Source organism: Streptomyces sp. NPDC055955 (assembly GCF_042270245.1).
Classification (GTDB): domain Bacteria; phylum Actinomycetota; class Actinomycetes; order Streptomycetales; family Streptomycetaceae; genus Streptomyces.
Map to the genome: position 1 here is coordinate 56945 of NZ_JBHJYS010000003.1, position 56940 is coordinate 113884.

A 56940-nucleotide genomic window follows, 5' to 3' on the forward strand; every position below is an offset into this window, starting at 1 on the left:
GGCCGCCGAGGTCAGCGCGCCGCCTGGTTGCGCCTCGTCAGCCACAGCACGCCCGCGGCGCCCGCGAGCAGCACCGTGCCGCCGAGGGTGCCGAGGGCGATCGCGGAGTCCTCGGGTCCTGTCTGCGGCAGTTCGCCGCCGGACGGGGTGCCCTGCGAGCCGCCCGAAGTGCCGCCGCCCCCGGCCGACTTGACGTCCAGGGTCAGTGACGGCTTCGGGCTGTTCGCGGGGGTGCACGTGGTCGTGGTGCCGAGCGCCTTGATGGTGAGGACACCCGCCGTGAAGGTGACCTTGCCGCTCTTGGCCGGGGTGTAGGTGCCCGACAGGTCGCTGATCTTGATGGGGGTGTTGGCGGGGACCGCCTCCGCGTTCGGCGGTCCGGACACGGGCAGGGAGCCGGTCTCGGCGCCGCCCAGTTTGATGACGGCGCTGGGCTTCATGGCGCCCTTGCCGAGCTCGACCGGGCTGGACGAGACGCCCTTCTGGAAGGACATGGTGATCTTGTAGGCGCTGCCGCTCTTCACGCCCTTGATGTCGATCGGGGAGACCGCTCCCTTGTTCCCGATCGGCGTCTTGCACTGGTAGTTGACGTCCTGCACATCGGCCTGGGCTGCGGGGGCGGCCATCAGCACCCCGGAGCCGGCCAGGGCCGCGGCCAGCGCGAGCGCTGCCGTTCGCTTCTGGTACGTCCGGTACGACACCTCGAGTTCCCCTCACGCCGGGAGTTCCTGAGTTGCACGCGCCAAGTTACTGACGGCACATCAGATCGGGCGCTCAAGGTACGCCGGGGACCTTGCCGAGGGAAGACATAAGTGCGCGCCGGATCCGATGGGATCCGGCGCGTGCGAAGAGACGTGCGAACCCGGGGTAACCCCAGGCCCCCCAAGGGCTCCCGTCAGGCGGGTGCCCCCACTTCGGCCCACACGGTCTTGCCGGGGACGCCCGCGGTCCTGACGACCCCCCAGTCCACGCACAGGCGCTGCACGATGAACATCCCGTGCCCGCCGGGGCGGCCGGCGCGGTGCGGGGTCCTGGGCGCGGGCTGCCCGGCCCCCCGGTCGGAGACCTCGATGCGCAGCACCTTGCTGTCGCAGGAGATGCGCAGCTCCTCGGGGCCCTCGGCGTGCAGACAGGCGTTGGTGACCAGCTCGGAGACGACGAGCAGGACATCCTCGGCGGCGGCCCGCCGGTCGGCGGTGTCCGCCGGCATCCAGCCCCATGCGTGCAGCGCCTCGCGGGTGAAGTCGCGGGCCAGGGGGACGATGCCCGCCGCCCCGACGAGGTTCAGCCTGCGGCTCTGGTGCCCGGCTGCCCGACCGACGTCGACGGGGGGCAGACCTGGCGTGCCACCGGTTTCACCGGCGGCTTCCGGCTCCGGGCCGCGGTCGCCCGGCGAGTAGGGCCGGGTGGTGCCCATCAGCACTTCACCTCACCGAGACTCTTGACGTGTGATGTGTGGAAAAAATCCGCCGTGACGGCGTGGTCCGACGTGGGACCCAGCATGTCTCCTGCCCGACCGATCCGTGAGAACACCCACTTCTTCGGTGTGGCTGATGTGACGCTGGTAACGCCTCGATCACATAGAGACAACTGACGCGTAACTTCCGTGCTTCACCTGCGTACGCGCCCCGTCAGTCCTCGAGAGCCGCGTCCAGCGACTCGTGAACGGTGAAGACGGCCTCCGCGCCGGTGATCTCGAAGACCCGGGCCACCACGGGCAGCATCGCGGCCAGATGGACTCCGCCGCCGGCGGCCTCCGCCTTGAGGCGGGCGCCCAGCAGCACATTGAGCCCGGTCGAATCACAGAACTCGAGCCGTGAGCAGTCGATCACCAGCCGCGACAACCCGGAGGCGAGACAGCTCTCCAGCGGTTCTCGCAGCAGGTCGGCGGTGTGGTGATCCAGCTCACCCACCGGAGTCACGACGGCGCTGGCGCCCTCTTCCCGCACCTCGACCAGAAGCCGGCCCCGATGCGCGCTGCCGACTGTCCCGCGGTCCATGACGTCTCTCTCTTCCGAGTCTGCTCGACCGTCGTGGCTGTTCATTGACGCCCCCGAACACTACGCCTTCAGTATGCCCTCCGGTACCCGAACAACCCCTAGGAATCGGACATTTACGCACAGAACGCACTTGCGGGCGGAGCGTAAAAGCGGGTAGGCCTAGTAAGGACAGCTATCGACCACGGCCGGCTTTGGAGGCGCCGCACACCGCAGTGCACGTATTGGCATCGGCAGCCATATGCCGAGAACGATGGAGGACATCATGTCACCCCGGCTCGACGAATCGCGTACTGACCAGGCGTCGGCGTCGACACCCCCACCGGAACACGAGGCCTTCGACAACCTGGCCGGCCTGCCGGAGATCCCGCCTTTCGACGAGGTGGCTCCCCAGGACGCCCGGGCCCTGTCCAAAACGCTCTTCGAACGGCTGGAGTCCCTCGAAGAGGGCACCCACGAATACTCGTATGTCCGCAACACGCTGGTTGAACTCAATCTCGCCCTGGTGAAGTTCGCGGCGTCCCGGTTCCGCTCCCGCAGCGAGCCGATGGAGGACATCATCCAGGTCGGCACGATCGGCCTGATCAAGGCGATCGACCGCTTCGAACTGAGCCGTGGCGTCGAGTTCCCCACCTTCGCGATGCCGACCATCGTCGGCGAGATCAAGCGCTTCTTCCGTGACACGTCCTGGTCGGTCCGCGTTCCGCGGCGGCTCCAGGAGCTTCGTCTCGACCTTGCCAAGGCGGGCGACGAACTCGCCCAGCAGTTCGACCGCGCACCGACGGTGGGCGAGCTCGCCGAGCGCCTGGGCATCACGAACGACGAGGTCGTCGAAGGCATGGCCGCCTCCAACGCCTACACGGCCAGCTCCCTGGACGCTCAGCCCGAGGAGGACGACTCCGAGGGCGCGCTCGCGAACCGCATCGGGTACGAGGACCACGGGCTCGAGGGCATCGAGTACGTCGAGTCCCTGAAGCCCCTGATCGCCGAGCTCCCCTCCCGGGACCGGAAGATCCTCTCCCTGCGCTTCGTCGCCAACATGACGCAGTCGGAGATCGGCGAGGAGCTGGGCATCTCGCAGATGCACGTGTCCCGGCTGCTGTCGCGCACGCTGGTCCGCCTGCGCAAGGGCCTCACGCTCGAGGAATAGCCGTCACGCCGGAGCCACACCACACGTCGCCTCCGCGCTGCATGCGCGGAGGCGACGTGTGGTGTGGCTCGGACGACGTGTGTCGCGGCTCAGGCGACGCGCACTCCGCGCCGCCAGACGGCCGACACCAGCGGCACGCCCGGCCGGTACGCCAGGTGCACATGGCTCGGCGCGTCGAGCAGGGCCAGGTCCGCGTACGCGCCCGGCGCCACGCGGCCGACGTCGTCGCGGCGCAGCGCCCGCGCGCCGCCCGCCGTCGCGGACCAGATCGCCTCGTCGGGCGTCATCCCCATGTCCCGTACGGCCAGGGCGATGCAGAACGGCACCGAGGACGTGAAGGACGAACCCGGGTTGCAGTCCGTGGACAGCGCCACGGTCGCTCCCGCGTCCAGGAGACGGCGGGCATCGGGCCACTCGGCGCGCGTGGAGAACTCGGCGCCGGGCAGCAGCGTGGCGACCGTCCCGCTGTGGGCCAGGGCGTCCACGTCCGCGTCCGTGAGGTGGGTGCAGTGGTCGGCGCTCGCCGCGTCGAGTTCGACGGCGAGCTGGACCCCGGGCCCGTGGCCGAGCTGGTTCGCGTGGACGCGGGGGTGCAGGCCGCGGGCCTTGCCGGCCGTGAGGATCGCGCGGGCCTGGTCGCCGTCGAAGGCGCCCTTCTCACAGAAGACGTCGACCCAGCGGGCGTGCGGGGCGCAGGCGTCCAGCATCTCGCCGGTGACGAGCGCGACGTAGCCGGCCGGGTCGTCCGCGTAGTCCGGCGACACGATGTGCGCGCCGAGGTAGGTGACCTCGTCGGTGTGCCGCGCCGCGATGCGCAGCGCCCTCTCCTCGTCGTCGGTGGTCAGCCCGTAGCCCGACTTCGTCTCGAACGTCGTCGTGCCCTGGCGCAGCGCCTCGGCGAGGTAGTGGGTGAGGTTCGCCTCCAGCTCCGCGTCCGTGGCGGCGCGGGTGGCGGCGACCGTCGTACGGATGCCTCCGGCGGAGTAACTGCGGCCCGACATGCGGGCGTTGAACTCCTGGGTGCGGTCGCCCGCGAACACCAGGTGGGAGTGCGAGTCGACGAAGCCGGGGATGACGGCGCGGCCCTCGGCGTCGTACGTGGAGTCGGCCGCGGGGGCCTTCGCCTGCGGCCCCACCCAGACGATCCGGTCGCCCTCGACGACCACCGCCGCGTTCTCGATGAGCCCGAGCGGGCTGTCGCCGTGGGCCGGGTCGTTGGTGACCAGGGAGCCGATGTTGGTGATGACGGTGGTGGTCATGGTTCCTCTCCGTGGGTGGGGAAACCTCGAACGCCGGAGGGCTGTGGTGTCAGCCCGTCCGGCGTTCGAGGACATTCGGGAGGAGGCGGGCTGAGGGAGGGGAGACAGCCTTACGCCCGCAGCGCCCCGATCGCCGCGGCCAGCGCCCCGGGGACGTCTTCGACCAGCTCGTGCCGGCCGTCACGGACGATGTGCCGGCCGCCCACGACCGTGTGCCGCACATCCGCGGCCGACGCCGCGAACACCGCGGTCTCCGCCCCGAGGCGCGGCACCGGGCCCGCCGTCCGTACGGAGTCCAGCGCGACCGTCGTGAGGTCGGCGAGGGCCCCGCGCGCGATCCGCCCGGCGTCGTTCCAGCCGAGCGCCGCGTGACCGTCGGCCGTGGCCGCGCGCAGCAGGGCCGCCGCCGTCCAGTGGCCCCGCGTCCGCGTGCGCAGGCGCTCGTTCAGCTCCATCGCCCGTGCCTCTTCGAAGAGGTCGATGACGGCGTGACTGTCCGAGCCCAGAGAGAGCGGTGAGCCCTCCTTCTGGAGGGCGACGGCGGGACCGATGCCGTCGGCCAGGTCGCGTTCCGTGGTGGGGCACATGCACGTGCCCGTCCCGGAACCGCCGAGCAGGGCGATGTCCTCGTCGGTGAGGTGCGTGTTGTGGACGCCCGTGGTGTTCGGGCCGAGCACGCCGTGGTCCGCGAGGAGCCGGGTCGGCGTGCGGCCGTGCGCGGCCAGGCACGCCTCGTTCTCCGCGGTCTGCTCGGAGAGGTGGACGTGCAGGGGCGCGCCGCGCGTCCCCGCCCACTCGGCGACCGTGCCGAGCTGGTCCGCGGGGACGGCCCGCACGGAGTGGATCGCCGCGCCGATGCGCGCGTGGTCGCGGTCCTTGAGGAGCGTGGCCCGCTCGGCCCACGCCTCGGTGGTGCCGTCGGAGAAGCGCCGCTGGTGGCGGTCCGGCTCCTTGCCGAAGCCCGACGAGACATACGCCGTGTCGAGGAGCGTGATGCGGATGCCGGCCTCGGCGGCCGCCGCGATCAGCGCCTCGCCCATCGCGTTGGGGTCGTCGTACGGGGTGCCGTCCGGCGCGTGGTGCAGGTAGTGGAACTCGCCGACGGTGGTGATCCCGGCGAGCGCCATCTCCGCGTACACCGCCCTGGCCAGCGCGTGATACGTGTCCGGGGTCAGCCGGTCCGCGACCGAGTACATGACCTCGCGCCACGTCCAGAACGTGCCCGAGCCCACCTGGACGGTGGAGCGCAGGGCGCGGTGGAAGGCGTGGCTGTGCGCGTTGGCCAGGCCGGGGACGGTCAGGCCGCGCAGAACGGTCGCGCCGGGGGGCGGGGTGTCGACGCCGGTGCGCACGTCCGCGATGCGGCCGTCCTGCGACACCTCGACGACCACGCCCGGCTCGACCTCCGGGTCGAGCCAGGCATGCTCAAGCCAGTACGTCACCTGCACGCCAAACCCTCCAGTACGTCGGCGAGTGCGCTGACCCCGGCGAGGCAGTCGTCCTCCGCGGCGTGTTCGGCCGGGGAGTGCGAGACGCCCGTGGGGTTGCGCACGAACAGCATGGCGGTCGGCACGGAGTCCGCGAGGATTCCGGCGTCGTGTCCCGCGCCGGTGCCGAGCACCGGGACGGTGAGCCGGTCGTCGGTGCCGAGGATGCGGCCGAGCTCGTCGCGCAGCGCGTGGTCGAACTCGACGACCGGCGTGAACGACTCGCGCACGGTCTCCAGGTCGATGCCGTGGGCGTCGGCGTACTCGCGGGCCGCCTTCTCGACGGCCGTGACGACCGTGTCGAGGGTCTGCTGGTCGGCGGCGCGGGAGTCGAGCCAGCCGCGGACCAGGGACGGGATGGCGTTGACGCCGTTCGGTTCGACGGAGATCTTGCCGAACGTGGCGACGGCGCCCGCGAGTTCCGCCTCGCGGCGGGCCGCGAGGACGGTCTGCGCGTACGACAGCATCGGGTCGCGGCGGTCCACGAGACGTGTGGTGCCCGCGTGGTTGGCCTCGCCGCGGAAGTCGAAGCGCCAGCGGCCGTGCGGCCAGATCGAACTCGCGATGCCCACGGCGTCGCCGGACAGGTCCAGGGCGCGCCCCTGTTCCACGTGCAGCTCGACGAAGGCGCCGATGCGCGCGAGGCGCTCGGGGTCGGGGCCGATCGCCTCCGGGTCGTAGCCCGCCCGCTCCATGGCCTGCGGGAGGCTGACGCCGTCGCCGTCCCGCAGCTGCGCCGCCTGCTCGGGGGTGAGCCGGCCCGCGGTGAGGCGGGAGCCGACGCAGGCCAGGCCGAACCGGGCCCCCTCCTCGTCACCGAAGTTGGTGAGGGCGAGGGGACGGGTGAACTCCACTCCCCTGTGGCGGAGTTCGTCGAGGGCGGCGAAGGACGACACGACCCCGAGGGGCCCGTCGAACGCGCCGCCGTCCGGTACGGAGTCCAGGTGGGAGCCCGTGACGACGGCGTCCCCCGCGGCGGGGTCGCCGAGCCAGGCCCACTGGTTGCCGTTGCGGTCGAGTTCGTAGGTCAGGCCGCGGGACTCGGCCTGGTCCTTGAACCAGGCCCGGCAGTCGGTGTCGGCGGCGGTCCAGGCGAAGCGGCGGTAGCCGCCGCTCTCGTCGCTGCGGCCGATGGGCGCGAGGTCGCGCCACATCTCGCCGAAGGAAGGACTGCTCACGCGTCGTCACCCTCGCGCATCGGCACCCGCACCCCGCGCTCGGCCGCGACGTCGGCCGCGTGCTCGTAGCCCGCGTCGACGTGGCGGATGACGCCCATGCCGGGGTCGTTGGTGAGGACGCGCTCGATCTTCTGCGCGGCCAGCTCGGTGCCGTCGGCGACGCAGACCTGGCCGGCGTGGATGGAGCGGCCCATGCCGACGCCGCCGCCGTGGTGGATGGAGACCCAGGAGGCGCCGGAGGCCGTGTTGACCAGGGCGTTGAGCAGCGGCCAGTCGGCGATGGCGTCGGAGCCGTCCTTCATCGCCTCGGTCTCGCGGTACGGGGAGGCGACCGAGCCGGAGTCGAGGTGGTCACGGCCGATGGCGATCGGGGCGGAGAGCTCGCCGGAGGCGACCATCTCGTTGAACTTCAGGCCGGCCAGGTGGCGTTCGCCGTAGCCGAGCCAGCAGATACGCGCCGGGAGCCCCTCGAAGGCGATCCGCTCGCCGGCCATGTCGATCCAGCGGTGCAGGTGCTTGTTCTCCGGGAACAGCTCCTTGATCGCCTTGTCCGTCTTGGCGATGTCCTCCGGGTCGCCGGACAGGGCGGCCCAGCGGAACGGGCCGAGGCCCTCCTCGAACAGCGGGCGGATGTGCGCCGGGACGAAGCCGGGGAAGTCGAAGGCGCGCTCGCAGCCGGCCTTGCGGGCCTCGTCGCGGATCGAGTTGCCGTAGTCGAAGACCTCGGCGCCCTTGTCGAGGAAGCCGAGCATGGCCTCGACGTGCAGGCGCATCGAGTGGCGCGCCTTGTCGGTGAAGCCGGCCGGGTCGGCCTCGCGCTCCTTGTCCCAGTCCTCGACCGAGATGCCGACGGGCAGATAGGCCAGCGGGTCGTGGGCGGAGGTCTGGTCGGTGACGATGTCGATCGGGGCCTCGCGGCGCAGCAGCTCCGGGAAGATCTCGGCGGCGTTGCCGACGACGCCGATGGACAGGCCGCGGCGCTCGTCGCGGGCCTGGACCGCGAGCTCCAGGGCGTGGTCCAGGTTGTCGGCCTTGACATCCAGGTAGCGGGTGCCGATGCGGCGGTCGATGCGGGTCTCGTCCACGTCGACGCAGATGGCGACGCCCTCGTTCATCGTCACGGCGAGGGGCTGGGCGCCGCCCATGCCGCCGACGCCGGCGGTGAGGGTGATGGTCCCGGCGAGGGTGCCGTCGAACTTCTTGCGGGCGACCGCGCCGAAGGTCTCGTACGTGCCCTGGACGATGCCCTGCGAGCCGATGTAGATCCACGAACCGGCGGTCATCTGGCCGTACATGGTCAGGCCCTCGGCCTCCAGCTTGCGGAACTCCTCCCAGTTGGCCCAGTCGCCCACCAGGTTGGAGTTGGCGAGCAGCACGCGCGGCGCCCACTCGCTGGTGCGCATGACGCCGACCGGCTTGCCCGACTGCACGAGGAGGGTCTCGTCCGACTTCAGCGTCTTGAGCGTACGCACGATCGCGTCGTACGCCTCCCAGGACCGGGCCGCCTTGCCGGTGCCCCCGTAGACGACCAGCTTGTCGGGGTACTCGGCGACCTCGGCGTCGAGGTTGTTCATGAGCATCCGGAGGGCGCCCTCCTGCTGCCATCCCAGGGTGTTCAGTTCCGTACCGCGCGGGGCTCGTACGGGGCGGGGTCCTGACATGGCTGCCTCCTAGACACTGTTGCCGTGGTTATTCACATCCTGGCGTTCTGAATAGAACTAGTCAATACATCTTCGCGGCCGGTTGCCGCGCGGGCGCGCCGGACAGGGGTGATCACCTGGTCGCAGAGATCGTCAGGGAGATCCGGCGACCACGCGCCGGAGGCGCTGCCGGGGGGATCCGAGAGGGCCTCGGGGCCCCTGGGGAAGCCCCGAGGGGGCACCGACAAGGCCCCGAGAAGGCCATACGCAGGGGCTTCGGCCGGGCAGGGCGGCGCCCCCGACTCCCGCGCCTATCTGGCCGGTTGGCGGATTTTAGTCGCTCCACGCATGTTCCACTGGAAAATGCCAGAACCCTCACCTGGCCTCCGTACGTTGCGTAGCGTCGTGCACACGGCCGAACGTCACGTACGGGAGGAGTCCGGTGTGCCCGGAATCGACGAGTGCCTGCTGGAAGCCATGCGGCTGCCCGGTGCGCGGGGTGCCTCCGTGGTCGACTGGACCAGCGGACTCGCCCTGGGCACCGTCGGGGACTCACCGAACGGGGATCACGAGGCGACCGCCGCGGAAGCCGCCGAGCTGGCCCGGATGACCGCCGAGCACCGCGCCTTCGCGCCCTCCGGCGGCGCCGACTGGTCCGCCGGCGAGCCCCCGGTCGAGGACGTCATCGTCACCAGCCGGGACGGCTATCACGTACTGCGCTTCGTACGGACCACGTTCGACAGCAGCGTCTTCCTCCATCTCTGGCTCGACCGGGAACAGGGCAACCTGGCGCTGTCCCGCATCCGGCTCGGCGAGATGGCGGACCGGCTGGTGCTCGGGTGACCACGACAGCGGCGGCCCGGGCCGAGGGCCGCACCACGACGTCGTCCGGGGTCTCCCCCATGCTGCGCCGCCTCGCCGAGGAGCGGGCCTCCGGCGCCCTGCTGCGCGACCGCGGCACGCTCTACCTCGCCGACGGGCAGGTCGTGCACGCCGAGAGCCCCGCGACGCCCGGCATCGACGTCCTGCTCACCACCGGCGGCGCCCTGCACCCCGACGGCTGGTGGGAGGCCGTCGACGCGGCCGGTGCCCGGCAGCGGGTCGGCCGGTACCTCGTGGAGAGCGGCCGGCTCACCGACGGCGCACTCGAACTGTGCCACCTGGGCGCCCTCTACGACGCCGCGTTCTTCGCCCTCGCGCCCAGCGGCTCCCCGGCCCGCTTCCGCTACGGCGCCGCCCACTGGTTCGGCACCGTCCACCCCGTCTCCGTCGCGTCCGTGGAGGCCGAGACGCTGCGCCGGCGCGAGCTGCTGCACGGCATCTGGCCCGACGCCGCCACCGACACGGCACCCCTCGAACGGGGCGGCGGCAACAGTCCCGCGGTCCCGCCGCGCCAGCGCGCCGTGCTCGCCCTGGTCGACGGGGCGCGCACCGCGGCCGACATCTCCCACGTCCTCGGCAGGCCCGCCTTCCACACCCTGGTGGATCTGCGCAGGCTCGCCGCCGCCGGCCTCGTACGGGCTGCGGTACCGCGTCCGCTGCCGCCCCCGGCCGCGCCCGCCTGGGCGGGCTCGGCGTCGGCCGACCCCGATGTCGCCCTGTTACGCCGCCTCAGAGACGCGCTGGAGGCCCTGTGAGACGCGCGCTCCGCCAGCGTGCCGAGAGGAGACAGCTGATGACGGCCGAGGCCGAAGTCCTCGAAGAACTGCACCGGTTGAGAGCCCGCGTGCCCCGCCTCACGGGTGCGCTCGCGGCAGGTGTCGACGGGCTCGTCCTCGCCCACGACACCCCCGGCGTGGAGGCCGAGGGCATCGCCGCGCTCACCGCCGCCGCGCTCGGTGTGGCCCTGCGCATGGCCGACGCGACGGGGCGCGGCGACCTCCGCGAACTCCTCGTGCGCGGCACCCACGGCTATGTGGCCACCTACGCGGCCGGTCCGTCCGCGGTCCTGACGCTGCTCGCGGACGACCAGGTCAGCGTCGGCCGCCTGCACCTGGAGGGCCGCCGCTGCGGGGCGCGTATCGGCGAACTCGTGGCGGACGTCCTGACACCCGTCGAACCGCCCGCGCCCGACCGGCGCCAGCCCCGGCCGTCAACCCGGCAACAGCGGCTGCCCACACGCCCCGTACCGCCCCAGTCAGCTTCCTGAACGAACCCACCACATACGCGATCCCCCGAAAGGACCGACCATGGCCAACACCGAAGCCGCCCTCAAGGACGCCGTCACCTCGATCGAAGGCGCCACGGCAGCCGCGCTCGTCGACTACACGAGCGGCATGGCGCTCGGCACCATCGGCAGCACCAAGGACTTCGACCTCGAAGTGGCCGCCGCCGGCAACACCGACGTCGTCCGGGCCAAGCTCCGCACCATGGAGCACCTCGGCCTCAAGGACGAGATCGAGGACATCCTGATCACGCTCGGCACCCAGTACCACCTGATCCGCCTGCTGTCGGGGCGCGCCGGCAACGGCCTCTTCCTCTATCTGGTCCTCGACAAGAGCCGCGCGAACCTGGCGATGGCACGTCACCAGCTGAAGAAGATCGAGTCCGATCTCGAGGTCTGAGCCTTCGGCCCGCACACCCGGTCAGGGGCGGCGCCGCGCCCCACCGGGTGCGGCGTCGCCCGCGCCCGTGCCCGTCGACCGGTAGCCCTTGACCCGGGCGCCCGCGGGAGCGCCCGCGCGCCCGTCGAGCCAGTCGACCCGTACCCACAGGAGCTGGTCCTCGCGGCGTTCCAGACGGCCGAGGCGGGTCGCCCGCAGCCACAGGCCGGCGCCCGTGCCGGCGACGAGGAGGCCGCCCGCGGCGGGCAGCGCGAAGGCGGAGCCGAGGGCGGCGAGGAAGGCGAGGAGCAGCCACCAGCGGTGGCCGCGGCGCCAGTTGCGCACCGTGACCGCGCGGTCCTGGAGCACGTCGTGCTTGCCCGCGCGCGACGCCGAGCGCGCCAGACCCTCGTAGCGCTTGCGCCGGACGCCCGCGACCGCGGCCGCCGAGAGCAGGAAGAGGGCCGCTCCCGCGAGCACGCCGATACGACGGCCGGTGAGTCCCGGCGGGAGCACTCCGACGCCCGCGGCGCACACCCCGAGCCACCACAGGGGCACGGCCCCGGCCCTCACGACCACCGCCACCCGGGCCAGACCCTGCCCACCGCGCGTCGCCACGTCCGCCACCTCCGCAACTCCGATGTCACATCGACCGGGCGGAGACTAACGAGGCAATCTGAGGGCTCCCTGAGAGCGGGCGTGAGGGGGCTCAGTCCTCCCAGTCCGAGCTGTCGCGCTGCTTGCGCGTCGCCCCGAAGCGCGGCATCCCCCGCACCGCGTGCAGCGCGTTCACCCCGACGATGCCCGTCCAGGCGATCAGCAGGCCGGGCAGATCGGCGTTGACGACGGCGATCGCGGACAGCGGGATGGCGAGGACCAGGGAGACGACGCCGAAGCCGAAGCGCTCGCCCCAGCTGTCGCTGTCGTCGCGCGGGGCGCGCGCGCCCCGGGCGACGACCATCTGCTGCTCCGCCAGCTGCCGCCGCACACGGCGGTCCACGGCACCGTCGAGGCGCTGCTCGACCTTGTCCAGGAACGAGTCGACGAGCGCGGACTCGTACTCTTCGCCGAGTTCCCTGCGTGCGTGCAGGGTGGCGTCGAGTTCCTTCTTGAGTTCGGCGTCACGGGCTTCCATACCGCCCCACGTTACGGACCCGGCGCCGCCGTGACAGTGGGGCTAACCCCCCTCTTGTCCCTGGGCCGGCCCCTACTCGGCCGCCACCGGCTCACGCAGCGTCCGCTCGGGGATGTGCGCCGTGTTGCGCCGGGCCACGGCCCAGTACAGGACGGCCGGCACCACGAGCCCCACGATCCAGGAGATGTCGGCGCCGCCGAGCGGCTCGACGAGCGGGCCCGTGTAGAAGGCCGTGGCGAGGAACGGGAGCTGGGCCAGGAGCCCGATCGCGTACACGGTGAGCGCGTCCCAGCGCCAGGCCCCGTAGCGCCCGTGCGGGTCGGAGAGGGCCGGGATGTCGTAGCGCTCCTTGGAGATCAGGTAGTAGTCGACCAGGTTGATCGCCGACCAGGGCGTGAAGAACGTCAGCAGGAAGAGCAGGAAGTCCTTGAAGGACGACAGGAAGCTGTCCTTGCCCACCAGCGCGACCGCCGTGCCCGCGATCATGATCAGCACGATGTACGCGGCCCGGGCGCGCTGCGAGAGGACCTTCTGGCCGCGGAATCCGCTGACGCTCGTCACCATCGACATGAAGCCGCCGTAGGTGTTGAGCACGTTGATGGTCAGCTTGCCGAGCGCGATCACGAAGTACAGGAACGAGGCGATGATCCCGGCGCCGCCGAGTCCGACCACGTAACTGACCTGGTTGTCGAGGAACTTCGCGCCCGCCGTCGCCGCGACGAGGACACCGAAGGTCATCGACCACTGCGAGCCGATCGCCGACCCCGACAGCGTCCACCAGAACGTGGACTTCGCCGACGTCGTGCGGGGCAGATAGCGCGAGTAGTCCGCGACGTACGGGCCGAAGGCGAGCTGCCAGGACGCGGAGAGCGAGATGGCGAGCAGGAACATCGGGGCGTCGAAATGCGCGTCGTGCAGCAGCGCGGACAGGTCGACCCGGTCCAGGAGCCGGATGCCGAGGTAGACGAAGGCGATCGCGCACACGATGCTGGCGACCCGGCCGAGCGCGTGGATGACGCGGTAGCCGACGGTCGCCATCACCCCGGTGACCAGGGCGAACACGACGATGCCCGTGGTGTCCCCGGTGTGCGTGAGCTCGCCGACGGCCTGCCCCGCGAGCACGCTGCCGCTGGCGAAGAACCCGACGTACATCAGGATCACCAGGAGCAGCGGGACGACCGCGCCGCGCACACCGAACTGGGCCCGGGACTGGATCATCTGCGGCAGGCCGAGCCTGGGGCCCTGCGCCGAGTGCAGCGCCATGACGGCGCCGCCCAGCAGGTTGCCGACGACGAGACCGACGAGCGACCAGACCACGTCGCCGCCGAAGACGACGGCGAGCGCGCCCGTCACGACGGCGGTGATCTGGAGGTTCGCGCCGAGCCACAGCGTGAACTGCGAGAACGCCGTGCCGTGGCGTTCCGCGTCGGGTACTACGTCGATGGAGCGCCGCTCCACGAGTGCTTCGGCCATGATCCGACTCTCCTTCAGCCCTTGCTGATCCCGTGCTGACGCGCGTACGCGTCGGCGACGTCCTGGGGATCCTTCTTGTCCTTGTCCACCTGCCGGTTGAGCTCGGTGAGCTGCTCCGTCGTCAGGACGTTGCCCAGGCGGGCGAGCGCCTTGCGGACCGTCGAGTCGGCCTTGCGGTCGGCGACGAGCGGCACGACGTGCTGGCCGGGGACGAGGTTCTTGGGGTCGGTGAGGACGACCCAGTGGTTGTCGACGATGTCCGTGTCGGTGGTGAAGAGGTTCGCCACGTCGACGTCGCCCTTCTTCAGGGCGCCCTTGACCAGCGGCCCCGACGAGTCGAGGGACTTGAACTCCTTGAACTCGATGCCGTACACGTCCTTCAGGCCGACCGCGCCGACCTGGCGCTTCTTCACCTCGGGGGCGGCGCCGATGACGAGCTTGCCGTTGTGCTCGGCCAGGTCGGCGAGCGAGGTCAGCTTGTACTTCCTGGCCGTCTCGCGGGTGACGACGAACGCGTCGGAGTCCTCCGCCAGGCCGTAGGGCAGGATCTGCAGGCCCTTGGGCAGGGCGACGGCGAGGGCGTTCTGCATCTCGCCCTCCTCGGTGGCCGTCGACTTCGGGTCGAGGTAGTGCAGGAGGGCTCCCTGGTACTCGGGGAGCAGATCGATGTCGCCGCCCTCCAGAGCGGGGATGAGGATCTCGCGGGTGCCGAGGTTGGGGCGGACCTTCGTCTTCACGCCGGCCCCTTCGAGGGCGGCCGCGTACAGGTAGCCGAGCACCTGGTTCTCGGTGAAGTTGGCGGTGCCGATGGTGACGCCGTTCTTGCTGGAGCCGCCGCCCCCGCCGCCCGAGCCCTGGCCGTCGAGAGAGGTGATGCCGCCGCTGCACGCGGCGAGCGCGGGGACGGAGGCTGCGGCGAACAGGCCCCCGATGACAGTCCTGCGGTTCATCTTGCGTGCTCCTAGGCCGACTTGGCGGGGCGGTGACGGAAGAGGGCGCGCTGCAGTGCGGAGAGCGCGAGGTCGAGTACGACGGCGACGACCGCCACGAGGACGGCACCGCCGAGCACCTGCACGAGGTCGCGCTGGGCGAGCCCGTCGAAGACGTAGCGGCCGAGGCCGCCGAAGGAGACGTACGCGGCGATGGTCGCCGTGGCGACGACCTGGATCAGGGCGAGCCGCAGACCGGTCATGATCAGGGGCATCGCGAGCGGCAGCTCGACCTGGAACAGGACCTGGTGGCCGCGCATGCCCTGGCCGCGCGCCGCGTCCTTGACCTCCGGGTCGACGGCGCTCATGCCGGCGTACGTGTTGGTGACGATCGACGGGACCGCGAGGGCCACGAGCGCGATGTAGACCGGCCACATGGACAGGCCGCTCGCCAGGAAGACGAGGACGACCAGGCCGACCGTCGGCAGCGCGCGGCCGAAGCTGGAGAGGTTGATCGCGAGGAACGCGCCGCGCCCGGTGTGGCCGATGAGCAGGCCGAGCGGCAGTGCGATGACGGCCGCGACGAGCGTGGCGAGCAGCGAGTACTGGAGGTGCTCGGCGAGGCGGTGCCCGATGCCGTCGGGGCCCGCCCACTGGTCGCCGTCGACCAGCCACGCGCCGAGGTTCTTGAAGAGCTCGTACATCTCAGGCACTCCTCCGGCGGCGGGTCCAGGGGGTCAGCACGTACTGCACGGCGACGAGGACCGCGTCCGCGGCGAGCGCGAGAAGCAGGGTCAGCACGACGCCGGCGATGACCGGGGTCGGGAAGTTGCGCTGGAACCCGTCGGTGAACAGCTGGCCGAGCCCGCCGTCGCCGATGTACGTCGCCACGGAGACCAGGGAGATCGCCATGACGGTCGCGATGCGCACCCCGGCCATGATCACCGGCAGGGCGAGCGGCAGTTCGACGGTGAGCAGGGTGCGCAGCGGGCGCGTCCCCATGGCCTTCGCGGCCTCCTTGGTCTTCGCCGGCACCGAGTCGAGTCCCTCGACGGTGTTCCGCAGGAGCACCACGAGCGTGTAGATCGTCAGGCCGATGACCGTGGTCGTGCGGGTGAGCCCGGAGACCGGGAGCAGCAGGACGAACACCGCGATCGACGGGATCGTGAACAGGACGTTCGAGAACCCGAGCAGGAAGCCGCGCAGCGGCTTGACGCGATGGGCGACGACGGCCAGCGGCAGCGAGATGACCAGGCCCAGCGCGACGGCGGAGAGCGCCGCCTGGAGGTGCGAGAGCGTGAGCGCGGTGAGGTCGGAGGTGTGCTCCGACATCCAGGACCAGTCGATGGTCATGAGGCCACGTCCGTGTCCTCGCGGACGGCGGCGTCACCGCTGTCGCCGGCGTCCGCGGGGGTGTCCACACGGGTGCCGGCGGCTATGTGGGCGAGGCCCGCGCGGTCGTGGATCTCGTCGCGGGAGGTGACGCCCGTCAGGACCCCGTCCGCGTCGACCCGGGCCACGAGGCCGCCGGGCGCCGCGATCGACTCGTTCAGCGCCGACAGGAGCGAGTCCGAGTCCCGCAGCGGGCGCACCGGCACCTCGGCGGAGGTGCCCTCGTCGCGCCACAGCAGCGGCTTGCGGGCGGCGTCGAGGACCAGTTCCCAGCCGGTTCCCTCGGGGGCGGGCCCCTGGCCGACGTCCGCGAGGGTGGTCAGGGACAGCAGCTTCAGGCCGCGCTCGGCGCCCAGGAAGTCGGCGACGAAGTCGTCCGCGGGACGGGCGAGCAGCTCGGCGGGCGGCGCGCACTGCACGAGGTGACCGCCCGTACGGAAGACGGCTATCCGGTCACCGAGCCGCACGGCCTCGTCGATGTCGTGCGTGACGAAGACGATGGTCTTGCTCAACTCCTGCTGGAGACGCCGGAGTTCGTCCTGGAGCTGAGTACGCACGACGGGGTCGACCGCACCGAACGGCTCGTCCATGAGCAGCACCGGCGGGTCGGCGGCGAGCGCGCGGGCCACGCCGACGCGCTGCTGCTGACCGCCGGAGAGCTGGTGCGGGTAGCGCTTGCCGGCCTCGGCGGTGAGGCCGACGGTCTCCAGGAGTTCGGCCGCCCTCGCCCGCGCCTTGCGCCGGCCCCAGCCGAGCAGGAGCGGCACGGTCGCGATGTTGTCGAGGACGGTGCGGTGCGGGAAGAGGCCCGACTGCTGGATGACGTACCCGATGGAGCGGCGCAGCTCGGCGGCGTCCTGCTCAAGGACGTCGCGGCCGCCGACGCGGATGGTGCCGGAGGTCGGGTCGACCATCCGGTTGATCATCCGCAGACTGGTCGTCTTGCCGCAACCGGAAGACCCGACGAAGACGGTCACGCCCCCTTCCGGCATGTCGAGCGTCAGGTCGTGCACTGCCGTCGTGCCGTTCGGGAAGCGTTTGTGGACCGTATCGAACTGGATCATGTGGAGTCCCCTTGCCCGGGCTGCATATCGTCATGCAGAGTTCTCTGTATCTGAATAAATTGTCAATGCCCCGGCGCACATCGCCAGGTAAATCGCTGGTTAACGCAGCCGAGGAACGAGACAAGACGTCCGGTTGAGGAGGGTTTGGCGCATCATGTCGTCTCACATTGCGGACACCGCAAGTAAGCCCCGAATGACGGCCCCCCAGCGTCCCACGCCCGTCGTCGTGCTCGACGGCCACGGGCTCCCCGTGGCCGACGTCGTCCGCCTGGCCGACTCCGCCGCCAGGCCCGTCCCCGGCACCGACGCCATGAAGCGCGTCGAGGAGTCCTGGAACGCCGCCCGCGAGATCGCCGCCTGGGGCCGCGTCTACGGCCGCTCCACCGGCGTCGGCGCGAACCGGAACGAGGACGTGCCCACCGAGGCCGCCGCCGACCACGGCCTGCGCCTGCTGCGCAGCCACGCCGGCGCCATCGGCGAAGAGCTCCCCGCACGCCAGGTCCGCGCCATGCTCGCCGTCCGCGCCAACCAGCTCCTCGCCGGCGGCGCGGGGCTGCGCCCCACCGTCGTCACGGCCCTGTGCGAAGCCCTGGAGACCGGCGCCTACCCGGCGGTCAACGAATTCGGCTCCGTCGGCACCGGCGACATCGCCGCCCTCGCCCAGATGGGCCTCGCCCTCGCCGGCGAACACCCCTGGCGCGGCGACGGCGCCCCCGAGGCCCAGCCCCTCGACAACAACGACGCCCTCGCCCTCATCAGCAGCAACGCCCTCACCCTCGGCCAGTCCGCCCTCGCCCTCCACGAGCTGCGCGACCTGATCTGCGCCACCCAGCTCGTCGCGGCACTCTCCCTGCTGGCCGTCGACGGCTCCTACGAGGCGTACGCCCTGCCCGTCCACGAGGCCCGCCACCACCGCGGCTCGTACGACGTCGCCGCACGCATGCGCGCCCTCCTCGGTGCCCCCGAACGCCCCACCCCGCCCCTCGGCCGCATCCAGGACCCCTACGGCTTCCGCTGCCTCCCCCAGATACACGGCCCCGCCCAGGACGCCGCCGACGCCCTCGAAGCCGTACTCGGCGTCGAGATCAACGCCGCCGCCGAGAACCCGCTCATCTCCCCCCAGGACATGGCCGCCTACCACCACGGCGGCTTCTACATGGCCCAACTCGCCCTGGCGCTCGACCACTTCAGGCTCGCCATCACCCAGGTCGCCCGGCTCTCCACCTCGCGCCTGTCCACCCTCAACGAACCCGCCTACACCCGCCTGCGCCCCTTCCTCGCCGACGGCGAGGCCGCCTCGTCGGGCGTGATGATCCTCGAATACGCGGCCGGAGCGGCCCTCGGCGACCTGCGCGCCTTCGCCGCCCCCGCGTCGCTCGGCCACGCGGTCCTCTCCCGCGGCGTCGAGGAACAGGCCAGCTTCGCGTCCCTCGCCGCCCGCCAGACCCTGCGCGTCTGTGACGCCTACCGTCTCGTCGTGGGCTGCGAACTCGTCGCCGCGGTCAGGGCGTTGCGCCAGCGCGACATGCACCCCGACCCCGAACTCCCGGTCGGCCGCGCCTTCGCCCTCGCGGATTCGATCCTCGACCCCGACGCCACCGACCGCCCCCTGACGGAAGATGTCACCCGGGCCGCGGCAGGCCTCCTGGACAGCTTCACCCGCATCGCCGACGGAACAGACGCACCGGCAACAGCCACCGCGACAGCCGGCTCAGACCGCCCTGGGGGGACGGAATGAACGACAGCCCAGCCGCACGACTGCAACAGCTCTTCGAGGTACACCGCCTGACACCCACTCAGCGCCGCATCGCGCACTGCATGGTGCGCCGCGCCGCCGACGTCCCGTTCCTCTCCTCCGTGGAACTCGCCGAACTCGCCGGAGTCAGCCAGCCCTCCGTCACCCGCTTCGCCGTCGCACTCGGCTTCGACGGCTACCCCGCCCTGCGCAAACACCTGCGCGAGGTCGCCCCCGCCGAACCCGCCACGCCCGCCTCGGCCAACGAGTACCAGCAGGCCGTCGAGGCCGAGATCGAGAACCTCCGCCACCTCGCGCAGCTCCTCTCCGACCCCGCCCCCATCGCACGCGCGGGCCGCCTCCTCGCCGCCTCCCGCCCGCTCCTCGTCCTCGGGCTGCGCGCCGCCGCCTCCCAGGCCTACGGCTTCTCGTACTTCGCCGCGAAGGTCCACCCCGACGTACGGCTCCTCGACGAAGGCGGCACGATGCTCGCCGACCGCGTGGACGCCGCCGTGCGCGCCGGAGCCACCGCCCTGCTCTGCTTCGCGCTGCCCCGCCACCCCAAGGAAGTCGTCGACGCGCTCACCTACGCCAAGTCGGCCGGCCTCACCGTGGTCACCGTCGCCGACTCGGCCTTCGCCCCCGTCGCCAAGCACTCGGACCTGCTCCTGCCCGCCGCGGTCGGCGAGGGCCTCGCCTTCGACACGGCGTGCTCACCGATGCTGCTCGGCCGCGTGCTCCTGGAAGCGATGTGCGACAACCTGCCCGACGCTCAGGCCCGCCTGGAGGAATTCGACGTACGCGCCGCGGAGCGGGGCCTGTTCGTCGAATAGAGGAGTGTGGCGCGGGGACCGCCGCACCCCCGTGAACGGGGGGCGGGACGACGGCGGTCCCCGCGAAGGACACGGAACCGGGTCAGGACCGGGTCACCGCGTCCGCAGGCGTCCGTGGAGGTCCGGGAGCCGCTCCGGAGGTCCTTGACGCCGCTACGGTGCCGGCCTGAGCGGGGAGCCGCTCCCACCCCTGCCGACACCCACCAATGTGCCGGACCCGTGTTAAGCGGGTGCTGCGCGCACGTGTCGCGCTCGTACCGATTGCACGAACCCGCTCCGCGTCACTTCCCGCCGCTCTTCGCGAGGAAGGCCAGCAGGTCCTGGCGGCTCACCACACCCTTGGGCTTGCCCTCCACCAGGACGATCGCCGCGTCGGCGGAGCCGAGCACCGACATCAGGTCCGCCACCGGCTCACCCGAGCCGACCTGCGGCAGCGGGTCCGACATGTGCTTCTCCAGCGGGTCGCCGAGCGAGGCGCGCTGCGTGAACAGGGCGTCGAGCAGCTCCCGTTCGACGACGGAGCCGATCACCTCGGCCGCCATCACGTCCGGGTGTCCGGCTCCCGGCTTCACGATGGGCATCTGCGAGACGCCGTACTCGCGCAGCACCTCGATGGCCTCGCCGACGGTCTCCTCCGGGTGCATGTGGACGAGCGACGGCAGCGCCCCGCCCTCCTTGTCCTGGAGCACGTCGCCCACGCGCGCGCTCGTGCCCTCGTCGGCGAGGAAGCCGTAGTCGGCCATCCACTCATCGTTGAAGATCTTGCTGAGGTAGCCGCGGCCGCTGTCCGGGAGAAGGACCACCACCACGTCGTCCGGGCCGAGGCGTTCGGCCACGCGGAGGGCCGCCACCACCGCCATGCCGCAGGAGCCGCCGACGAGGAGGCCCTCCTCCTTGGCGAGGCGGCGGGTCATCTGGAAGGAGTCCTTGTCGGAGACCGCGACGATCTCGTCCGCGACCGTGCGGTCGTACGCCGTCGGCCAGAAGTCCTCGCCCACGCCCTCCACGAGGTACGGGCGCCCGGAGCCTCCGGAGTACACCGAGCCCTCCGGGTCGGCGCCGACGACCTGGACGCGGCCCTCGCTCACGTCCTTCAGATAGCGGCCGGTCCCGGAGATCGTGCCGCCCGTCCCGACGCCCGCCACGAAGTGCGTGATCCGGCCCTCCGTCTGCTCCCACAGCTCGGGGCCGGTGGAGTGATAGTGCGAGAGGGGGTTGTTGGGGTTGGAGTACTGGTCCGGCTTCCAGGCGCCGGGCGTCTCACGCACCAGCCGGTCGGAGACGTTGTAGTACGAGTCCGGGTGCTCCGGGTCCACGGCCGTCGGGCAGACGACGACCTCCGCGCCGTACGCCCGCAGCACGTTGATCTTGTCCGTGGAGACCTTGTCGGGGCACACGAAGATGCACTTGTACCCCTTCTGCTGCGCCACGATGGCCAGGCCGACGCCCGTGTTGCCGCTGGTCGGCTCCACGATCGTGCCGCCGGGCCGGAGGGCGCCGCTCTCCTCCGCCGCCTCGATCATGCGCAGGGCGATGCGGTCCTTCACCGAACCGCCGGGGTTGAAGTACTCGACCTTGGCCAGGACGGTCGCCTGGATGCCTTCGGTCACGCTGTTGAGCCTGACGAGCGGGGTGTTGCCGACGAGGCTGATCATCGAGTCGTGGAATTGCACCGTTGTCTCCGGGCTGCGATGGATCTGTGAGGGATCCGCGATGTGATGTGCGGTCAGGGTAAGCCGAGTGCCGCCGCTTCATCGCCTGTTGCGATTGGCCGACGGTGCTTACGGGGCAATGACTGGATGTACGGCTGAAACGGACTACGCAGAGGCAGGTGGCTGCGACGTATGTCGAGGGCGAGGGTGGCACGGCGGATCGCCGCGGGCGCGGCGTACGGCGGCGGCGGGATCGGTCTGGTCGGCGCGGCCGCGGTCGGTCTGCTGATCGCGGAGGTCCAGCTGGCGAAGCGGCAGGTGGGCAACCACGGCAGGGGGGTGCAGGTCCCGTCCGCGAACGGTCTGTACGGGAGGGTGTTCGCCGAGCGTCAGGGCACCGAGGTGGCGGAGACCGAGCCGCTGCGGTTCGCGATGCTGGGGGACTCGACGGCGGCGGGGCAGGGCGTGCACCGGGCCCGGCAGACGCCGGCCGCGCTGCTCGCGTCGGGGCTCGCGGCGGTGGCCGAGCGGCCCGTGGAGATGCGCAACGTGGCGCTGCCGGGGGCCATGTCCGACGACCTGGACCGCCAGGTCGCGGTGATCCTCTCGGATCCGGACTGGGTGCCGGACGTGTGTGTCGTGATGATCGGCGCGAACGACGTGACGCACCGGATGCCGGCGACCCGCTCGGTGCGTCATCTGTCGGCGGCGGTGCGCAGGCTGCGAACGGCGGGTGCGGAGGTGGTCGTGGGGACGTGCCCGGATCTGGGCACGATCGAGCCGGTGAACCAGCCGCTGCGGTATCTGGCGCGGCGGGCCTCGCGGCAGCTGGCGGCGGCGCAGACGATCGGCACGGTGGAGCAGGGCGGGCGCACGGTGTCGCTGGGCGACCTCCTCGGTCCTGAGTTCCAGGCCAACCCGCGGGAGCTGTTCGGGCCCGACAACTACCACCCGTCGGCCGAGGGGTACGCGACGGCGGCGATGGCGGTGCTGCCGACGCTGTGCGCGGCGCTGGGCCTGTGGCCGGAGGAGGAGCGCCCGGATGTGTCGCGGCGCGAGGGCTTCCTGCCGGTGGCCAGGGCTGCGGCCCAGGCGGCGGAGGAGGGCGGTACGGAGGTCACGGCGGCGATGCCCACGGGTCCGAGGGGACCTTGGGCGTTGCTGAAGCGCCGCAGGCGTCGGCGCGTGACGACCCAGGATCCGGCGCCGCTCAACCTGTGACCCGTCCGGGGGCGGGGTCCGGGGCGCAGCGCCCGCGTCCCGGACCCCGCTCCCGGACCGGAGAGCCGCTACCCGGACAAGGCCCTGAGCAAGCGCTTAGAAAAATGCGGCGGGCATCACACGCGCACACCGGTGACCTGGACTGTACGTACAGGTAACTTCCCTCACGGTCCTGCCTTTAGCTCGTAGGCGAATAGCTCGTACGTAGACCCTCTTGGAGCCGTGATGCCCGAAGCCGTGATCGTCTCGACCGCCCGCTCCCCCATCGGCCGCGCCTTCAAGGGGTCCCTCAAGGACCTGCGCCCGGACGACCTGACCGCCACGATCGTCCAGGCCGCCCTGGCCAAGGTCCCCGAGCTCGACCCGCGGGACATCGACGACCTGATGCTCGGCTGCGGTCTGCCCGGCGGCGAGCAGGGCAACAACCTGGGCCGCATCGTGGCCGTGCAGATGGGCATGGACCACCTGCCGGGATGTACGGTCACCCGCTACTGCTCCTCGTCGCTGCAGACCAGCCGCATGGCGCTGCACGCCATCAAGGCCGGCGAGGGCGACGTCTTCATCTCGGCCGGCGTCGAGATGGTGTCGCGCTTCGTGAAGGGCAACTCGGACTCGCTGCCGGACACGCACAACCCGCTGTTCGCCGACGCGGAGGCCCGTACGGCCGCCGTCGCCGAGTCCGAGGGCGCGTCCTGGCACGACCCGCGCGAGGACGGCCTCGTCCCGGACGCGTACATCGCGATGGGCCAGACCGCCGAGAACCTGGCGCGCACGAAGGGCGTCACGCGCGCGGACATGGACGCCTTCGGTGTGCGTTCGCAGAACCTGGCCGAGCAGGCCATCAAGAACGGCTTCTGGGAGCGGGAGATCACCCCGGTCACCACCCCCGACGGCACGGTCGTCTCGCAGGACGACGGCCCGCGCGCGGGTGTCACCCTGGAGGGCGTCTCGGGCCTGAAGCCGGTCTTCCGCCCCGACGGCCTGGTCACGGCCGCGAACTGCTGCCCGCTCAACGACGGCGCCGCGGCCCTCGTGATCATGTCCGACACGAAGGCCCGCGAGCTCGGCCTGACGCCGCTCGCCCGCATCGTCTCCACCGGCGTCTCGGGCCTGTCCCCCGAGATCATGGGCCTCGGCCCGGTCGAGGCGTCGAAGCAGGCGCTGAAGCGCGCCGGTCTCGGCATCGGCGACATCGACCTGGTCGAGATCAACGAGGCGTTCGCCGCGCAGGTCATCCCCTCCGCTCGCGACCTCGGCATCGACGAGGACAAGCTGAACATCAACGGTGGCGCGATCGCCGTGGGTCACCCCTTCGGCATGACGGGCGCCCGCATCACCGGCACCCTGATCAACAGCCTCCAGTTCCACGACAAGCAGTTCGGTCTGGAGACCATGTGCGTCGGCGGCGGCCAGGGCATGGCGATGGTCATCGAGCGCCTCAGCTGAGCCGACGGCCCCAGGGGCCGGGTTGCTCCTCTGCTGAATCGTGATCCAATCTCCCCCAGGATGTGACGTATCTCCTGGGGGAGACGGTTTTTGCAGGTCAGCAGGGTTCCCAGGGCATAACCCCCCTAAACGCCCGGCCAAATACCTGTCCATTTCGTGACGTAATGCACTGACAGCGGGATGGTCCAGGCTTCAAGCTGATGTAGGAAGTCGGGGGTCGACTTGAAACCGGGAGTACGTCAGTGAGCGCCATGCCTCTTGCTTTGCTCATCGCCACGGCCGCCGCCACGGCCGTGGGCGCCGCTGCCCTGCACACCGTCCACGGACTGCGCAGGCAGATCACCGAACTGCGGGACGAGCTCGCCCATGACCGCGCCGTCGGCGCCGGTCGTGGCGTGCCCGCCGCGCGCACCACGCCCGACACGGAGGAGATACGCGCGGCCGTCGCCGACGCACTCGCGGAGGAGCGGGAGCGCGAGCTCGCCGAGGCGCGTGCCTTCTGGGCCGCGCAGGAGGCCCGGGACGCCTCCGACGCGCCGTCCGTGCTCGGTGGCGCGCTGGGCCTCGGTGACGATCTGTTCATGCCGCGCCAGGCCGATTTCGCGGGCCTGGAGCCGGGTCTCGCGGCGGGCCTCGAGCCCGTGGTGGAGCCGGCCGACGCGGGCGCCGACGAGTTCTCGGGGGAGTCCGCGGAGCTCGCGGCCGCGCGTCGCCGTCACCCCTCGCACCCCGACTTCGTGCCGGTGCAGTCGCCCGTCTCGGGCGGAAGCAGCGACCACGAGCGGACGGTGACGTGTCTGGAGGAGCTGGCCGACGCCCGCACCGCCCTGGCCGATGTGCGCCCGGGCCCGCTGGGCACGCTCGACGTGTACGTCTTCGTGGACGGCACCACGCTCTGCATGACCCCCGGCCACCGCGAGACCGCGGAGCAGCTGGCAGCGGCGCTGCGTGAGGGAGAGTCCCCGGTGCTGCTGGGCGGCTCGGGTGTCTCGGGCGCGTACGCGCTCACGTTCGCCTGCGGCCACAAGAACGTCTACATCCTGGCCGACCGGGTCATAGCCTCCGTCTGAGCGTCCCCGCTCGGCTTCCGTCCCCACACATCGAAGAACGCGCCGGGTCGGCTCACACCCCGGCGCGTTTTTGTGCCTCCTCGACGAGCGTGAGCGCCTCGCCCAGTTGGCCGGGGTTCTCAAGGACGACGGACAGGTCGTGTGCGGCGACGGTGATCTGGTCGGCCCCGGCGAACATCCCGGCGTCCGGCATCTCCCGTACGGGTCCCTCGGGGTCCTCCAGGCGCTGGGCCCATGCGGACAGTTCCCTGGCGAGGGTGAGCGCCTCCGCGGCGGCCCCCCGCTGGAGCCGGCTCTGCGGCGCGGCGCGCAGCCGGTCGGCGAATCGGTCCACTGCGTCCGTCAACGGCGTCGTATCGAGCATGCCGCGACCCTATGCGCCTTCCCTCGACTGTTGCCAACAACCGAACGCTCAGGCACGGTGGCCTGAAGGACCGGCTACATCGCAATGCGTCCGGAGGCGCCGATGTCCCAAGTGTTCTCGCAGGAGACCCACCAGAATCTGTTGGCCCGCATCCCCCACTGCACCGGTCGTGAGATCTCCGACTGGCTGCGCACCGTCGAGGAAGGCCCCTGCTTCCTCCGCTTCGAAGACAAGGTCAGCTGGCTGCGCGGGGAGCACGACCTCGCGTACGGCCACGCCAAGGCCATCATCCACGAGTACGACCTGCGGCGGGCCGCCCGCCGCCTGGGCTGAGCGTTCCACCCCCGACCCACCCGTCCCCACGACAGCCGCACCCATGAGAAAGGGCCCGCGCACCGAGGTGCGCGGGCCCTTTCAGCTCAATGCCGGGTGATCAGTCGTTGCCCTGCAGGATCGCGATGAGGCGCAGGAACTCGAGGTAGATCCACACGAGCGTCATCGTGAGGCCGAAGGCGGCGAGCCAGGCCTCCTCGCGCGGGGCGCCGTAGGCGATGCCGTCCTCGACCTGCTTGAAGTCGAGGGCCAGGAAGCACGCGCCGAGCAGCACGCCGATGATGCCGAAGAGGATGCCGAGGCCGCCGCTGCGGAAGCCGAGGCCGTCACCGCCACCGAAGACGGCGAACAGCAGGTTCACCGCCATGAGCAGGATGAAGCCCATGGCCGCGGCCATCACGAAGCCGTAGAAGCGACGGTTGACGCGGATCCAGCCGGCCTTGTACGCGACGAGGACGGCGACGAAGACCGCCATCGTGCCGAGCACGGCCTGCATGGCCGCACCGCTCGCGATGTAGTTGTCGACGATGCTCGACAGGACACCGAGGAAGACGCCCTCGAGCGCCGCGTACGCCAGGATGAGCGGCGGCGACGCCTTGCGCTTGAACGACTGGACGAACCCCAGCACCATCGCGACGAGGCCCGCGCCGATCGCGATGCCGTACGACTTGTTGATGTTCGCGGTGTCGACCGGCAGCAGCGCCCAGGCGAGCGCGGCCGTCAGGACGAGGACACCGAGGGTGGTGGCGGTGCGCATGACGACGTCGTCCATCGTCATGCGGCCGGTGGTGGCCGGGGCCTGCGGCGGAGCGCCGTACTGCAGGTCCTGCTGGGCGTAGGGGTTCTGCGCGTACGGGTTGTTGCCGGCGTAGGGGTTGCCCTGTGTGCCGACCGCGGGTCCCCCGGCCTGCGGCTGCGCGTTGAAGCCCGCGTAGCCGTTGTCGCGGCTGAACCCCCGTCGCGAGAAGACCGGGTTACTGCTCCTCATCTCACTCCTCCATAGCCACCCTGCGCGGCCTTGGCTCAAGGGTAATAGGCAGGCAAAGACCCCAGCCTAGTGCTCAGGGAGGATCTTTCCCATCCTGTTACCCGCAACGTCCGGGGCATGCCCGGTGTTCCTCCGAACGAGGGGCACCAGGGAGATGGCGACGGCGCCGAGGACCGCGGCCACGGCGAAGGTGGTGAAGCCGAGGCCCGCGTTGCCCCCGGCGACGACCGCCCCGCCCAGCCACGGGCCGACGACGGCTCCGGTGCGGCCCACGCCGGTGATCCAGCCGAGGCCGGTGGCGCGCTGGGCGGGCGTGTACACGGACGGGGCGGCCGCATAGACCATGACCTGGGCGGAGAACAGCCAGACGCCGGTGACGAAGACCAGGGCGTACGCGACGCCGAGCGGCAGGTGGGCGCGGAGCAGGAAGGCACCGCAGGCGGTCAGCACGAACCAGAGCGCGGAGACCTTGACCGCGCCGAACCGGTCGGCGGCACGGCCCGCGACCAGCATGCCGACGATGCCGCCCGCGTTGATCACCATGAGGAAGGTGACGGACGAGGAGAGCGAGTAGCCGGAGGCGCGCATCAGCTCGGGCAGCCAGGTGGAGACGCCGTAGACGAGGAGCAGGCCGGCGAAGGAGGCGACCCACAGGAACGGGGTCGCGGCCCGGGTGCCGGGCGAGAAGAGCGAGGCGACGGCGGCGAAGCGGCCCTTGGCGCCGGCGGCGGGAGCCTCGGCGCGGGTCGGCTCGGGCAGCCCGTAGCGGGCGGCGACGGCGCGCGCGTCGGCGGTACGCCCCTTGGCGAACAGGACGGCCGGGGATTCGGGCAGCCACTTCAGGACGAGGGGGACGGCGATGACGGCCGGGACGACGCCCGTCCAGAAGACGGCGCGCCAGCCGTGGTCGGGGCCGAGCGCGAGGCCGAGGCCCGTCGCGGCCATGCCGCCCGCGTGGTACGAGGTCATCATCAGGCCGGTGGCGAGGGCGGCCCTGCGGGGCGGGGCGAACTCGGCGACGATCGCGAGCCCGATCGGCATCAGGCCGCCGAGGCCGAGCCCGGCGAGGAAGCGGCCCCCGCCGAAGACGGCGGCGCTCGGGGCGAGCGCGCACACGGCGGAGCCGGCGGAGAAGAGGGCGACGGAGCCGGTGACCATGGGCTTGCGGCCGAGCCAGTCGGTGAGGGTGCCGCAGCCGAGTGCGCCGATCAGCATGCCGAACGTGGTCCAGGAGCCGATCGTGCCGGCCGTGGACGGGGTGAAGCCGAAGCCCTTGTCGTCGAGGAGGTGCGGCATGACGGCGCCGTAGATGTTGACGTCCATGCCGTCGAAGAAGACGACGAGCCAGCACAGGGCGATGACGGGGGCGACGGCCCTGAAGGTGCGGGGCGGGGAGGGTATGGGGGTGCCGTGGGAGCTGTCGGGGGACATGAGCACTCACTTCGTCGTGGGTACGCGGGGACGGGTGTGCGGCGGTTCGTGGACGGGCTCGGTCGATGACTCAGTCGAGGGGGAAGCCCGTGTAGCCCTCGGCGAGGTCGGTCTCGGCGGCGCGCGAGGCCGTGATCCGGTCGAGGCGGGCGCGCTGGATGCGGTCGTCGAAGGGCGTCGCGTCGGGGTCACGGTGCAGCATCGTCGTCATCGCGTACGAGAACCGCTCGGCCTGCCAGACGCGGCGCAGGCAGGTCTTCGAATAGTCGTCGAGGAGTTCGGTGGAGCCGGTCCTGTGGCGGTGGGTCAGGGCGCGGGCGAAGGTGACGACGTCGCCGACGGCGAGGTTGAGGCCCTTGGCGCCGGTCGGCGGGACGATGTGGGCGGCGTCCCCGGCGAGGAAGAGCCGTCCGTGGCGCATCGGCTCGTGGACGTAACTCCTCATCGGCGTGACGGACTTGGAGGTGATGGGGCCGCGCTCCAGCTTCCGGCCGTCGGCGGTCTCCAGGCGCCGGTCGAGTTCGTCCCAGATCTCCTCGTCGCTCCAGTCCTCGGCCTTCGTGCCCTCGGGGACCTGGAGGTAGGCGCGGGTCACGAAGGATTCGAGGGGGAGCGGAGCGACGTCCCCGGAAGGGCTGTGGCGGGAGACGGGCGGGCGCATGGACAGGAGGGCGAAGCCGCGGTCGTGTCGGGCGTAGACCAACTCGTCGTGGGACGGGGCGACATCGGCGAGGATGCCGAGCCAGCCGAAGGGGTACGTGCGCTCGAAGACCTGGGAGACGTCGGCGGGTACGGCCTTGCGGCCCACGCCCCACGAGCCGTCGCAGGCGACGACGTAGTCGCAGTCGAGGACGTCCTCGCGGCCCTCGTGGCAGAAGCGGACGCGCGGGCTCTCGGTCTCGGCGCCCTCGACGGCCAGCGCCTCCGCCTCGAAGAGCAGTGGGCCTCCCTCGGCGAGCTGGAGGGCGATGAGGTCCTTGCACACCTCGGTCTGGGCGTAGACCATGACCGACCTGCCGCCCGTCAGGGCGGGGAAGTCCACCCGGTGGCGGCGCCCGTCGAAGCGCAGCTCGATGCCGTCGTGCGGGAGGCCCTCGCGGTCCATGCGCTCCGCCACGCCCGCCTCGCGCAGGACGTCGACGGTGCCCTGCTCCAGGATCCCGGCGCGCTGGCGCTGTTCGACGTACGCGCGGTCGCGGCTCTCCAGGACGACGGAGTCGATTCCGGCGTTGTGCAGGAGCCGGGCGAGGAGCAGTCCGGCGGGGCCCGCTCCGATGATGCCGACGGTGGTGCGCATGGGTACCTTCTTTTTTCGTTCAGCCTTGTTCGCGTGGTGAACTTTCGTTCATAATGTGCTGAGCGGAGTCTCCGCCCGGCTCGAACCGCTGTCAACGGTCCCGGGCGGAGAAAACGGTCCCGGGGCCGTGCGGGGCACGAAAAAAATCGCCGCGGCGATCGGATGCGATCGGCACGCGGCGACAGGGAGCGGCTCGGAAGCGACTCGGTCGGGAGCGAGGAGGAAAAGCGGGAGGTGCCCGGAACCGGACTTGAACCGGTACGCCCGCGAAGGGGCAGCGAGGTTTAAGCTCGCCGTGTCTGCATTCCACCATCCGGGCAGGCCATGGGCTCCGCAACGAGGTTCCGAGCCTATCGGGACAGATCCCCCGAACAGCGGAACGCCCGCTCGATGTTGTCTTATTTTATTGACGTCTGAGGGTGCATCAGACCACGGTAGCCGCCATCAGCACATGCCGCAGGCCCTTCCACGCTCCTCGGCGCCCTCGTCCCCGTCACCGTGGATTGACGGGATTTCACCTCCCGCGGTGATCTTCGCTCTCAGGGTCGCGCGTCATCCCCAGGTATGACCCCGGCGGCCCCGGTCCCCCCGAAGTCGCCCCCAGGAACCGGAACAGCGGCTGACTTCACGGCCCGGGACGGCCACGACGATGGAGAGGTCCCTCCAACGGGACCCCGTCCCCATCCGTCGTCCGACAGGAGCCCCCTTCCGTGACCACCACCCCCATCGCCGGCAAGGCCACCGCAGTGGCCGCGCGCGCCACGGATCTGTCCAAGGTCTACGGACAGGGCGAGACCCAGGTGGTCGCGCTCGACCGGGTCTCCGTCGACTTCCGGCAGGCCGAGTTCACCGCGATCATGGGCCCGTCCGGGTCCGGCAAGTCGACCCTGATGCACTGCGTCGCCGGCCTCGACACCTTCTCGTCGGGCTCCGTGCGCATCGGCGACACCGAGCTCGGGTCCCTCAAGGACAAGCAGCTCACCAAGCTCCGCCGGGACAAGATCGGCTTCATCTTCCAGGCGTTCAACCTGCTGCCCACCCTGACGGCCCTGGAGAACATCACGCTCCCCATGGACATCGCGGGCCGCAAGGCGGACAAGCAGTGGCTGGAGAACGTGATCGCGATGGTGGGCCTGTCCGACCGGCTCGGCCACCGGCCCTCGGAGCTCTCCGGCGGCCAGCAGCAGCGCGTGGCCGTCGCCCGCGCCCTCGCCTCCCGTCCCGAGATCATCTTCGGTGACGAGCCGACCGGAAACCTGGACTCGCGCTCCGGCGCCGAGGTCCTCGGCTTCCTGCGCAACTCCGTGCGCGAGCTGGGCCAGACCGTCGTCATGGTCACCCACGACCCGGTCGCCGCCGCCTACGCGGACCGCGTGATCTTCCTCGCCGACGGCCGTGTCGTCGACGAGGTGTACGCCCCGACCGCCGACTCGGTCCTGGACCGCATGAAGCAGTTCGACGCCAAGGGCCGCACCAGCTGACGCCCGCACAGCCGCCGCCCCGCCGCCCCGTCGCCGTACTCCTGGACTGAGAAACCCCATGTTCCGTACCGCCTTGCGCAATGTGTTCGCGCACAAGGCCAGGCTCCTGATGACCGTGCTCGCCGTCATGCTCGGCGTCGCCTTCGTCTCCGGCACCCTGGTCTTCACCAACACCATCTCCGACGCCTTCCAGAAGAGCTCCGCCAAGGGCTTCGCCCAGGTCGACGTCGCCGTCACGCCCCAGAGCGCCGAATCGAAGGGCGACCGGCTCGCCAAGGACCCGAAGCTCACGCAGGCCACCCTCGACCGGGCCGCGAAGACGCCCGGCGCCGGCTCCGCCATCGGCGTCGTCAGCGGCTTCGCGGCCGTCGCCGACAAGGACGGCAAGCTCGTCGGCAACGGCTTCTCCACCCAGGGCGCCAACTACTGGGGCGACCACGACCCGCGCTACCCGCTCGAGAGCGGCGAGGCGCCCCACGGCAAGGGCGAGGTCGCGCTCGACGCGCAGACCGCGAAGCGCGCGGGCTACAAAGTCGGTGACACCGTACGGATGTCCATCGACGGGCCCGTCCTGACGCCCACCGTCACCGGCATCTTCACCACCGAGGACGGCAATGTCGCGGCCGGCGGCAGCCTCGCCCTGTTCGACACGGCGACCGCGCAGCAGCTCCTGCACAAGCAGGGCTCGTACGACGAGATCGACGTCAAGGCCGCGGCGGGCACCAGCCAGGCCGCCCTGCGGAGCGCGCTCGACAAGACCCTGCCGAAGGACCAGGTCGAGACCACGACCGGCCGGCAGCTCGCCGACGACCAGGCCGAGCAGATCTCCTCAAGCATGAGTTCGATGAAGTCGAGCCTGCTGGTGTTCGCCGGGATCGCGCTCTTCGTCGGTGTCTTCATCATCGCCAACACGTTCACGATGCTCGTCGCCCAGCGCACCAAGGAACTCGCGCTCATGCGGGCCGTCGGCGCCTCGCGCAGGCAGGTCACGCGCTCCGTCCTCGCGGAGGCGTTCGTGGTCGGCGCGGTCGCGGCCGTCACCGGTCTGGCGGCGGGCATCGGCATCGGCGCCGGGATGCGCTCCCTGATGGGCGCGACCGACGCGCAGATCCCCGACGGGCCGCTCGTGGTCTCGCCCGGCACCATCGTCACGTCCCTCGTCGTCGGCGTCGTCATCACGATGCTGGCCGCGTGGCTGCCCGGCCGCCGCGCCGCGAAGATCCCGCCCGTCGCGGCGATGAGCAGCGTGCACGCCACGGCGACCACCCGCTCCCTCGTCGTACGGAACACGATCGGCGCGCTGTTCGCGGCGGCCGGCATCGCCTCCTCCCTGTACGCGACGACGATGAGCGACGGCACCTCGGCGCAGGCCCCCCTGGGTCTCGGCGCGGGCCTCCTCGTGATCGGCGTCTTCATCCTGACCCCGCTGCTGTCCCGCCCGCTGATCGCGGCCGCGGGACCGGTCCTGCGCGTCTTCGGGATCTCCGGCAAGCTGGCCCGCCAGAACGCCGTCCGCAACCCGCGCCGCACCGCCGCGACCGCCTCCGCCCTGATGATCGGTCTCACGCTGATCACCGGCCTGACGGTCATCGCGGGCAGCGCCCAGCAGGCCATCGACAAGATGGCGTCGTCCGCCCTCAAGGCCGACTACGTCGTCTCCATGGCGAACATGAACTCCCTGTCCCCCGAGGTCGCCGGCAAGCTCGCCGGGGTCGACGGCGTCACCGCCACCAGCGGCCTGAGCAACGCGCCCTCGCGCATCGACGGCCGGACCGAGTTCCTGACCGGCGTCAACGGCGCCACCATCGGCTCGCTGACCGATCTCAAGGTCGACAGCGGCACCTTCCGGATCGGCGGCCGTGACGTCGTCGTGGACGACAAGACCGCGAAGGACCACGGCTGGCGCACCGGCTCGACGTTCACCACGAGCTTCGAGGACGGCAAGAAGCAGCGGCTGACCGTCGCCGGTGTCTACGAGGGCAACGACATGATGCGCGGCATCATGCTGGACTCCGCCGTCCTGACCCCGCACGTCACGGACCCGTCCGACATGCAGGTCATGGTGAAGACCGACGGCGGTACGTCCGCCGCCGCCAAGGACCGCATCGAGAAGGCGCTCGGCGACAACCCGGCGATCCTCGTCCAGGACAAGCAGGACATCTCCCACGCGATCTCGAAGATGTTCACGCTGATGCTGAACATGCTCTACGGCCTGCTCGCCATGGCGGTCGTCGTCGCCGTCCTCGGCGTCATCAACACCCTGGCCATGTCGGTGTTCGAGCGCTCGCAGGAGATCGGCATGCTGCGCGCGATCGGCCTCGACCGCAGGGGCATCAAGCGCATGGTGCGCCTGGAGTCCCTGGTGATCTCGCTGTTCGGCGGTGTGCTCGGCGTCGGCCTCGGCGTGTTCTTCGGCTGGGCGGCCGGCCGGCTCATGGCGACGACCCTGACGACGTACGAGCTGGTCCTGCCCTGGGGCCGGATCGGGATCTTCCTCGCGCTGGCCGCCCTCGTGGGCATCCTCGCGGCCCTGTGGCCGGCCCGCCGCGCGGCCCGGCTGAACATGCTCGCGGCCATCAAGTCGGAGTGAGACAACGGCGGATGGGGCGCACCGGCCGACCGCCGGCGCGCCCCATCCGTGCCTCTGGGGCGTCAGTTCCAGATACGCGCCCGCAGGGGCATACCCGGCTCGCCCGACAGGGGTGTCTTCACGGCGAGGATCTGGTTCACGCCGATCTTGTTGCGCTCGAAGCTCAGGGCGGACGCGGCCATGTAGAGGCGCCAGATGCGGGCCCGGCCGGGACTGGTCAGTTTCACGGCCGCGGGCCAGCTCGCCTCCAGGTTGGCGACCCAGCGGCGCAGGGTGAGCGCGTAGTGCTCCCGGATCGCCTCCAGGTCCCTGACCTCGAAGCCGGCCCGCTCCAGGAGCCCGGTGGTCGTGCCGACCGGCGCGAGCTCCCCGTCCGGGAAGACGTACGCGTCGATGAACTCGTCGACCTCGTACGTCGACTCGTCCTTCTGGGGGCGCCGGCCGATCTGGTGGTTGAGGAGCCTGCCGCCCGGCTTGAGGAGGGCGTAGAGCGCCTCGGCGTACTCCAGGTACCGCTCGGAGCCGACGTGTTCGGCCATGCCGATGGACGAGATCGCGTCGAAGGGGCCGTCGCGCACGTCGCGGTAGTCCTGGACCCGGATCTCCACCCGGTCGGTGAGGCCTTCCTCGGCGACCCGCTTACGGGCGTACGCGGCCTGCTCCTGCGAGAGCGTCACGCCGACCACGCCGACGCCGTACTCGCGGGCGGCGTGGATGGCCATGGAGCCCCAGCCGCAGCCGACGTCGAGCAGGCGCTGGCCGGGCGCCAGGCCGAGCTTGCGGGAGACGAGTTCGAGCTTGTCGCGCTGGGCGTCCTCGAGAGTGCCGTCCGGCGCGTCCCAGTACGCGCACGAGTAGACCATCGACGGGCCGAGGACCAGCTCGTAGAAGTCGTTGCCGACGTCGTAGTGGTGACTGATGGCCCGTCGGTCGCTGTTCTTGGTGTGCAGATGCAGGCGGCCGCGCCTGCGCATCTCCTCACCGGGCGGGGCGGGCGGCAGGAAGGGCCCGGCGAGCTTGACCAGTTCGGCGACGGCGGCCCTGACACCGGGCTCCTTCAGTGCCTCGACGAGGCTCCTGCCGTCCTCCTCGGGGCGCTCCCAGACGAGTCCGGCCATCCGGCCGAGGGCGTCGTACAGATCGCCCTCCACGTCCAGGTCACCGGCCACCCAGGCGCGGGCCAGGCCGAGCTCTCCCGGCTTCCACAACAGGCGGCGCAGGGCGCGGCGGTTGCGTACGACGAGGGTGGGTCCGGTGGGCGGCCCGGCCTCCGAACCGTCCCAGGCGCGGAGCCTGACGGGAAGCGGTACTCCGAGTAGCTGTTCGGCGAGGTTCTTCAGCCGCTGTGCGGCGTCCTGCATGGCGCACACCTCCGTAAGGGGAGACGATCCCGGAATCGTCCAACACCACGTAAACACCAACGGAGCGCTCTCGCAGTCCCGTTACTGCGTTACGGATCGGCAAAATACATGTAGCTGCCACGTATATCGGCCGGCCGGGGCGGATCCGGGAACGCCGAAGGGGCGCTCGCACCACGGATGGCGAGCGCCCCTTCAGGGGTGTTACTGGACCGGGGTCAGGAGGCCTTGGCCTTCTCCTCGACCTTCGGAGCCTCGGCGGCGGCCGGGGCCGGCGCCGGCTTGGCGGCCTCGTAGAACTCCTCGCGCGGAGTCTCCAGGGCGCCGAGCGCGGTGATGTCGCGCTTCTGGAACATGTTGATCGTCCACTCGGCGATCACACGGATCTTGCGGTTGTACGTCGGCATGGCGAGCCCGTGGTAGCCACGGTGCATGTACCAGGCGAGACGGCCCTTGAGCTTGATCTTCATCTTGCCCATGACGATCATCGCGACGCCCTTGTGCAGGCCGAGACCCGCGACCGCGCCCTTGTTGCTGTGGCTGTACTCCTTCTGCGGGAAGCCCCGCATGCCGGAGACCACGTTGTCGCCGAGGACCTTGGCCTGACGCATGGCGTGCTGCGCGTTCGGCGGGCACCAGGCGTTCTCGTTGCCCGCCTTGCGGCCGACGAGGTCCGGGACCTGGGCGTTGTCGCCCGCGGCCCAGATGTAGTCCGAGCCCGCGACCTGGAGGGTGGCCTGGGTGTCCACGTGGCCACGCGGGCCGAGCGGGAGGCCGAAGCGCGCGAGGGCCGGGTTCGGCTTGACGCCGGCGGTCCACACGATGGTGTTGGCGTCGACCTCGAGGCCGTTGCTGAGCACCACGTGACCGTCGACGCAGGACGGCATGGTGGTCTTCAGGTAGACCTCGATGCCGCGGGACTCCAGGTGCTTCCTGCCGTACACGCCGAGCTCGGGGCCGACCTCGGGCAGCACCTTGTCGGCGGCGTCGACGAGCACGAAGCGCATGTCCTCGCGCTTCACGTTCTTGTAGAACTTGGCCGCGTCGCGCGCCAGGTCCTCGACCTCACCGATCGTCTCGGCGCCCGCGAAGCCACCGCCGACGAACACGAAGGTGAGCGCCTTGCGGCGGATCTCCTCGTCGTTCGTGGACTCGGCCTTGTCGAGCTGCTCGAGCACGTGGTTGCGCAGGCCGATGGCCTCCTCGACACCCTTCATGCCGATGCCGACCTCGGCGAGGCCCGGCGTCGGGAAGGTGCGGGAGACCGCGCCGAGCGCGATCACCAGGTAGTCGAAGGGAACCTCGTACGCCTCGCCGACGAGCGGGGCGACCGTGGCGACCTTGCGGTCCTGGTCGATGGTGGTGACCCGGCCGGTGAGAATCTCGGCTCCGGGCACAGCGCGTCGCAGCGGGACGACGACGTTGCGCGGCGAGATGCTGCCGGCGGCGGTTTCGGGGAGGAAGGGCTGGTAAGTCATGTACGAGCGCGGATCCACGACCGTGACGGTCGCTTCCGCATAACGCATCTTCTTGAGAATGCGTCGTGCTGCGTACAGGCCTACGTACCCACCGCCTACTACGAGGATCCTGGGACGCTCCGTGGTGCTCATGCCATCGAGTATCCACCCGTCCGGAGGGGGTCGCTCGTGCGCCCCTTCACAAGCACTGACGGGGCCTCTGCTACACTCCGCCCCCCACGTGACCGAGGTCATGGCCCTGGCAGGGAACCACGGTATGACGCCGGTCGTTCCACACCCCTCTTGAGCTGCCGCTCCGGGCATTCGGCGGGGGTGGACCACTCATCCGGTTCATCCGCCCGCAACAAGCCCGCAACGCCCCGCTCGGCGGCCTCCGGAGCGCGGGGAGCCCCTCCCGCGGGCCATCTGGCCCGGATCCTCGCCCCACGAGGCCCAATTCCTTGTGAAGAACTTCACGAACTTTCCCGACGGGGTGTCGCCGGAGCGTGTCGCCCCCCTCCCGGACCGCGCTCAGACGACGTCCTGAGCGCTCAGGGGAGTCGGCCACGGGAGGTACCGGCAGGCCGGAAGGGGGGCCGGGAAGGGGTCGCGAAGCGGCCGGGAAACAGCCTGGAGAGGGCTAGGCGATCGACCAGGCGATGCCGTCGAGGATGTCGTGCTCGCTCACCACGACCTCCTTGGCGCCGATCCACTCCATGATCAGGCGCAGCACCAGCGCGCCGGAGGCGATGACGTCGACGCGGCCCGGGTGGATGACCGGGTTCAGGGAACGCTGGTCGTGCGTGGACGTCACCAGCCAGTCCGTGAGCTCGGCGACGCGCTCGTAGGAGATACGGGAGTGGTGGATGGCCACCGAGTCGTACTCGCTCAGACCGAGCGCGAGCGCGGCGACCGTCGTCACGGAACCGGCCAGACCCACGAGCGTGCGGGCCGCGGTCAGCGGGACGGTCTGCGTCACGAGGTCGAGGGCCGCGACGACGTCCTCACGAACGGCCTCGATCTGCGCGGGCGTCGGCGGATCGGTGACCTGGCCGTCCTCGCCCATGAGGTGGCGCTCCGTCATGCGGACGCAGCCGATGTCGACGGAGCGCGCCGCCAGGACCGTGTCCTCGCCGACGACGAACTCCGTCGAGCCGCCGCCGATGTCCACGACCAGGTAGGGCTTGTCGAGGTCGGCCCGGCCCGTCAGCTCCTTCGTCGCGCCGGTGAAGGAGAACTCGGCCTCCTGGTCGCCCGTGATGACCTCGGGCTCGACGCCCAGGATGTCCACGACCCCGCGCACGAAGTCGTCCCGGTTCTCGGCGTCGCGGGACGCGGACGTGGCCACGAAGCGGATCTTCTCGGCGCCGTGCGCTCTGATGACCTCGGCGTACTCGCGGCAGGCCGCGAAGGTGCGCTCCAGCGCCTCGGGCGCGAGGCGTCCCGTGCGGTCCACGCCCTGCCCGAGCCGCACGATCGTCATGCGCCGGTCCAGTTCCACGAGTTCACCCGTGGCGGGGTCGGCGTCGGCGACGAGGAGCCGGATCGAGTTGGTGCCGCAGTCGACGGCGGCGACCCTGGTCACTGGCTCTCCTCGGGCGCGGCCGACACGCAGGGCCCCTTCGCCCACCACTCGGGCAGCATCGCGATGGCCTCGTCGCCGAGCGGGTTCACACCCGGGCCCGCGGCCAGGGAGTGGCCGACCAGGACGTGCAGGCACTTCACCCGGTCCGGCATGCCGCCCGCGCTCGGGAAGCCCTCGAGGACCTCGATGGCGTCGCGGCGCGCGATGTAGTCCTCGTGCGCCTTGCGGTACGCGTCCGCAAGCTCGGGATCCGTCTGAAGGCGCTCCGTCATCTCCTTCATGACGCCGTTCGCCTCCAGCGTGCCGATCGCGGACGCGGCGCGCGGGCACGTGAGGTAGTACGTCGTGGGGAAGGGCGTGCCGTCCTCGAGGCGCGGCGCCGTCTCGACCACGTCCGGGTTGCCGCAGGGGCAGCGGTGCGCGATGGCCCGCAGGCCGCGCGGCGGGCGGCCGAGCTGCTCCTTGAACGCCTGGATGTCGGCGTCCGTGGGCGCGGTCGGCTCGGTCTGGGGCGGGGGCGTGTCCATGCCTGGGGGCTTTCCTTCAGTGAACTTCGGTAGGGGTACTGCGGATTCGGGGTGCTGCGGGTGCGGGGCTTCGGTGCGGGCGGGTCAGTCGCCGGGGCGGTCGGCCTTGTCGACGCCGTCCCAGACGTTCGAGTACCAGGGCCGTCCCTTCGCGCCCCCCTCGGAGCGGGTGCGCTTCGCCGCGTCGGGGTCGCGCGCCACGTAGCCGGTCTCGCCCGGCATCACCAGGTGGAGCCGGTCGCGGATCCGCTGCTCGGCGTACGAGTCGTCCTGCCAGCGTGCCTTCTCGTCGCGCAGCCTGTCGACCCTGCTCTGGGCCTCCTGCTGCCGGCGCTGGAGGTCGGCGATCTCCCCGCGCTGGGAGACGTACTGCCTTATGGGGTAGGCGAGCGCGACGACCAGGGTGCACAGGACGAGGGCCAGGAGTGCCGCGCGGCCGGTGAGACGGGAACGGCGGGCCTGACGTCTGGTCTGGGAGCGGTAGACGCGCTCGGCGGTCTGCTCGCCGAGCAGACGCAGCCGGGTCGCGGTGGAGAACCGGTCACGGTCCCTGTCCCGGACTCTCCCGGCCATGTTCGCGCCTCCCCTTTACGTGCGTACGTCCCCGCACACGGTACGGGACCGGGTGCGGGGACGTACGTACGACGCTTCCTAAGGCAGTGCCTTAAGAGCGCGCTCAGCCCTTGAAGCGGGGAAACGCGCTGCGGCCGGCGTAGACCGCGGCGTCGTCGAGGATCTCCTCGATGCGCAGGAGCTGGTTGTACTTGGCGACGCGGTCCGAGCGGGCCGGGGCACCGGTCTTGATCTGGCCGCAGTTCACCGCGACGGCGAGGTCGGCGATGGTGACGTCCTCGGTCTCGCCGGAGCGGTGGGACATCATGCACTTGAAGCCGTTGCGCTGGGCCATCTCGACGGCGTCCAGGGTCTCGGTCAGCGAACCGATCTGGTTGACCTTGACGAGCAGGGCGTTGGCGGAGCCCTCCTCGATGCCGCGGGCGAGGCGCTCGGGGTTGGTGACGAAGAGGTCGTCGCCGACGATCTGGACCTTGTCGCCCAGCTTCTCGGTGATGACGTTCCAGCCGGCCCAGTCGTCCTCGTACAGCGGGTCCTCGATGGAGACCAGCGGGTACGCGGAGACGAGCTCCTCGTAGTACTCGGTCATCTCGGCGGCCGAGCGGGACTTGCCCTCGAACTCGTACTTGCCGTCCTTGTAGAACTCGGACGCGGCGACGTCGAGCGCGAGCGCGATCTGCTCACCGGGAACGTAACCGGCCTGCTTGATGGCCTCGACGATGAGGTCGAGGGCCTCGCGGTTCGAGCCGAGGTTCGGGGCGAAGCCGCCCTCGTCGCCCAGACCGGTGGACAGGCTCTTGGTCTTCAGCACCTTCTTGAGGGTGTGGTAGACCTCGGCGCCCCAGCGAAGGGCCTCGGAGAAGGACTCCGCGCCGATCGGCGCGATCATGAACTCCTGGATGTCGACGTTGGAGTCGGCGTGCGACCCACCGTTGAGGATGTTCATCATCGGGACGGGCAGCAGGTGCGCGTTCGGACCGCCGAGGTAGCGGAACAGCGGCAGGTCGCTGGCCTCGGAGGCGGCGTGCGCGACGGCGAGGGAGACGCCGAGGATGGCGTTGGCGCCGAGCGAACCCTTGTTGTCGGTGGCGTCCAGGTCGAACATCGCCTGGTCGATCAGGCGCTGCTCGGTGGCGTCGTAGCCGACGAGCTCCGGGCCGATCTGCTCGATGACGGCGAGGACGGCCTTCTCGACACCCTTGCCCTGGTAGCGGTTCGGGTCACCGTCGCGGAGTTCGATGGCCTCGAACGCGCCGGTGGACGCACCGGACGGGACAGCGGCACGACCGGTGCTGCCGTCGTCGAGGCCGACCTCGACCTCGACCGTGGGGTTGCCTCGGGAGTCCAGGATTTCCCGGGCTACGACGACGTCGATGGACGGCACGAGCATCTCCTTATGGGATGTGACGCAACTACGCCGGGCCGCATGGTCCGGCAACACACGAGCCTAACCGGCTCCAGGCACCGGCCAGCCGACCGACCGGCCCGTGGACAAAAACCGAGAGCGAATTGTTTCCGAACGGAACAAAAAGCACCGGCCGACAACGGACGAAAGCCCAGGACCCCTCACGCACCAAAACCCCGCCCCGGGCGCGACGGGGGAATGCGCACCCGGGGCGGGGAGTCCTTGGGGGGACCTGGCGTGGTACCGGCCGTCCGCCGAAAGCCGGCACCCGAGCGGCCTGGGGGCTGTCGCCCCCTCCCCTCCTTACTTGAGGTGGAGCTGCTGACCCGGGTAGATCAGGTCGGCGTCCTCGACGATGTCCTTGTTCAGCTTGAAGAGCTTCGCCCAGCCACCCTTGACGTGGTGCGCCTCGGCGATGGTGCTGAGGGTGTCGCCGGCCTTCACCTTGTACTCGCCGTCACCCTTCTCGACCTTCTTGCCGGCCGGGGTCTCGACGGTCTTCTTCGACTCCTGCTTCGGGGCGGCAGGCGCCTTGCGCTCCTGGCTGCGGGTGGTCGGCTGCTCGGTGCGCTCCTGCTGCTTCGGGGCGGCGGCGGCCGGGGCGGAGCCGGTCGAGGCGGCGGACAGGCCCACGCCGCAGCTCGGCCAGGCACCCTTGCCCTGGCTCGCCAGGACCTTCTCGGCGACGGCTATCTGCTGCGCCTTGGAGGCCTTGTCGGCGGTGGAGGCGTAGGCGGTGCCGCCGTACGCGGCCCAGGTGGACGAGGAGAACTGGAGGCCGCCGTAGTAGCCGTTGCCCGTGTTGATCGACCAGTTGCCGCCGGACTCGCACTGCGCGACCGCGTCCCACTCGGAGGTGGTGGCGGCGGAGGCGCCGGTGGCACCCATCAGCGGGACGGCGACAGCGGCACCGGCGACACCGGCGAGCGTGGCGACGCGAACGGCCTTGGACGGGCGACGGTGCTTGCCCTTGCTGGAAAACAGCATCGAGAGATCCCCTCACCGACGCCTACGAGGTGAGCTGTCGGGTTCGGGCCGGATGAGTGCCCGGTCGCACGTCCTGCGTGCGACTTCACCCCAAGCCGGTCGGTCGGCCGTCTCTCGACGGCCGGGGCCGGCACTTACCTTGGGTCCCCCGCTCCTGCCTACGGCGCTTACGCGACGACTGTTCCCGTACGGACGTTGGCAGGATTCGGCGTGACATCCGACGGGGCCCGCTGTGGCGAGCGGTGATGACCGTAAGCAGTGGATCGCCCGAATTTCAAAGACGATCAGGGCCTTTGAGACCCATCTCTCACCGTCACCAAAGCGGACATCACGCCCGAACTGCCCCTACTTTTCGCCCGATTCGAGCCCAAGATCCAGACTCTGACCAGGAAGGATGAGGTCGGGGTCGGCGCCGACCGTCTTCTTGTTCTCGGCGTACAGAGCGGCCCATCCGCCGTCCACGTCATGGGTGTCGGCGATGCCCCAGAGGTTGTCGCCGGAGCGCACGGTATAAGTACCTTCGTCCGCATTCACACCCTTGCGCCCGCTTTCTCCGCCGCGCGAGGCATGGCGGCCCGAGCCGTCGTCGGCGCGCGAGGAGCCCGGGACGTCGTCCTCGGCGGCGTCGCCGCGGTGCCGGCCGGAGGCGGGCGCAGCGGCGGAGTCCGAGCCGTCGGAGGCCTCCGACGAGGGCGCGCCGGCGGTCGAAGTCGAGCCGTCCCGGCCGGACTTGTCGCTCTTGGAGTCGCCCGCGGTGTTACCTGCGGTATCACCCGAGTCGTCGTGACTCTTCTCTCGGGAGTCGCCCTTCGCGGCCTCGGACGCGGAGTCCGCCGACTCGTCGCTCGCGTCACTCTTCGCGGTGTCGCCGTCCGCCGCGTCGTCACGGCCGGAGTCGCCGGCGGACGCGGACGGGGTCGGCAGGGCCGCCCCGGGGTCGACGTCGGCCGCGGCGTCGTCCGCCGTGAGCCCCGAGGTGACCGAGCAGACCGGCCACGCCCGCGGACCCTCGTCGGCGAGGACCTTCTCGGCGACGGCTATCTGCTGCGAGCGGCTGGCCTGGTCGGCGCGCGGCGCGAAGTCGAGGCCACCGTGGTCCTCCCAGATCTCCTGCGAGAGCTGGAGCCCGCCGTAGTAGCCGTTGCCCGGATCGGCGCTCCAGGAGCCGCCGCTCTCGCACTCGGCGAGCTTGTCCCACGTGGCGGTCGACGCGGCGCTCGCGCTGGTCGCGCCGAGCAGGGGGATCGCGATGGCGGAGCCGGCCACTCCCGCGGCGACGATGAGCGCGGGAGCCTGGCGGGGGCGACGGTGACGACCGTTCCCGGTGAGCATGAAGGCGCCTTTCGGTGGCTCGGGGAATGCTGCGGCGGGTGGTGCCGCGATGACTGGTGAACGTAGCGGGAGTCGAACGCTTGTCACAAGTCGATGCAGCCGAGATCACGTGAAAGTCACAGTCTTGACGAACCGTCAGTTACACCGCTTCGCCCGGACCTTCCCGATGCGGCGTGAACTCGACCGGAAGCGTGCGCAATCCCCGCATGATGAGGCCGCCGCGCCAGCGCAAATCGGCAGGATCTCCCGCGAGTCGCAGGTCCGGAAGGCGCGTCAGGAGCGTAGCGAGGGCGGTCTGCCCCTCCAGGCGCGCGAGGGGGGCTCCGAGGCAGTAGTGGATCCCGTGCCCGTATCCGAGGTGCTGGTTGTCGCGCCGGGAGAGATCGAGGGTGTCGGGCTCGTCGAAGCGCGCCGGGTCGCGGTCGGCGGCGGCGAGCACGACCAGGACGGGGTCGCCGGCGGCGATGTCCTGTCCCCCGACGGTCAGCGGCTCGGTCGCGAAGCGCCACGTGGCGAGCTCCACGGGGCCGTCGTAGCGCAGGAGTTCCTCGATCCCGGTCTCCAGAAGGCCGGGCTCGGCGGCTCCGGGGGCCAGCGACCGCTGGAGCCGCTCGCGCTGCTCGGGGTGGGTGAGCAGGGCGTACGTGCCGTTGCCGATCAAATTGACCGTGGTCTCAAAACCTGCGAAGAGAAGGATGAAGGCCATGGCGGCGGCCTCGTTCTCCGTGAGGTGCTCCCCGTGGTCGGAGGCGCGGATGAGGCCGGAGATGAGGTCGTCGCCCGGGTCGCTGCGCTTGCGGTGGATGAGTTCGGCCAGATAGCCGCGCATCTTCTTGACGGAGCGCGCGACACCGCCGCGCGGGCCCCCGCCGTGGCGGATCATCATGCCCGCCCAGTCGCGGAAGTCGTCCTGGTCCTCGCGCGGGACGCCCAGCAGGTCACAGATCGCGTAGATGGGGAGCGGGAAGGCGAAGTCGTGGATCAGGTCGGCCTCGCCCCGGGCGGCGAACCGGTCGATGAGGCCGTCCGTCAACTCCTGCACACGAGGAGCGAATTCGGCCACCCGGCGTGGGGTGAACGCCTTCGAGACGAGGCGGCGCAGGCGGGTGTGGTCCGGCGGGTCGATGTTGAGCAGATGGGTCATCAGCTCGGCCTTGCGCTCGCCCGGAATGCCGGTCTTGCCCTTGGCGTGGGCGGGCTCGTCGTGGTGCGCCGGGTTCTTGGACAGGCGCTGGTCGGCCAGCGCCTGTTTCGCGTCCGCGTACCGCGTGACCAGCCAGGCCTCGACACCGCTGGGGAGCGTCGTGCGGTGGACGGGCGAGTGCTCGCGCAGCCAGGCGTAGGCCGGATACGGATCGGTGGCGAACTCCCAGGTGAAGAGTTCGGGAGCGGTGCGCTGCGCGGGCTTGTCGGTCACGCCTCGACCGTATCCGGCGCGGGGCGCCACCCCCTGCCGGACCCCACCGCCGCCGGTTCTAGGGCCTGTCGTCACATTCCCGTCGTCCGCCCGAGGGGCGGGCCCGGCGGCGTCCGGTGCGTGCGATCGCAAGGCGCCGGAGAGCCCTTGCAGCGGAGCTACCAGGGCTATTCGGCAACGCCGCGAGCGGGCGTGCCAGACGCCGCCGGGCAGACGGGAATGTGACGACAGGCCCTAGGCCAGCCCCTCCGCCGCCCGGATCGCGTCCCGGTACGCCCGGGACGCCGCGCGCAGTGCCGCCTCCGGGTCGACGCCGTCGGCCTCGGCGCGCAGGGCGAGTGCCAGCAATTCGTAGCCGACGCCCTCGCCGGACGGGAGGGGCACGTCGAGGCCGGCCGTGCGGACCCTCGATCCCAGTTTCGCCGCGAGCGCGAGGCCGGGCTGTCCCACCGGCACCCCGTCCGTGACGGACTCGCGCTGCTTCTCCACGGCCTTCGTGCGCAGCCAGTGCTCCTTCACGTCCTGCGGGGTGAGCGCCGTGTCGTCGCCGAAGACGTGCGGGTGACGGTGGATGAGCTTCTCGACGATGCCGCCGGCGACGTCGTCCACGGAGAACGCCTCGTCCCCTTCCTCACCGGAGGCCTCCTCGGCGATCCGGGCGTGGAAGACAACCTGGAGGAGCACGTCGCCGAGCTCCTCGCGCAGCTCGTCCCGGTCGCCGTCCTCGATCGCCTCGACGAGTTCGTACGCCTCCTCGATCGCGTACTTCGCCAGGCCCTTGTGGGTCTGCTGCGAGGACCACGGGCACTCGCGACGGATGCGGTCCATGACCTGGACCAGGTCGAGGAGGCGGGCGCCCGGCAGGTCGTAGGAGGCCGGGAGCAGTTCCAGGTCGGGCATCGCGACGCGGCCCGAGCCGGCGAGCGCGGCCAGGCCGTCGGTCAGGCGCCGGTCGCCCTCGGCGGTGGCGACGACCACGACGGTGCGGCCGCCGGCGCAGGCGTCGACGAGCTCGTGGGCCGTCGGCGCCGCCTCCCGCACCTCGATGCCGGCCTCCCGCAGATACGGCAGCTGCGGGTGCGCGGCGTCGGCGCACAGCACCTCGTCGGCGGCGTGCAGGAGCTGCCAGGCCGACCAGGACAGCAGGCCGGGTGCGACGCGGTGGCTGGTGGTGAGCAGGACGATGCGGCCGGTCGGGACGGCGGCGGGTGTGTTCTCGGCGTTCACGCCTCGAACGTAACCCAGGCCGCCCGCCGCGCCCTACGCCGTCTGCTCGTCCCCCGTCTTCGGGGACGTGACCTCGCGCACCCAGGGTGTCTTCGTGTCGGCGCGGCCGTGGCTCTTGGCGATGTCCCAGGTGCCGTAGCGCGGGTTCAGGCCGACGTTCAGCTCCTTGGAGGCCTGGTCGAGCGCCTTCCAGAAGGGGGCCTGGTCGCTCTCGGCCTGGGACTGCATGTTCGCGCCGACCTTCTGTGCGAGGCCCATGACCTCGAGATCGGTGCGGGCGCTGTCCGCGATGCGCTCGGGCGCGATGTTGTACTGCTCGAGCAGGGCGAGCTGCAGCTGCCGCACGCCGCCGGCCTGCTGCGCCATCGCGGCTTCCCGCTCCTGGACCTGCCGGCGGCTCACCTTGACGCCCGCGTCGGTGGCCGCGCGGTGCACCACACGGTCGAAGACCATGGAGTTCAGCGTGTTCCTGGTGAGGCTGCCGGACTTGGCGATGGCCTGCTCGTACTGCTGGTCGTCCTTGGTGGCGGCCTGCTGGGCGTCGCGCACCTCGTTCACCCGGTTCTGCAGCTGGGAGACGGTGATGCGGTCGCTGCCCACGACGGCCGCGGCGCCGGGATGCGCGTCGTCGCCGCAGGCGGTGAGGAGGGGGACCGCGGCTACGGCGGCGGTGGAGAGGACGAGCGCGGTGCGGCGGCTGTTGCGGCGATGCAAGGTGGGCCTCCCTGCGAAGAGTTTGTGCGTCGGTGCACAAAGTCCGGCGGTGATCGATGTTAGGCAGTGGCCGTGCTCTCGGCCACCTATTCGACCCAACGATTCGGCGGGAGTTGAGGCACTCCCCCGTGCCCGGCCCGACCCGGCTCAGCCCCGGACCTGCCCCAGCCACTGCAAGGTGCGGCGGATTTCGGCCGGGAACGGGTGTCCGGGTCCGTGCAGGCGCTCCGCGTCGTGCAGGAGTCGTACGAGGGTCTCGTGCGCGGCGGGACGGTCGCCGAGCGCGAGAAGCAAGTGGCCGATGCGGCGCCGGACTTCGAGGGGCAGCGTGATGTCCGTGGTCGCGTACTGGTTCTCGTAGTACGGGAGCAGCGCCCGGTATTCGGCGAGCGCGGCGGCCGGTTCGCCGAGCTGTTCCAGGCACTGCGCGGCCTCGTAGCGGAACTGGAGGGACTGCGGGTCGGCCTGGCCCGCCTCAGCGGAGCGCTCGTCGGCGAGGCGGCGCAGCTCGGGCAGGGCGCGGCGGTACTGGCCGTCGTCCATGAGCGTCGCGGCGTACTGCTTGCGCAGGGTCCGTACGACCGGTGAGTGCTCGCCGTGCTGGGCCGCGGCGGCGGGCAGGATCGCGCCGAGGATGTCGACGGCCTGGGTGATGCGGCCCTCGCCGAGGAGGCGCTTGACCTCGTCGACGGCGCTCGCGACGTCCGGCCTGTCGGTGTGGGGCGTGGGCGCGGCGGGCTGCGGGGCGGGGGTGCGGGCGCGGTCGGGCCAGGGGGCGTGCGGGCGCAGGAAGGGGCGGGTCGGGTCGAGGGGGCCGCCGCTCGGTACGCCGCGCGCGGGCAGCAGCGGGAGCAGGGCCTCGTACGTCTCCTGCGCGGAGGCGGGCCGGTGCTGCGGGTCCTTGGCGAGCAGGCGCAGGACGAGCGCCTCCAGGGGTTCGGGGACCTCGGGGCGCAGGCGTCGGACCGGCAGGGGCGGCTCGTAGAGGTGGCGGTGCAGGACGCCGAGGGCGGTGGAGCCCGCGAACGGGACGTCTCCGCTGAGGAGTTCGTGCAGCAGCACCCCGAGCGCGTACAGGTCCGTGTAGGGGCCCACGGCGCCGCCCATGGCCTGTTCGGGCGCCATGTAGGCGGGGCTGCCGATGGGGGAGCCGGTGTGGGTGAGGCGGGTGGTGTCGGTGTCGAGCACGGAGGCGACGCCGAGGTCGAGGACGGTGACGGTGCCGTCCTGCTTGACCATCACGTTCCGCGGTTTGAGGTCGCGGTGCACGATCGGTACGGCGTGCACCGCGCACAGGACGGCGCACAGCTGGGCCGCGACGGAGACCGCCCACTGCCACGGGTAGGGGTCGTGTTCGGCGAGGTGGTCGGAGAGGTCGGCCCCGTCGACGTACTGCATGACGAGGTAGAGGTCCTCGCCCTGGGTTCCCGCGTCGTGGACGGTGACCAGGCCGGGGTGGTCGACCTGGGCCGTGACGCGGCACTCGCGCACGAAGCGGCGGCGCAGCTCTTCGGCCTCCTGGCCGGCGACGCGGTCGGGGCGCAGCAGCTTCACGGCGACGCGCCGGTCGAGCCGCTGGTCGTACGCCGTCCAGACCTGGCCCATGCCGCCCTGGCCGATGAGGGTGGACAGCTCGTAGCGTCCGGCGACGAGTTGTCCGCCGGACGCGTTCAGGGGGTGGGTCACCGTCCGCCTTCCTGCTTGCGCAGGTAGTCGCTGAGTTCGTCGAGCTCCGCGCGGACCTGGTCGATGCGGTGGGGCGGCGGCACCTGGGGCTGCGGGGCGGGGGTGGGCACGGGCGTGGGGGCCGGGCCCGCGGTCCGGGTGAGCTGGTCGTGCACGGGCGGCGTCGACGGCGGCGCGGGCTGCGGCGTGGGCGGCGCGTAGTGCTGGGCTTGCGGATACCCGTACGCGGGCTGCTGGAGCGGGGGTCGCTGGAGCGGCTGCTGGTACCCGTTCGCGTAACCGCCGTAGAACCCGAGGCGCCCCTTGCGGCAGTGGAGGATGTCGGCGACGAGGTAGTACAGGACGACTCCGGCGAGCGTGACCAGAAGCGTGATCATGCCCGCGTCTCCGCGCCACGTCGTGAAATCGTCGACGCCCGGGTCCGTGGCGAGCAGCGCGACCGTGCCGACCTGGAGCGCGGCGACGGACGCGAAGACGATCCAGTCCGTCCTGCTGCGCGTCGTCAGCGCGAGGCGCAGCAGCGCCGTCCACGCGAGGAAGCCGATGCTCAGCACGGTGAGCGCCACGAACAGGACGCGCAACGCGATCTGCACGCCATGCGACGGGCGCTGTGGCGGTGGCATGTAGCCCTGGCCGTGCATGGTTTCTCCTGCTGCTCCTGCTGACGGGTCCTTTGTGTGTCGAGCGTATAGGCCGACTCCGACAACCCGCGCCGGGTTGTACGGAACCGTTGTCGTACGGATGTCTTACGCGTCACTCGGGGCCGAGCGTGCCGTCCGTCAGGCCGTCGTGCAGGCCCTGCACGAGCTGTTCGCCGAGGCGCGCGGCTTGGCGCAGGGCGTCCTCGAACCCGGCCAGGGCGCGGAAGCGTTCGCCGTAGCGGCGCTGGTCGGCGAGTGGCAGGCGCGGGAGTTGGAGGCGGCGCACGTCCAGGCGCGTCGCGGTGGACGCGAAGCTGCTGGCCTGCCGGTTGTTGGCGGTGCCGCGCAGGAACCCGGCGAGGAACCAGGGGTCGAGGGCGGTCCGGTCGGGGCGCAGCAGCGTCAGGCCGCGGCCGAGCGCGGCGCCCGCGGTGGCCTCGTCGACGACGCGGGCGACCGCTCCGCCGCCCGCCATCGGCACGACGACGTCGCCCGCCTCGACGAGTACGGGTTCCTCGTCGCCGCTCTGGGGTGAGCCGGAGGGCGCGGTGCCGGCGAGGACGTCGTGGTCGGTGAGGACGGGCACGCCGGCAGAGCCGCCGGTGGCGGGCCCCGGTCCCGCGGCAACCGCCGTGGCGGTCCGCAGCACCAGGGCGCCGGCGCGGGCGAGTTCGCCCACGGTCGTCTGGGGCCAGCGGGCCGGGCTCTGCGCGGCGGGCGGGGTGTCGGGGGCACGGTCGGCGGTGAGGCGCAGGGTGTCGCCGAGGCGGGTGCGGACCGCGGCGAGCTCCTCGGCGCCGCCGCCCGCGGCCGGGGGCGGCAGCCGGCGTGCGGGCGCGAGGTCGACCTCGTCGTCGAGGAGTTCGATCACGGGCACGGAGCGGGCGACGCCGGGCAGTTCCTCGAGCGTGCCGTCGCGGTCGAAGGGCCGCCAGGCGTCGAGGACGGCCTGCTGGACCTGCTCCCACGGCAGCCTGTCGCGTCCGTCGCCGGAGCCCGCCGGCCGGCCCCCGGTCGTCTCGACGAGGAGGAGTTCCGGCGCGGGCGGAGCGCCGGCGCCGGGCCTGCGCAGGACCCACAGGTGCAGCGGGATGTTGTTGGGCGGGACGGAGCCCGCGGGCAGGGCGATCACGGCCCGCAGGGCGCCGCGACGCAGCAGGTCGGCGCGGATGCGGCGGCCCGAGCGGCGCGAGGCGGCGGCGGGCGGCATCAGCAGGACGGCGGTGCCGCCGTCGTGCAGGCGGGCCAACGCATGCTGGATCCAGGCGAGTTCGGACTCGGTGCGGGCCGGGAAGCCGTACTCCCAGCGGGCGTCGTAGGCGAGTTCGTCGTGGCCCCAGTTGCGTTCGTTGAACGGCGGGTGGGCGAGCACGGCGTCGGCGCGGACGTCGGGGAACGCGTCGGCGCGCAGGGTGTCGCCGGCGGCGGTGCGCACGGTGGCGCCGTCGGCGGCCGGGGTGCCGAGCGCGAGACGGAGCGCGGTGAGGGCGGCGAGGTCGGGGGCGCTGTCCTGGCCGTAGAGGCGCTGGTCGGGCTCGGGTGCGAGGTCGCGCACGGCGCGCAGCAGGGCGCCGGTGCCGCAGGCCGGGTCGAGGACGGTGCGGGCGGGTCCGGCGAGGGCGGCCATGAGCTGGGCGGGGCCCGGGGGCGTGAGGGTGTACTGGCGCGGGTTGGCGTCGAGATGACGGCCGAGCAGGAACTCGTACGTCTGGCGGGCGCCCAGTTCCGCGGCGAGTTCGGCGGCGCCGCGCAGCAGCGGGACGGAGGGCGGGAGCCCGGTGTCGGGCAGGCGCACGGCGCGCTCGTCGCGGGGTCCGAAGCGGCGGTTCAGGACGTCGTCGAGGGCGGCCGGGAGGCGCCGGGCGAGGTGCTCGTCGGAGACCGCGGCGAGTTCGAGCCAGTCGGTGGGCCGGTCGTGCACGAGAAGCAGGGCGCAGCCGGCGTGCAGGAGCGCGACGCCGGGGCCCACGGGATGTCCGGCGAGCTGCTGCCAGACGCGTTCACGCAGCGGGACCTCGGCGAGTTTTCCCTGCTCGCGCAGCCAGTTCTCGACGTCGGTGAGGGCGAAGGAGGGGCTGGTCTCGGTCCCGCCGACGGGCTTGGGGAAGTCGGGGTGGCGGCGGCGCCAGTTGCTGACGGCGGCGCGGCCGACCCCCGCGAGCCGGGCGATACCGGCCGCGGTCACTTCTGTGGCGTTGTCCTGCACCCGGTGTGCTCCCCTCGGCTCCCCCGCATGACTGTGGCGCCGAGCATACCCGCGAACACGTAAGCGCCCCATTCACGAGCGTGTACTAACTCGACCTTGTGAACCGTGTTGACTCGGTTCACAAGGTCTGTTCTTATTGACCCATCGAAACAAGCGGTCGCCGGGATCGAAGGGCCGCTTTCCTTTGGGGGGATCAGCCATGGGCATGAAGACCAAGATCGCGCTGGGTGCGGTCGTCGGGATCGTCGTGATCGGTGTCGTGTCGGCGAACTCGGGTGAGGGCGGCGACGGCAACGGGGGGAACGGCGGCGGCACCTCCGCCGCCGCGGACAAGAACACGGGCGACTCCGGCGGCAAGGCCGACGGCGCCGCCAAGGCCGACGCCGGTGACAAGGGCGCTTCGAAGGCCTCGCAGGCCGAGCAGTTCAAGGCCTTCGTGGCGAAGAACGGCACGCCCAAGGAGAAGGCCGCCGTCGCCCACGTCCTCAAGATCCAGGGCGCCGACCAGCAGAACGACGTCCTCGACAGCGCCGACGTCTACACCGACTTCACCGGCGGCCTGATGGGCGAGGGCTCCGGCCCCTCCAAGCTGATCGCCTCCGCGTTCGCGGACTGGAAGGACAGCAAGAACGGCCTCGTCACGGTCTACGACGCCGACGGCGAGATCATCACCAACGGCAACTTCTGACGGCCGTGCACCACCGCTCCGCCTCCACCACCTCAACCACTTCCCGGGGGAGAACTCCCATGCGTCGCAGCACCCTTGCCGCCCTCTGCCTCACCGCCGTCACGGCCACTCTCTCGCTCACCGCGTGCGGGACCGGCGGCCCCGCCGGCGCCGCGGGGCCGGGTGACAAGCCCAAGGCTCCCTTCGCCGACCTGTCGGGACCGCAGATCGCCAACAAGGCGATGAAGGCCACCCGCGGCGCCTCGTCCCTCACCATCAAGGGCGACACGGCCGACGGCGACGGCGGGCAGATCACCCTCGACGTCGCCCTCGACACGAAGGGCGAGTGCACCGGCTCGATGGGCATGGACGGGCAGGGCAAGGTCGACCTGATCAAGACGGGCCCGACCGTGTACCTCAAGTCCGACGAGGCGTTCCTGCGTGCCCAGAGCAAGGGCGAGTCCAAGGCGGACACCGACGCCGTCGTGAAGATGCTCGCGGGCCGCTGGATGAAGTCGAAGGCGGACAGCCCCGACGCCAAGGACATGGCGGACTTCTGCGACCTCGACTCGATGCTCGCCGAGTTCAAGAGCAATGACACCCTCGCCCGCAAGGGCAGGGCGACGACGGTCGACGGCACGCCCGCGTTCACCGTCACCGAGACCGACGGCAAGGACACGTACACGCTCTACGTCGCGACGGAGGGCAAGCCGTACGTGCTCAAGCTCGTCACCAAGTCCGCCAAGGAGCCGGCCTCGCTCACGTTCTCGGACTACGACAAGCCGGTCGAGGCAGCGCCGCCGGCCGACAAGGACATCGTCGACCTCGACAAGCTGGGCGGCTGAACCGGCCCGCGCTCGCGGTCACTTGGCGTGGAAGCGCTCCGGCGCCGACGTCGGGTTGCCGCCCGTGGGCAGCGCCTGGTCCGGGCAGGTCGACAGCACCCGCTTCATGGCGTCCCGCTCACCGGCCGTCACCCACAGCCCGTACTTCTTCTTCACGGCGACCTGCCCGGCGACATACGTGCACCGGTACCCCTTGCGGGGCGGCAGCCAGGTCGCCGTATCGCCCTCACCCTTGCTGCGGTTGGGGCCCGCGTCGACCGCGAGGAGGTTGAGCGGGTCGTTGGCCAGGGCGATGCGCTTGCTCGGGTCCCACTTCTGGGCGCCCTTCTGCCAGGCGTCGGAGAGGGCCACCAGATGGTCGATGTCGACCTGGCTGCGGCCGCGCGCGAACGCGATCTCCTTGCCGGTGTACGGGTCGGACGCGAGCGTCCCCGACACGACCGTGCAGCGCCCGTCGCGGAACTTCACCCCCGTCAGGTCCCGCTTGAGTATGTCGTCCCGGGTGTCGCAGCCGTTCGAATCGGTGTCGGCCCAGGCGCTGCCGAAACGACTCCGGTCGTAACCGGTCTTGGGGGCCCGCCCCTTGACGGTCAGCGAGTTCACGGCGTCGAGCGCGCTGCCCGCCTTGTACTCGGGCCCCGACCCCGCCCCGCCCTGCTGCTCCACGGTGCAGCCGGTGGCGGCGGCCACGGTCACCAGTACGGCGGCGACGGCCCGCCCAGCGCCTCGCATCACGACGCTCCCCCCTGCTAGTCCGGTCTCGGTGTCACCGTATCGGGTGAGCGCCCGTCACCCGGGCGCACCGGGGCGCGCGGAGGCAGCCGCCTTCCCCTCACCCCTCCCGCTCACGTCTTCCCGGGCCCGCCCCGGTCACGCATCTGTGTACGCACCTTCTCGGGCCCGCCCCGCGAGACTCTCCACGAAACTCTACGAACCGAGGATCGACGTCAGGAACTCCCCGACCCAGCCGAGGAGTTCGCGTCCGACCAGCGGCTTGCCGCCCACCTTCGCGGTCTTCGGGCGCGGGACGAGCACCTGGTGCGCCGCCGCCTTGATGACCGTGCCCGGGTAGAGGCGCTTGAGGCGCAGCTCCTGCGACTCCCTCAGCTCCACGGGGGCGAAGCGGATGTTGTTGCCCTGGAGGACGATCTCGGCGACGCCGCACGCCCGCGCGAACATGCGCAGACCGGCGACGAGCAGCAGGTTCTCGACCGGCTCGGGCAGCTTGCCGTAGCGGTCGGTGAGCTCCTCGCGGACCGCCTTGACGTCCGCTTCCGTGTTCACGGAGGCGATGGCGCGGTAGGCCTGCAGCCTGAGCCGCTCGCCCGGCGCGTAGTCGTGCGGGACGTGCGCGTCGACCGGGAGCTCGATCTTGACCTCCAGGGGCGGCTCCTCCTCGACACCGCCTTCGAGCGAGGCGCGGTAGTCCGCGACCGCCTCGCCGACCATGCGGACATAGAGGTCGAAGCCGACGCCCGCGATGTGGCCCGACTGCTCACCGCCGAGCAGGTTGCCCGCGCCGCGGATCTCCAGGTCCTTCATCGCCACGTACATACCGGCGCCCATCTCCGTGTGCTGGGCGATGGTGGCGAGGCGCTCGTGCGCGGTCTCGGTCAGCGGCTTCTCCGGCGGGTACAGGAAGTACGCGTACCCGCGCTCACGGCCTCGGCCGACGCGGCCGCGCAGCTGGTGGAGCTGGCTGAGACCGAAGTTGTCACCGCGCTCGACGATCAGCGTGTTCGCATTGGAGATGTCGATGCCCGACTCGACGATCGTCGTCGAGACGAGGACGTCGAACTTCTTCTCCCAGAAGTCCACGACCACCTGTTCCAGGGCCTGTTCGGACATCTGGCCGTGGGCCGTGGCGATGCGCGCCTCGGGGACGATGTCGCGCAGGCGGGCCGCCGCGCGGTCGATGGACTCGACGCGGTTGTGGATGTAGAAGACCTGGCCCTCGCGCAGCAGTTCACGGCGGACGGCCGCGCCGATCTGCTTCTCCTCGTACGGGCCCACGAAGGTGAGCACCGGGTGGCGCTCCTCCGGCGGCGTGGTGATCGTCGACATCTCACGGATGCCGGTGACGGCCATTTCGAGCGTACGGGGGATGGGGGTCGCGGACATCGTGAGGACGTCGACGTTCGCGCGGAGCTTCTTCAGCTGCTCCTTGTGCTCGACGCCGAAGCGCTGCTCCTCGTCGACGATGACGAGACCGAGGTCCTTGAACTTCGTCTCGGAGGAGAACAGGCGGTGCGTGCCGATGACGATGTCGACCGCCCCGTCGCGCAGGCCCTCCAGGGTGGCCTTCGACTCGGACTCCGTCTGGAAGCGCGACAGCGCCCGTACGTTCACGGGGAACTGGGAGTAGCGCTCGGAGAACGTGCCGAAGTGCTGCTGGACGAGGAGGGTCGTGGGCACGAGGACCGCGACCTGCTTGCCGTCCTGAACGGCCTTGAACGCCGCGCGAACGGCGATCTCCGTCTTGCCGTAGCCGACGTCGCCGCAGATCAGGCGGTCCATCGGGACCGTCTTCTCCATGTCCTCCTTGACCTCGGCGATGGTCGTGAGCTGGTCGGGCGTCTCCACGTACGGGAAGGCGTCCTCCAGCTCGCGCTGCCAGGGCGTGTCCGGGCCGAAGGAGTGGCCGGGCGCCGCCATGCGCGCCGAGTACAGCTTGATCAGGTCCGCGGCGATCTCCTTGACCGCCTTCTTCGCGCGGGCCTTCGTCTTCGTCCAGTCCGCGCCGCCGAGCCGGTGCAGCGTCGGGGCCTCGCCGCCGACGTACTTGGTGATCTGCTCCAGCTGGTCGGTGGGGATGTACAGGCGGTCGCCGGGCTGGCCGCGCTTGGCGGGCGCGTACTCGACGACGAGGTACTCGCGGGTCGCGCCCTGGACCGTGCGCTGCACCATCTCGATGTAGCGGCCCACGCCGTGCTGCTCGTGGACGATGTAGTCCCCGGACTCGAGGGTGAGCGGGTCGATCGTCTTGCGGCGGCGGGCCGGCATGCGCTGGCCGTCCTTGCCCGCCGCCTTCTGGCCGGTCAGGTCCGTCTCGGTGAGGACCGCCAGCTTCAGGGCCGGGTCCACGAAGCCGTAGTCGATGGAGCCGCAGGAGACCTGCACGAGCGCCGGGGTGAGCTCGGTGAGGTCCTGGTCGAGGCGGGCCGGGACTCCTTCGCCGCCGAGCACCTCGACGGTGCGGGCGGCGGGGCCGTGCGCCTCGGTGACGTAGACGGTGCGCCAGCCGCCGGACAGCCAGCCCTTGGTGTCGGCGAGCGCCCGCGCGGTGTCGCCGCGGTACGACTCGGGGGCGTGCATGCCGAGCTTCAGGGTGTCCGAGCCCAGCTCCTCGTCGGCCGCGAACGGCGACACCGACCACCACATCATGTCCAGCTCGCGCGCCCGGTCGCGGACGTCGGCGATGGACCACAGGGACGCCGCGTTCACGTCGATGGGCGCCTCGCCGCCGCCGGCGGTGGCCGCCCACGACGCCTGGAGGAACTCCTGCGACGTGGCCACCAGGTCGGCCGCGCGCGTACGCACCCGCTCCGGGTCGCACACCACGGCCATGGAGCCCTCGGGCAGCACGTCGAGCAGCAGCTCCATGTCGTCGACGAGGACCGGGGCGAGGGACTCCATGCCCTCGACCGCGATGCCCTCGGCGATCTTGCCGAGGAGTTCGCCCAGCTCGGGGTGCTCCTCGGCGAGGGCGGCGGCGCGCTCGCGCACCTGGTCGGTGAGCAGCAGCTCACGGCAGGGCGGCGCCCACAGGCCGTGCTCGGCGACCTCCAGGGAGCGCTGGTCGGCGACCTTGAAGTAGCGGATCTCCTCGACGTCGTCGCCCCAGAACTCGACGCGCAGGGGGTGTTCCTCGGTCGGCGGGAACACGTCGAGGATGCCGCCGCGCACGGCGAACTCGCCGCGCTTCTCGACGAGTTCGACCCGGGAGTAGGCAGCCGCGGCCAGCGACTCGACGATCTCGTTCAGATCGGCGCTCTGTCCGGTGCTCAGCGCCACGGGCTCCAGGTCCCCGAGCCCCTTGACCTGAGGCTGGAGCACGGACCTGACGGGGGCGACGACGACGGAGACCGGGCCGGTCTCCGGGTCGTCGGCGCGGGGGTGCGCGAGGCGGCGCAGGACGGCGAGACGGCGGCCCACGGTGTCGGAGCGCGGGGAGAGCCGCTCGTGCGGGAGCGTCTCCCACGAGGGGTACTCGGCGATGCCGTCCGGCGGCAGCAGCGAGCGCAGCGCCGCGGCCAGATCCTCGGCCTCCCGCCCGGTGGCGGTCACGGCCAGCACGGTCCGCCCGGTCCGCCGCGCGAGAGCGGCCACCGCGAAGGGCCGCGCGGCGGGCGGGCCGACGAGGTCGACGTGGGGGCGGTGCCCGTCGGTGGCGGCCTTCACCGCTTCGGCGAGCGCCGGGTCTCGACTTACGGCGTCCAGCAGACCGTGCAGGCTCATGAAGGGCTTCCATCCCGGGAGTGGGCAACGCGAACCGCCCGACACGTCGAACGGGCCGGGGGTCTTCCAGACTACGACGCGCCGCCGACAGCCGCGTGCGGATCGTCCGCGGATCACACGCATGACCCCCAGGACGCACGGCGGCCCCGGAGCGTCCGGGAAGGACA

General features: G+C 71.4%; 50 protein-coding genes, 1 tRNA gene and 1 riboswitch. Of the genes, 15 read left to right on the forward strand and 36 right to left on the reverse strand.

What is annotated here, in order from left to right:
• Positions 1-11: 11 nt before the first annotated feature.
• From ACFC96_RS06360 to ACFC96_RS06370, 3 genes are all read right to left on the reverse strand, one after another.
• Positions 12-701 carry an LPXTG cell wall anchor domain-containing protein gene (locus ACFC96_RS06360; protein ID WP_376262429.1) on the reverse strand — a complete coding sequence of 230 codons (690 nt, stop codon included), beginning with the start codon at positions 699-701 and terminating at the stop codon, positions 12-14.
• Positions 702-895: 194 nt separating this feature from the next.
• Entirely contained in the window at positions 896-1417 is a 522-nt protein-coding gene (locus ACFC96_RS06365; RefSeq protein WP_376262426.1) for an ATP-binding protein, read from the reverse strand.
• 214 nt (positions 1418-1631) lie between these two features.
• Positions 1632-2000: an STAS domain-containing protein gene (locus ACFC96_RS06370; RefSeq protein ID WP_376262423.1), complete on the reverse strand. Its 369-nt coding sequence runs from the start codon at positions 1998-2000 to the stop codon at positions 1632-1634.
• A gap of 262 nt (positions 2001-2262) precedes the next feature.
• On the opposite strand from ACFC96_RS06370, the gene ACFC96_RS06375 reads away from it, so the two are divergent.
• Positions 2263-3147, forward strand: coding sequence for an RNA polymerase sigma factor SigF (locus ACFC96_RS06375; RefSeq protein ID WP_376262421.1), 885 nt, complete (start codon positions 2263-2265; stop codon positions 3145-3147).
• An 89-nt stretch (positions 3148-3236) separates the two neighbouring features.
• On the opposite strand, the gene hutI is transcribed toward ACFC96_RS06375, so the two are convergent.
• From hutI to hutU, 4 genes are all read right to left on the reverse strand, one after another.
• The gene (gene hutI / locus ACFC96_RS06380; protein WP_376610607.1) at positions 3237-4406 is read right to left on the reverse strand and encodes an imidazolonepropionase; all 1170 of its coding nucleotides are present in this window, start codon (positions 4404-4406) and stop codon (positions 3237-3239) included.
• A 110-nt stretch (positions 4407-4516) separates the two neighbouring features.
• Entirely contained in the window at positions 4517-5854 is a 1338-nt protein-coding gene (locus tag ACFC96_RS06385) for a formimidoylglutamate deiminase (protein WP_376610609.1), read from the reverse strand.
• The gene (locus tag ACFC96_RS06390) at positions 5845-7047 is read right to left on the reverse strand and encodes an allantoate amidohydrolase (RefSeq protein WP_376262572.1); all 1203 of its coding nucleotides are present in this window, start codon (positions 7045-7047) and stop codon (positions 5845-5847) included. The genes ACFC96_RS06385 and ACFC96_RS06390 overlap by 10 nt, the downstream gene beginning before the upstream one ends.
• A gap of 20 nt (positions 7048-7067) precedes the next feature.
• Positions 7068-8732, reverse strand: coding sequence for a urocanate hydratase (gene hutU, locus ACFC96_RS06395; protein WP_376262413.1), 1665 nt, complete (start codon positions 8730-8732; stop codon positions 7068-7070).
• Between the two features lie 423 nt (positions 8733-9155).
• Between hutU and ACFC96_RS06400 the strand changes: the two genes are divergently transcribed.
• The 4 genes from ACFC96_RS06400 to ACFC96_RS06415 are packed head-to-tail and all read left to right on the forward strand — an operon-like array spanning position 9156 to position 11275.
• Positions 9156-9554 carry a hypothetical protein gene (locus ACFC96_RS06400; protein WP_376262410.1) on the forward strand — a complete coding sequence of 133 codons (399 nt, stop codon included), beginning with the start codon at positions 9156-9158 and terminating at the stop codon, positions 9552-9554.
• Between the two features lie 59 nt (positions 9555-9613).
• A complete protein-coding gene (locus ACFC96_RS06405; RefSeq protein ID WP_376610950.1) occupies positions 9614-10348 on the forward strand; it encodes a transcriptional regulator in 735 nt (244 codons plus the stop codon).
• 38 nt (positions 10349-10386) lie between these two features.
• Positions 10387-10860, forward strand: a complete 474-nt coding sequence (locus ACFC96_RS06410) for a roadblock/LC7 domain-containing protein (RefSeq protein WP_227295143.1) — start codon at positions 10387-10389, stop codon at positions 10858-10860.
• A gap of 40 nt (positions 10861-10900) precedes the next feature.
• Positions 10901-11275: a hypothetical protein gene (locus tag ACFC96_RS06415; RefSeq protein ID WP_376262407.1), complete on the forward strand. Its 375-nt coding sequence runs from the start codon at positions 10901-10903 to the stop codon at positions 11273-11275.
• Positions 11276-11296: 21 nt separating this feature from the next.
• On the opposite strand, the gene ACFC96_RS06420 is transcribed toward ACFC96_RS06415, so the two are convergent.
• From ACFC96_RS06420 to ACFC96_RS06450, 7 genes are all read right to left on the reverse strand, one after another.
• The gene (locus tag ACFC96_RS06420) at positions 11297-11872 is read right to left on the reverse strand and encodes a hypothetical protein (protein WP_376262404.1); all 576 of its coding nucleotides are present in this window, start codon (positions 11870-11872) and stop codon (positions 11297-11299) included.
• Positions 11873-11963: 91 nt separating this feature from the next.
• Positions 11964-12389 carry a hypothetical protein gene (locus ACFC96_RS06425; RefSeq protein ID WP_376610611.1) on the reverse strand — a complete coding sequence of 142 codons (426 nt, stop codon included), beginning with the start codon at positions 12387-12389 and terminating at the stop codon, positions 11964-11966.
• Positions 12390-12461: 72 nt separating this feature from the next.
• Positions 12462-13862, reverse strand: coding sequence for a purine-cytosine permease family protein (locus ACFC96_RS06430; protein ID WP_376262401.1), 1401 nt, complete (start codon positions 13860-13862; stop codon positions 12462-12464).
• Positions 13863-13876: 14 nt separating this feature from the next.
• Entirely contained in the window at positions 13877-14812 is a 936-nt protein-coding gene (locus tag ACFC96_RS06435) for an ABC transporter substrate-binding protein (protein WP_376610612.1), read from the reverse strand.
• 11 nt (positions 14813-14823) lie between these two features.
• The gene (locus ACFC96_RS06440) at positions 14824-15495 is read right to left on the reverse strand and encodes an ABC transporter permease (RefSeq protein WP_376262396.1); all 672 of its coding nucleotides are present in this window, start codon (positions 15493-15495) and stop codon (positions 14824-14826) included.
• A 1-nt stretch (position 15496) separates the two neighbouring features.
• Entirely contained in the window at positions 15497-16144 is a 648-nt protein-coding gene (locus ACFC96_RS06445) for an ABC transporter permease (RefSeq protein ID WP_376262393.1), read from the reverse strand.
• Positions 16141-17247, reverse strand: a complete 1107-nt coding sequence (locus ACFC96_RS06450; protein ID WP_376610614.1) for an ABC transporter ATP-binding protein — start codon at positions 17245-17247, stop codon at positions 16141-16143. The genes ACFC96_RS06445 and ACFC96_RS06450 overlap by 4 nt, the downstream gene beginning before the upstream one ends.
• A 154-nt stretch (positions 17248-17401) precedes the next feature.
• On the opposite strand from ACFC96_RS06450, the gene ACFC96_RS06455 reads away from it, so the two are divergent.
• Positions 17402-18985 carry an aromatic amino acid ammonia-lyase gene (locus tag ACFC96_RS06455; protein WP_376262387.1) on the forward strand — a complete coding sequence of 528 codons (1584 nt, stop codon included), beginning with the start codon at positions 17402-17404 and terminating at the stop codon, positions 18983-18985.
• Positions 18982-19815, forward strand: a complete 834-nt coding sequence (locus ACFC96_RS06460; protein ID WP_376262384.1) for a MurR/RpiR family transcriptional regulator — start codon at positions 18982-18984, stop codon at positions 19813-19815. Before ACFC96_RS06455 ends, ACFC96_RS06460 begins: the two co-directional genes overlap by 4 nt.
• A 281-nt stretch (positions 19816-20096) precedes the next feature.
• Here ACFC96_RS06460 and ACFC96_RS06465 read toward each other — a convergent pair whose 3' ends face one another.
• Complete coding sequence (locus tag ACFC96_RS06465) at positions 20097-21488, reverse strand: cystathionine beta-synthase (RefSeq protein WP_376262381.1); 1392 nt, start codon at positions 21486-21488, stop codon at positions 20097-20099.
• 171 nt (positions 21489-21659) lie between these two features.
• Here ACFC96_RS06465 and ACFC96_RS06470 point away from each other — a divergent pair, with 171 nt between their 5' ends.
• From ACFC96_RS06470 to ACFC96_RS06480, 3 genes are all read left to right on the forward strand, one after another.
• Positions 21660-22688, forward strand: a complete 1029-nt coding sequence (locus tag ACFC96_RS06470) for an SGNH/GDSL hydrolase family protein (protein ID WP_376262378.1) — start codon at positions 21660-21662, stop codon at positions 22686-22688.
• A gap of 225 nt (positions 22689-22913) precedes the next feature.
• Entirely contained in the window at positions 22914-24134 is a 1221-nt protein-coding gene (locus ACFC96_RS06475) for an acetyl-CoA C-acetyltransferase (RefSeq protein WP_376262376.1), read from the forward strand.
• A gap of 251 nt (positions 24135-24385) precedes the next feature.
• Entirely contained in the window at positions 24386-25204 is an 819-nt protein-coding gene (locus ACFC96_RS06480) for a hypothetical protein (RefSeq protein WP_376262373.1), read from the forward strand.
• Positions 25205-25256: 52 nt separating this feature from the next.
• On the opposite strand, the gene ACFC96_RS06485 is transcribed toward ACFC96_RS06480, so the two are convergent.
• Entirely contained in the window at positions 25257-25568 is a 312-nt protein-coding gene (locus ACFC96_RS06485; RefSeq protein ID WP_376610616.1) for a hypothetical protein, read from the reverse strand.
• A 102-nt stretch (positions 25569-25670) separates the two neighbouring features.
• Here ACFC96_RS06485 and ACFC96_RS06490 point away from each other — a divergent pair, with 102 nt between their 5' ends.
• Positions 25671-25901, forward strand: a complete 231-nt coding sequence (locus ACFC96_RS06490) for a DUF4287 domain-containing protein (protein ID WP_199842040.1) — start codon at positions 25671-25673, stop codon at positions 25899-25901.
• Positions 25902-26001: 100 nt separating this feature from the next.
• On the opposite strand, the gene ACFC96_RS06495 is transcribed toward ACFC96_RS06490, so the two are convergent.
• The 4 genes from ACFC96_RS06495 to ACFC96_RS06510 all read right to left on the reverse strand — a co-directional run bounded on the left by ACFC96_RS06495 (position 26002) and on the right by ACFC96_RS06510 (position 29936).
• Entirely contained in the window at positions 26002-26889 is an 888-nt protein-coding gene (locus ACFC96_RS06495) for a Bax inhibitor-1/YccA family protein (RefSeq protein WP_376262367.1), read from the reverse strand.
• 66 nt (positions 26890-26955) lie between these two features.
• Positions 26956-28320: an MFS transporter gene (locus ACFC96_RS06500; protein WP_376610617.1), complete on the reverse strand. Its 1365-nt coding sequence runs from the start codon at positions 28318-28320 to the stop codon at positions 26956-26958.
• A gap of 70 nt (positions 28321-28390) precedes the next feature.
• On the reverse strand, positions 28391-29617 hold the full coding sequence (locus ACFC96_RS06505; protein WP_376262361.1) for a 4-hydroxybenzoate 3-monooxygenase: 1227 nt from the start codon (positions 29615-29617) through the stop codon (positions 28391-28393).
• A 235-nt stretch (positions 29618-29852) separates the two neighbouring features.
• Positions 29853-29936 (reverse strand) — tRNA-Leu (locus ACFC96_RS06510).
• 391 nt (positions 29937-30327) lie between these two features.
• Here ACFC96_RS06510 and ACFC96_RS06515 point away from each other — a divergent pair.
• Together ACFC96_RS06515 and ACFC96_RS06520 are read left to right on the forward strand one after the other, a co-directional pair.
• A complete protein-coding gene (locus ACFC96_RS06515; protein WP_116512584.1) occupies positions 30328-31098 on the forward strand; it encodes an ABC transporter ATP-binding protein in 771 nt (256 codons plus the stop codon).
• 58 nt (positions 31099-31156) lie between these two features.
• Positions 31157-33688 carry an ABC transporter permease gene (locus tag ACFC96_RS06520; protein WP_376610619.1) on the forward strand — a complete coding sequence of 844 codons (2532 nt, stop codon included), beginning with the start codon at positions 31157-31159 and terminating at the stop codon, positions 33686-33688.
• A 62-nt stretch (positions 33689-33750) separates the two neighbouring features.
• Here the strand turns inward: ACFC96_RS06520 and ACFC96_RS06525 are convergent, their stop codons facing one another.
• From ACFC96_RS06525 to ACFC96_RS06590, 14 genes are all read right to left on the reverse strand, one after another.
• On the reverse strand, positions 33751-35049 hold the full coding sequence (locus ACFC96_RS06525; RefSeq protein ID WP_376610621.1) for a class I SAM-dependent methyltransferase: 1299 nt from the start codon (positions 35047-35049) through the stop codon (positions 33751-33753).
• A gap of 215 nt (positions 35050-35264) precedes the next feature.
• Complete coding sequence (locus tag ACFC96_RS06530; protein ID WP_376262349.1) at positions 35265-36656, reverse strand: NAD(P)/FAD-dependent oxidoreductase; 1392 nt, start codon at positions 36654-36656, stop codon at positions 35265-35267.
• Positions 36657-37143: 487 nt separating this feature from the next.
• Positions 37144-38088, reverse strand: coding sequence for an exopolyphosphatase (locus ACFC96_RS06535; protein ID WP_376610623.1), 945 nt, complete (start codon positions 38086-38088; stop codon positions 37144-37146).
• The gene (locus ACFC96_RS06540) at positions 38085-38615 is read right to left on the reverse strand and encodes a DUF501 domain-containing protein (protein WP_376262343.1); all 531 of its coding nucleotides are present in this window, start codon (positions 38613-38615) and stop codon (positions 38085-38087) included. The genes ACFC96_RS06535 and ACFC96_RS06540 overlap by 4 nt, the downstream gene beginning before the upstream one ends.
• An 84-nt stretch (positions 38616-38699) precedes the next feature.
• Positions 38700-39188: a septum formation initiator family protein gene (locus ACFC96_RS06545; protein WP_376262340.1), complete on the reverse strand. Its 489-nt coding sequence runs from the start codon at positions 39186-39188 to the stop codon at positions 38700-38702.
• Between the two features lie 103 nt (positions 39189-39291).
• Positions 39292-40578 carry a phosphopyruvate hydratase gene (gene eno / locus ACFC96_RS06550; protein WP_376262338.1) on the reverse strand — a complete coding sequence of 429 codons (1287 nt, stop codon included), beginning with the start codon at positions 40576-40578 and terminating at the stop codon, positions 39292-39294.
• 318 nt (positions 40579-40896) lie between these two features.
• Positions 40897-41580 (reverse strand): transglycosylase family protein, encoded by a 684-nt coding sequence (locus ACFC96_RS06555; protein WP_376610625.1) that lies wholly within the window; start codon positions 41578-41580, stop codon positions 40897-40899.
• 4 nt (positions 41581-41584) lie between these two features.
• A riboswitch (cyclic di-AMP (ydaO/yuaA leader) is annotated at positions 41585-41801 on the reverse strand.
• Positions 41802-41925: 124 nt separating this feature from the next.
• Entirely contained in the window at positions 41926-42912 is a 987-nt protein-coding gene (locus tag ACFC96_RS06560) for a transglycosylase family protein (protein ID WP_376610627.1), read from the reverse strand.
• A gap of 139 nt (positions 42913-43051) precedes the next feature.
• Positions 43052-44329: a cytochrome P450 gene (locus ACFC96_RS06565; protein ID WP_376610629.1), complete on the reverse strand. Its 1278-nt coding sequence runs from the start codon at positions 44327-44329 to the stop codon at positions 43052-43054.
• 234 nt (positions 44330-44563) lie between these two features.
• Positions 44564-45556 carry a nucleoside triphosphate pyrophosphohydrolase gene (locus ACFC96_RS06570; protein WP_376262327.1) on the reverse strand — a complete coding sequence of 331 codons (993 nt, stop codon included), beginning with the start codon at positions 45554-45556 and terminating at the stop codon, positions 44564-44566.
• Positions 45557-45589: 33 nt separating this feature from the next.
• Positions 45590-46270 carry a SurA N-terminal domain-containing protein gene (locus ACFC96_RS06575; protein WP_376262324.1) on the reverse strand — a complete coding sequence of 227 codons (681 nt, stop codon included), beginning with the start codon at positions 46268-46270 and terminating at the stop codon, positions 45590-45592.
• Positions 46271-46417: 147 nt separating this feature from the next.
• Positions 46418-47902 carry a protein kinase gene (locus ACFC96_RS06580; protein WP_376610952.1) on the reverse strand — a complete coding sequence of 495 codons (1485 nt, stop codon included), beginning with the start codon at positions 47900-47902 and terminating at the stop codon, positions 46418-46420.
• A gap of 50 nt (positions 47903-47952) precedes the next feature.
• Positions 47953-48597, reverse strand: a complete 645-nt coding sequence (locus tag ACFC96_RS06585; RefSeq protein ID WP_376610631.1) for a hypothetical protein — start codon at positions 48595-48597, stop codon at positions 47953-47955.
• Between the two features lie 112 nt (positions 48598-48709).
• A complete protein-coding gene (locus ACFC96_RS06590; protein ID WP_376610633.1) occupies positions 48710-50803 on the reverse strand; it encodes an N-6 DNA methylase in 2094 nt (697 codons plus the stop codon).
• 199 nt (positions 50804-51002) lie between these two features.
• On the opposite strand from ACFC96_RS06590, the gene ACFC96_RS06595 reads away from it, so the two are divergent.
• Together ACFC96_RS06595 and ACFC96_RS06600 are read left to right on the forward strand one after the other, a co-directional pair.
• Complete coding sequence (locus ACFC96_RS06595; RefSeq protein ID WP_376610635.1) at positions 51003-51491, forward strand: hypothetical protein; 489 nt, start codon at positions 51003-51005, stop codon at positions 51489-51491.
• Positions 51492-51550: 59 nt separating this feature from the next.
• Entirely contained in the window at positions 51551-52315 is a 765-nt protein-coding gene (locus ACFC96_RS06600) for a hypothetical protein (protein ID WP_376262312.1), read from the forward strand.
• An 18-nt stretch (positions 52316-52333) separates the two neighbouring features.
• Here ACFC96_RS06600 and ACFC96_RS06605 read toward each other — a convergent pair whose 3' ends face one another.
• Complete coding sequence (locus ACFC96_RS06605; protein WP_376262310.1) at positions 52334-53047, reverse strand: HNH endonuclease family protein; 714 nt, start codon at positions 53045-53047, stop codon at positions 52334-52336.
• A 195-nt stretch (positions 53048-53242) separates the two neighbouring features.
• Positions 53243-56773, reverse strand: coding sequence for a transcription-repair coupling factor (gene mfd, locus ACFC96_RS06610; RefSeq protein ID WP_376610636.1), 3531 nt, complete (start codon positions 56771-56773; stop codon positions 53243-53245).
• Between the last annotated feature and the right edge of the window lie 167 nt (positions 56774-56940).

Excerpts from the sequence above, each read along its gene's own strand:
- ACFC96_RS06365 (WP_376262426.1), bottom strand. The coding sequence starts at position 1,417 with ATGGGCACCACCCGGCCCTACTCGCCGGGCGACCGCGGCCCGGAGCCG.
- ACFC96_RS06370 (WP_376262423.1), bottom strand. The coding sequence starts at position 2,000 with ATGGACCGCGGGACAGTCGGCAGCGCGCATCGGGGCCGGCTTCTGGTC.
- ACFC96_RS06375 (WP_376262421.1), top strand. The coding sequence starts at position 2,263 with ATGTCACCCCGGCTCGACGAATCGCGTACTGACCAGGCGTCGGCGTCG.
- hutI (WP_376610607.1), bottom strand. The coding sequence starts at position 4,406 with ATGACCACCACCGTCATCACCAACATCGGCTCCCTGGTCACCAACGAC.
- ACFC96_RS06390 (WP_376262572.1), bottom strand. The coding sequence starts at position 7,047 with ATGTGGCGCGACCTCGCGCCCATCGGCCGCAGCGACGAGAGCGGCGGC.
- hutU (WP_376262413.1), bottom strand. The coding sequence starts at position 8,732 with ATGTCAGGACCCCGCCCCGTACGAGCCCCGCGCGGTACGGAACTGAAC.
- ACFC96_RS06405 (WP_376610950.1), top strand. The coding sequence starts at position 9,614 with ATGCTGCGCCGCCTCGCCGAGGAGCGGGCCTCCGGCGCCCTGCTGCGC.
- ACFC96_RS06410 (WP_227295143.1), top strand. The coding sequence starts at position 10,387 with ATGACGGCCGAGGCCGAAGTCCTCGAAGAACTGCACCGGTTGAGAGCC.
- ACFC96_RS06415 (WP_376262407.1), top strand. The coding sequence starts at position 10,901 with ATGGCCAACACCGAAGCCGCCCTCAAGGACGCCGTCACCTCGATCGAA.
- ACFC96_RS06425 (WP_376610611.1), bottom strand. The coding sequence starts at position 12,389 with ATGGAAGCCCGTGACGCCGAACTCAAGAAGGAACTCGACGCCACCCTG.
- ACFC96_RS06430 (WP_376262401.1), bottom strand. The coding sequence starts at position 13,862 with ATGGCCGAAGCACTCGTGGAGCGGCGCTCCATCGACGTAGTACCCGAC.
- ACFC96_RS06435 (WP_376610612.1), bottom strand. The coding sequence starts at position 14,812 with ATGAACCGCAGGACTGTCATCGGGGGCCTGTTCGCCGCAGCCTCCGTC.
- ACFC96_RS06440 (WP_376262396.1), bottom strand. The coding sequence starts at position 15,495 with ATGTACGAGCTCTTCAAGAACCTCGGCGCGTGGCTGGTCGACGGCGAC.
- ACFC96_RS06445 (WP_376262393.1), bottom strand. The coding sequence starts at position 16,144 with ATGACCATCGACTGGTCCTGGATGTCGGAGCACACCTCCGACCTCACC.
- ACFC96_RS06450 (WP_376610614.1), bottom strand. The coding sequence starts at position 17,247 with ATGATCCAGTTCGATACGGTCCACAAACGCTTCCCGAACGGCACGACG.
- ACFC96_RS06455 (WP_376262387.1), top strand. The coding sequence starts at position 17,402 with ATGTCGTCTCACATTGCGGACACCGCAAGTAAGCCCCGAATGACGGCC.
- ACFC96_RS06460 (WP_376262384.1), top strand. The coding sequence starts at position 18,982 with ATGAACGACAGCCCAGCCGCACGACTGCAACAGCTCTTCGAGGTACAC.
- ACFC96_RS06470 (WP_376262378.1), top strand. The coding sequence starts at position 21,660 with ATGTCGAGGGCGAGGGTGGCACGGCGGATCGCCGCGGGCGCGGCGTAC.
- ACFC96_RS06475 (WP_376262376.1), top strand. The coding sequence starts at position 22,914 with ATGCCCGAAGCCGTGATCGTCTCGACCGCCCGCTCCCCCATCGGCCGC.
- ACFC96_RS06480 (WP_376262373.1), top strand. The coding sequence starts at position 24,386 with ATGCCTCTTGCTTTGCTCATCGCCACGGCCGCCGCCACGGCCGTGGGC.
- ACFC96_RS06485 (WP_376610616.1), bottom strand. The coding sequence starts at position 25,568 with ATGCTCGATACGACGCCGTTGACGGACGCAGTGGACCGATTCGCCGAC.
- ACFC96_RS06490 (WP_199842040.1), top strand. The coding sequence starts at position 25,671 with ATGTCCCAAGTGTTCTCGCAGGAGACCCACCAGAATCTGTTGGCCCGC.
- ACFC96_RS06495 (WP_376262367.1), bottom strand. The coding sequence starts at position 26,889 with ATGAGGAGCAGTAACCCGGTCTTCTCGCGACGGGGGTTCAGCCGCGAC.
- ACFC96_RS06500 (WP_376610617.1), bottom strand. The coding sequence starts at position 28,320 with ATGTCCCCCGACAGCTCCCACGGCACCCCCATACCCTCCCCGCCCCGC.
- ACFC96_RS06505 (WP_376262361.1), bottom strand. The coding sequence starts at position 29,617 with ATGCGCACCACCGTCGGCATCATCGGAGCGGGCCCCGCCGGACTGCTC.
- ACFC96_RS06520 (WP_376610619.1), top strand. The coding sequence starts at position 31,157 with ATGTTCCGTACCGCCTTGCGCAATGTGTTCGCGCACAAGGCCAGGCTC.
- ACFC96_RS06525 (WP_376610621.1), bottom strand. The coding sequence starts at position 35,049 with ATGCAGGACGCCGCACAGCGGCTGAAGAACCTCGCCGAACAGCTACTC.
- ACFC96_RS06530 (WP_376262349.1), bottom strand. The coding sequence starts at position 36,656 with ATGAGCACCACGGAGCGTCCCAGGATCCTCGTAGTAGGCGGTGGGTAC.
- ACFC96_RS06540 (WP_376262343.1), bottom strand. The coding sequence starts at position 38,615 with ATGGACACGCCCCCGCCCCAGACCGAGCCGACCGCGCCCACGGACGCC.
- ACFC96_RS06545 (WP_376262340.1), bottom strand. The coding sequence starts at position 39,188 with ATGGCCGGGAGAGTCCGGGACAGGGACCGTGACCGGTTCTCCACCGCG.
- eno (WP_376262338.1), bottom strand. The coding sequence starts at position 40,578 with ATGCTCGTGCCGTCCATCGACGTCGTCGTAGCCCGGGAAATCCTGGAC.
- ACFC96_RS06555 (WP_376610625.1), bottom strand. The coding sequence starts at position 41,580 with ATGCTGTTTTCCAGCAAGGGCAAGCACCGTCGCCCGTCCAAGGCCGTT.
- ACFC96_RS06560 (WP_376610627.1), bottom strand. The coding sequence starts at position 42,912 with ATGCTCACCGGGAACGGTCGTCACCGTCGCCCCCGCCAGGCTCCCGCG.
- ACFC96_RS06585 (WP_376610631.1), bottom strand. The coding sequence starts at position 48,597 with ATGCACGGCCAGGGCTACATGCCACCGCCACAGCGCCCGTCGCATGGC.
- ACFC96_RS06595 (WP_376610635.1), top strand. The coding sequence starts at position 51,003 with ATGGGCATGAAGACCAAGATCGCGCTGGGTGCGGTCGTCGGGATCGTC.
- ACFC96_RS06600 (WP_376262312.1), top strand. The coding sequence starts at position 51,551 with ATGCGTCGCAGCACCCTTGCCGCCCTCTGCCTCACCGCCGTCACGGCC.
- ACFC96_RS06605 (WP_376262310.1), bottom strand. The coding sequence starts at position 53,047 with ATGCGAGGCGCTGGGCGGGCCGTCGCCGCCGTACTGGTGACCGTGGCC.
- mfd (WP_376610636.1), bottom strand. The coding sequence starts at position 56,773 with ATGAGCCTGCACGGTCTGCTGGACGCCGTAAGTCGAGACCCGGCGCTC.